Here is a 56576-nt window from a genome sequence, read left to right as displayed (position 1 = left end):
CGGCGTCAGGGGCACCGCTCGCAACAGGCTCCCGACGGCCCGGGGGACGGCCCGCCTCCGCATGCCGCAGGGGCCGGGTGCTGCGCGCACCCGGCCCCTGTCCTCGCTCCTGCTCCGACGCCCCCCGGCGCCGGATCAGTCCGTCGCGATGGCGGCGAGGACGTTCATCCGTCCGGCCCGGAAGGCCGGGACGAGGGCCGCGACCAGACCGATCACCACCGAGGAGACCAGGGTGATCGCGATCGTGACGGCCGGGACGGAGAGCGTCCCGAGGCCCTGGTCCCGCAGGACCCCCTGGACGGTGACGCCCCAGGCGAGGCCCAGCCCGGTGCCGAGGACGGCACCGAACACCGCGATCACCACGGACTCCAGCCTGATCATCCGGCGCAGCTGGCGGCGGGAGAGCCCGATCGCCCGCAGCAGGCCGATCTCCCGGGTCCGCTCGACCACCGACAGCGCCAGGGTGTTGACCACGCCGAGCACGGCGACCGTGATCGAGAGGGCGACCAGCCCGTAGATCAGGTACAGCAGGGTGTTCACCTGGGACTGCACCAGCTCCTTGTAACCGGCCTGGTCCTTGACGACCAGCTGCGGGTACTCCTTGAGCCCGTCCTGCAGGGCGGCCAGCGTCCTGGCGACGTCGGCGCCGGGGGCGGCCTTGGCGAAGAAGGTCCACACCGGCGGCTGCTCGGCGGCCGGGACCACCCGGGCCATGGTGTCCATGGCCACGAAGGAGCCGTCGCCGAACAGCTCGCCCTTGGCGAAGACCGCGCCGACCGGCAGCTCCTGGGTGCGGCCCTTGCCGTAGTCGACGGTCACCCGGTCGCCGACCTTCAGGTTGTGGTCCTTGGCGAAGGCCTCGCCGATCCCGAGCGAGCCGCGGGCGATCGAGTCCACCGCACCGGTCCTGACGGTGGGCCGGAAGTCGGTGCCGAAGAAGGCGGACGGCACCGCGGTCAGGTCGCTCTTCGCCTGCCCGCCGTCCGGCAGCCGGACCTTCGACATAAAGGACTTCTGGGTGGTGACGTGGTCGATGCCCGGGGTCCGGCGCACGATGTCCAGCATCTCGGGGGTGACCTCGGTGCGGCCGCCCTGGATGATGTAGTCCACGCCCACCGACTTGTCGATCTGCGCATTGGCCGAGGTGACCGCCGAGGAGCTGAACACCGAGGAGGCGATCACCAGCGCCAGGCCGATCATCAGTGCGGCGGCCGTGGCGCCGGTGCGGCGCGGGTTGCGCATCGCGTTGCGCTGGGCCAGCTTCCCGGACGGGCCGAACACGGCCGGCAGCACCGCACCCAGCACCCGGACGATCGCCGAGGCCAGCAGCGGGCCGAGCACCACGGAGCCGACCAGGGTCAGCAGCACGCCCAGGCCCAGGTACCGGCCGCCGGTGGCCGCCTTCTCCGACTGCGCGCCGAGCACCAGCAGGGCGCCGCCGCCCGCCGTCAGCAGCAGGCCGACGACCGTACGGACCAGGTTGGCGCGGCCCTCGGCCGGGGTGCCGTGGTCGCGCAGGGCGGCCATCGGCGAGATCCGGCTCGCCCGGCGCGCCGGGAACCAGGCGGCGACCAGGGGGACCACGATGCCGAGCGCGTAGCCGGCGACGAAGACGTCCGGCCCGATCTGCAGGTCGGCCGCCTTGAGGTCCATGCCGATCGCGTTCATCAGCTTGATCAGGCCGACCGCGACGCCCAGGCCCGCCGCGACCCCGAGGGTCGAGCCGAGCACGCCCAGGATCAGCGCCTCGACCAGCACCGAGCGGTTGACCTGCGAGCGGCTGCCGCCGATGGCGCGCAGCAGGCCGATCTCCCGGGTCCGCTGGGCGACCAGCATCGAGAAGGTGTTGATGATGAGGAAGCCGCCGACGATCGCCGAGACGAAGGCGAAGCCGAGCATCGCGTACTTCATGAAGTCGAGTCCGCTGCCGACCTGCTTGGTGTTCTCGTCCTTCTGTTCGGCCGCGGTCTTGACCTGGTAGCCGCCGCCGATCCTGGCCGCCGCGTCCGCCTTGAGCTGGTCGTTGCTGCGGCTGCCGTCGCCGAAGGCGTCGATCGAGGTGTAGGCGGGCTCGCCGATCAGCACCTGCTGGGCGGTCGGGGTGTCCAGGAAGCCCAGCGCCGCGCCCGGGTTGGTGGTGGTGAAGGTGGCGATGCCGGCGATGGTGAAGTCGTGCTTGCCGCCGGAGTTCTCGACCCGGACCTTGTCGCCGAGGCCGAGCTTGGCCTTCTTCGCGGTGTCCGCGTCCAGCACCAGTTCGCCGGGGCCCTGCGGCGCGTGGCCGGAGGTGATGGTGACGGGGTTGCGCGGGGTCTCGGTCCAGTTGCCGAGCATGGTGGGCGCGCCGCTGGTCGGGCCGACCAGCTTGTTGGTGGCCGGGTCGACCAGGATCGCGTTCTGGACCATGACCCGGCCGACGGCCTTCTTCACGCCCGGCACCGCGGCGATCCGGTCGGCGAGCGCGGCCGGGACGGTCGGCGGCTTGACGGCGGCCTGCTGCTCCTCGTCCTCGGCCGGCTTGGGCGGCTGGACGGACACGTCGGAGGCGGTCGCGGCGAAGAGCCTGTCGAAGGTGCTGGTGGCAGTGTCGGAGAAGACGAGGGTGCCGGAGACGAAGGCCACCGACAGCACGACGGCGATGAGCGAGAGAGCCATCCGGCCCTTGTGGGCGAAGAAGCTCCGCAGGGAGGTCTTGAGCAGCATGGTGGTGTGGCCCGCCGCTCAGCTGGTGCGCTTGCCGTCGAAACGGCGCATGCGTTCGAGGACGGAGTCGGCGGTGGGCGCGTGCATCTCGTCGACGATCACGCCGTCGGCGAGGAAGAGCACGCGGTCCGCGTAGCCGGCGGCGACCGGGTCGTGGGTGACCATCACCATGGTCTGGCCCAGCTCGTCCACCGAGCGGCGCAGGAAGGTCAGCACCTCGGCGCCGGCCCGGGAGTCCAGGTTCCCGGTGGGCTCGTCACCGAAGATGATCTCGGGGCGGGCGGCCAGCGCGCGGGCCACCGCGACGCGCTGCTGCTGGCCGCCGGAGAGCTGGGTCGGGCGGTGCTTGAGCCGGCCGGCCAGGCCGACGGTCTCCACCACCTGGTCCAGCCAGGCCTGGTCGGGCCGGCGGCCGGCGATGTCCATCGGGAGCGTGATGTTCTCCAGCGCGTTCAGGGTCGGCAGGAGGTTGAACGCCTGGAAGATGAAGCCGATCTTGTCGCGGCGCAGTCTGGTCAGCTGCTTGTCCTTGAGGCCGGTGATCTCGGTGTCGCCGATCCAGATCCGTCCGCCGCTGACCGTGTCGAGCCCGGCCAGGCAGTGCATCAGGGTGGACTTGCCGGAGCCCGAGGGGCCCATGATCGCGGTGAACCGGCCGCGCTGGATGTCGACGTCGACCGCGTCGAGCGCGGTGACCTTGGTCTCGCCCGAGCCGTACGCCTTGGTGACCTGACGTGCCGATGCGGCGACGGCGGAGGCTCCGCCGGGAAGCTGGGGGTCGTACACGGCTGCTGCTGCCGTCGTCACTGGAGTCTCCTCGTGGAAGGTGCGCTCACCCGTTGGCCCCAGCCTCACGGGCCCGCCCGCCTCACGACATGGGGCAGGCCGTAGTCCTCGACCGGGAGTAAGCCCCACCTTCCCGGTGGACCTGGCTGCCGGACCCGACGTTTCCGGGCCGCTTCCCGGCGGGTGGGGATGTGTGAACCACGTTAGGAGTGGACGGCGGACGGCTCGTCATCCGACGGAATGAAGCGCCTCAACCAAGGTTCTACGGGGCACGGCGCGCCTCCCCCTAGGGGTCACCGCGGCCCGTCTCGGGGACGCCCCGTACGGGCCGCGGCGACGGTCGCCCGGCCGGTCAGCAGCCGGTCAGCAGCCGGTCAGCAGCCGGTCAGCACCGGTGCGGCCAGTCGTTCCAGGGCCGTGGCGAAGCCCTCGACGACCGGCTCCAGCAGGATCCGGCTCTCGCGCTCCAGCAGGGTCGAGCCGTCCTCCCCGGCGGTGATGTGGCGGTCGAGCACGAACCAGCCCTGGGTGATGTGGCCGGCGCCCATCGAGCTGAGCACCGGACGCAGCGCGTAGTCCACCGCGAGGACGTGCGCGGGCGAGCCGCCGGTGGCCAGCGGCAGGACGGCCTTGTCCGCGAGCGCGTACTGCGGGAGCACGTCCAGCAGGGCCTTCAGCAGCCCGGAGTAGGCGGCCTTGTAGACGGGGGTGCCGATCACCACGCCGTCGGCACGGGCGAACAGCTCGGTGACCGCGACGATCTCGGGGTGGTCGAAGTCGCCCGACAGCAGCGCGTGCGCGGGCAGGCTGCGGGCCTCGAAGGGGACGACGTGGTGGCCGCGGTCCGCGAGCCGCGCGTCGACGTGGCGCAGCAGGCGGGTGGTGCGGGAGGTGGCGGACGGGGAGCCGGAAACGGACAGGACGACGGCCATGGGTTCACCTCTGGCTGGAAGCGGGGCGGCGCTGCGCAGCGGGGGGAGGCGCTGCGGCGGGGTCACCGGGGTGGGGCCCGGTGCCGGGGCGGCACGTCGGGGGACGTGCGGGTCTCGACGGGCGCGCGTCAGCCGCGACAGAGCGAACAGGCCACACCACGCCGAAGGTCGACGTGCCGCCGACGCGTGAGTGCAGGCTGATCCATGCCTGGCATGCAAGCACGGCCTGTTCGAGCCGGTCAAGAATCGTTTCAGCCGCTGGACCGCGGGGTGCCCGGACGTTACGGCGGAACGATCCGGTACGTGCATCAAAACTGCTACAAGAGGCCCGGTGGGCCCCCCCGGGGGGAGTCAGTCCGACCGGGGTCGGGCATCCTCAACGGCATGAACACGTGGCAGGAAGGCCGCCCGGGGGGCGGCGGGAACCCGTACGGCGGCAACGGCGGAGGCGGCGCGGCGGCCGAGCCGCCGCTTCCGGCCTCGCTGAACCCGCGCGGGCCGGGGGCGTCCGCGCCGCGGCCCGCGGGGCAGCCGGGGCCGTCCCGGCTCGGTGGTGTTCCGCAGCAGGGGTCCGGCGCTCCGGGCGTCCACCCCGGTGCTCCGGCCGGCCACCCCGGCGCTCCGGGCAGCCACCCCGGTGCTCCGACCGGCCCCGGGCGACCGGGTGGTCCGGGCGGCCCCGGCGGCCCTGGTGGCCCCGGCGGTCCGGCCGGCCCCGCCGGCGCCCGGCCGGCCGGTGCGCAGGCCACGCGCTGGCCGCGGCGCCGGATCGTCAAGTGGACGGTCTTCGGCCTGCTGATCGCCGTCATGGTGACCGCCGTCTCCACCTGGTTCTGGGCGGACTCCAAGCTCAACCACGAGAACGTGCTCGCCGACTACCCGGGCCGCCCGGCCGCGGGCAAGGGCACCAACTGGCTGATCGTCGGTTCGGACAGCCGCCAGGGCCTCACCGAGGGCGAGCAGGACGACCTGCACACCGGCCACGACGAGGGCAAGCGCAGCGACTCGATGATGATCCTGCACGTCGGGGACAACGGGAACACCCTGATGAGCATCCCGCGTGACTCCTGGGTGCCGATCCCCGAGCACGCGGGCAGCAACGGCAAGCCGGTCAAGGGCACCACCGCGAAGATCAACTCGGCCTTCGGCGCCGGCGGCGGACGCCTGCTCGTCCAGACCGTCGAGCAGAACACCGGCATCCGCATCGACCACTACGCCGAGATCGGCTTCGCCGGTTTCGTCGGGATCGTCGACTCGATCGGCGGCGTCGAGATGAAGATCGACCAGCCCGTCAAGGACAAGGACTCCGGGCTCGACCTCCAGGCCGGCGACCAGACCCTCACCGGCAAGCAGGCCCTGGCCTTCGTCCGCCAGCGCCACCAGATGGCCGACCAGGACCTCGGCCGGATGCGCAACCAGCAGAAGTTCCTCGGCGCCCTCGCCCACCAGGCCGCCTCCCCGGGCAACCTGCTCGACCCGTTCACCTTCTACCCGCTGGTCGACTCGGCGCTCGGCACCCTGATCGTGGACGACGACTGCGGGCTGACCGACCTCGGCTCGCTCTTCCTCGCCATGAAGGACGTCAACGGCGGCAGCGGCAAGACGATCACCGTGCCGATCGGCAACGCGGACTTCCGGACCAAGACCGGCGAGTCCGCGGTGCTGTGGGACGCCAACAAGTCCAAGCAGGTCTTCGACGCCTTCAAGAACGACACCGCGGTGCCGGACGTCAAGTAGGCGCTCGCCCCGCTTCACCGTCGACGCCGCCTCCCCGACCGCCCGGTCCGGGAGGCGGCGGCGTTTCCACGGGACGGCGGCGTTTCCACGGGACGGGGCCGCCCAGGGGGCCCTCCGGGGGCGGCGTCCGGCCGACCCTCCCCGACCCCCGCCGGGTCAGCCCGCCTCGGCCTGACCGGCGTACGGCAGCAGGCCGGTGCCGCACTCCGGGAAGCGGACCAGCCACTCCCCCTCGCCGCCCGCGTCCTCGGTGGCACCCGAGTAGCCGCAGTGGATCGGCTGCCCGGCGCCGCCCAGCCAGCGGGCGTGCGCGAGCTGCACCGACAGGGCGGCCGGGCGGTGCGGCGCGGCCTGCTCCAGCACCAGTTCGTGCTCGGTCTCGCCGGGCCGGAAGATCACCGCGGTCTCGGTGCTGGGACGCCGGGTGAAGACCCGCGCCCCGTCCGTCCAGTAGGCGGCGACCGTCACGGCCAGCGTGCCGTCCAGGCTGCCGGTGCCCGGCCGGACGTACTCCTCGTCGGCGACCCAGCGGGCGTGGTGGCGGAGCTCGTCGCCCCGGCGCTCGTCCCAGCGCACCCAGTAGCCCGCCACCCGCTTGACGGTCATGCCCTCGCGGACCACCCGGACCGCGAACCGCGCCGGGCCGGTCGGCTCCCCCGCGGCCGGCTCGCGGGAAGCCGGCTCGCAGGAGGCCAGGGAGACCACCGTCACCTGCTCGTAGGTCACCTCGCCGTCGTCGGCGCCCTGCTCGATCATCGCTGAACCACCTTGCCGGGAAGTCGGGTTCGGCCGCGGCTCGGCCCACGTCCGAGGAGAGCGTAGGGCGGCGTCGGCGCGGGTCGGGACGATTGGGCGGTTCCGGCCCGGCGGCCGCCCGCCCGGGCTACCCTGCCCCTCCCGCGACCCGGCCGGCCCCGACCCGGCGGCGACCCGACCTCAGCCGGGCAGTCGGTCGAGCGTGATGCCGAAGTGCTCGCGGTAGGCACTCAGCGCCTCCGCCCCGGTGAGCTGCCGCTCGGTGCGGGTGCCGTCGGCGGCGGAGCGGATGAGCCGGGTGCCGCTGAGCGTCGTCCGGCCGCCGTCCTCGGTGAGCACGGAGCAGGTGGTCGAGCGGGTGAAGTGCGAGTCCGGCGAGGTGCTCTGCCACCAGCAGGTCGGACCGAAGTCGGCGAGCGGGTACGGGCGCGGGTCGAGGCGGTACTGCGGGGCGCCGTCCAACCGGACGTCCAGCTCGCCGTGGGCGCCGTACGGGACCACGGTGAACGTGCCGTGCGGGTCGGGCTGCGGGGCACGCCCGTCCAGGCGCAGCGGGAGGCGGCTGAACCGGCCGAAGCCGACGTCGACCAGCCAGGGCTCGTCCAGGTCGACCCGCAGCGCGAGGTGGTCGAACGGCGGGCCGAGGCGCTCCCCGTCGAAGACCCGGCCCGACAGCAGGCTCACCCGGTAGCCCAGGGAGCGCAGCAACTCGGCGAAGGCGCCGTTCAGTTCGTAGCAGAACCCGCCGCGCCGCCGATCCACCACCTTCGCCACCAGGGCCGCCGGGTCGAGCACCACGGTCTCGCCGAGGTGGAGGCTCAGGTTCTCGAACGGGACGGCCCGCAGGTGGGCCTCCTGCAGCCGCGCCAGCGCCTGCGCCGACGGCTCCCCGGGGTCCGGCACTCCGATCCGCGCCAGGTAGGCCGCCCGTGCGGCGGATGTCAGGCCCTCGTACGCCTTGTCGTCGTCCATCCGCCCATTCCAGCCGGGCCGGGGGCGCCGGGCCATCGGTCCTTGGGCCTAGGACCCTCGTTCGTGGGCGGTCGGCGGGAAACGCCACCGCCCCGGAGTGGGAAGTCGGCGGATCCGACTTCCCACTCCGGGGCGGTACGCGTGCCTCAGACGGCGGTGATTACTCGACCACGCCGGACTTGGCGATCTTGATAACGGCCGAGGTACGGCCGCTCTGCGAGCCGAGCGACTCGATCTTCTTCACCAGGTCCATGCCCTCGACGACCTCGCCGAAGACGACGTGCTTGCCGTCCAGCCAGTCGGTCACGATGGTGGTGATGAAGAACTGCGAGCCGTTGGTGTTGCGGCCGGCGTTGGCCATCGACAGCAGGCCCGGGCGGTCGTGCTTGAGCTGGAAGTTCTCGTCCGCGAACTTCTCGCCGTAGATGCTCTTGCCGCCGGTGCCGTTGTGGTTGGTGAAGTCACCGCCCTGCAGCATGAAGGCCGGGATCACGCGGTGGAAGCCGGAGCCCTCGTAGCCGAAGCCGTTCTGGCCGGTGGCCAGCTCGCGGAAGTTCTGGGCCGTCTTCGGGACGACCTCGTCGAACAGCTTGAAGACGATGCGGCCGGCCGGCTCGTCGTTGATGGTGATGTCGAAGAAAACGTTGGAACTCATGCAGGGATCATGGCACGAGCGGTCCGCTCCCGCTCGGTACCCCCGGGAGCGCGCAGGCCGGAGGCGCCGTGTTATCCGGTCTGCCGGCCGCTCAGCGCGGGGTAGTCGGTGTACCCCTCGACTCCCCCGCCGTACATCAGCCCGTCGCGGAGCGGATTGAGCGGGGCGCCGGTGCGCAGGCGCTCGACCAGGTCGGGGTTGGCGAGGAAGCCGCGGCCGAAGGAGATCAGGTCCGCCCCCGCCGCCAGCAGCCGCTCGGCGGCGGCCCTGCCGCCGTCCTCGGGCAGCGGCCCGCCCCAGCCGAGCACCGGGTTGGCGATCAGGGTGCCCGGCCAGGTCTTGCGGAGCTCCTGGAAGACGGCGTCCTCCGGGTCCGCGAAGACCACGTGCAGGTAGGCGAGGCCGTCGTCGGCGAGCTCGCCGACCAGCGCGCGGTAGATCTCGGCGGTGTCCCCCTCGTCCATGCCCTGGCCGGTGAAGCCGGGCGAGACCCGCAGGCCGACCCGCTCGGGGCCGATCTCCGCCGCGACCGCCCGGACCACCTCGACCACGAAGCGGATCCGGTTCGCCACCGGGCCGCCGTACGCGTCGGTGCGCCGGTTGGTGTTCCGGGCGAGGAACTGGTGCAGCAGGTAGCCGTTGGCGCCGTGCACCTCGACCCCGGCGAAGCCCGCCTCGACGGCGTTGCGGGCGGCGGCCGCGAAGTCGGCCACGGTCTGCCGGATCTCCGCCCCGGTGAGCTCCCTGGGGACGACGGCCTCCCGGTGCCCGCTCGGCGTGTGGACGGTCTCGGGGAAGGCCACCGGCGAGGGCGCCACCGGGTGCAGCCCGCTGTTCTCCGGGTGGCCGATCCGCCCGCCGTGCTGGAGCTGCAGGAACATCCGGCCGCCGGCCGCGGCGACGGCCCCGGTCACGGTGCGCCAGCCGGCCACGTGCTCGGGGGCGTGGACGGCGGGGGTGCCGGCGTACGTCCGGCCGACCCGGTTCGGGGTGGCGGCCTCGGCGATGATCAGCCCGGCGCCGGCGCGCTGCGCGTAGTACTCGGCCATGATCGGCTGCGGAACACCGTCGGCGCCGGCCCGGGTGCGCGTCATCGGTGCCATCACCAGGCGGTTGGGGAGGCGGAGCGGGCCCAGGTCTGCGGGCTCGAAGAGACCGGCGGTTCCAGTGTTCGTCGTCATGCCGGAGACCGTAGAAGCTAACATCGGTGTCAGGTTCAAGTCCCTACGGGGCGAAGCCCTTTCGGGGCTCGGATCGGACGACGGGGTGGACGGCATGCGGATCGGCGAACTGGCCCGGCGGACGGGCGTCAGCGAGCGCTCGCTGCGCTACTACGAGCAGCAGGGCCTGCTGGTGGCCCGCCGCACCGACGGCGGCCACCGGGAGTACCCGGAGGCCGCCGTCGACCGCGTGGTGCACATCCAGGAGCTGTTCGCGGCCGGGCTGCACAGCCGGACCATCTACAAGATCCTCCCCTGCATGCGGGACTCCGACGGCAGCCCGAGCGAGATCGCCACCCCGCTGCTGGTCGAGGAGCTCACCGCGGAGCGGGAGCGGATCGACCGGACGATCAACGACCTGCTGCGCTCGCGCGAGGTGCTGGACGAGGTGATCGTGACCGCCTCCGGGGCGCCGTCACAGCCGGCCCGGCCCGCGCAGCCGTCCGCGCCCGAGGCCGCCTAGGACGGCCCGGCCGGGCCGCCGACGGACGGCTGGCGGGCGGGCGGCTGCGGGCTTGCGGGCCAGCAGGTAGGCCTGCGGGGTGCTCTCCTCGCCGTCCGGCTCGCGGACCGTACGGGAGGTCATCACCAGGCCGGCCCCGCGGACCAGCTCCTCGACGCGCTCCGGCCGCAGGCGGCGGAAGTCCAGTGACACCGGGTGGCCGAAGGGCCGCTCCAGGCGCAGGGGCTCCTCGCCGACCTGGAAGGCGAGCAGCAGTCGGCCGCCGGGGGCGAGCACCCGGGCGAACTCGGCGAACACCTCGGGGAGGCGCTCCCCCGGGGTGTGGATGATCGAGTACCAGGCCACCGCGCCGGTCAACTCGCCGTCCCGGAACGGCAGTTCGAACAGCGAGCCGACCTCGAACGGAACCTCCGGGTAGGCGGCCCGGGCCAGCTCGACCATCCGGGGCGAGAGGTCGATCCCGCGCACGTCCAGGCCCAGCCCGTGCAGGTGGCTCGTCACGTAGCCCGGGCCGCAGCCGAGTTCGGCCGTCCTGGGGTCCGGACGCTCGGCGCGGACCAGGTCGGCGAAGAGCGCCAGCACGGCGCGGTCCGTCGGCCTGGTGTCCATCGCTCGGCTGAAGCGGTCGGCGTAGTCGGCGGCGATGGTGTCGTAGAACGCCCTGGTCGTGGCGAGGAAGTCCGGCTCGGTCATGGCCCGGCACCCTACCCGCCGCCCTCGGAACGTAGCATCACCTTTCGTCAACCAGCGGGAGGGGAACGGACGATGAGCACGATCGGGGTCTACCTGGCGCACCCGCGCCCCGGCAGTTTCAACCACGCCCTGTACGAGGCCGTGGTCGACGAACTGCGGGGGCGCGGCTGCGAGGTACGGGCGCACGACCTCTACGCGGAGGGCTTCGCGCCGCTGCTGACCGCCGAGGAGACCGGCACGGTGGACGCGGCGGACCCGTCCGCCGATGCCGGCCTCGCCCTGCACCGCGCCGAGGTGGCCACCCTGGACGCGCTCGTGCTGGTCCACCCCAACTGGTGGGGCATGCCGCCCGCCGTCCTGGCCGGCTGGGTGCAGCGGGTGCTGGCCCCCGGCGTCGCCTACAAGCTGGGCACGGCGGACGGCGAACCGGCCGGGCTGCTGCGGGCCGGGCGGGCCCTGGTGCTCAACACCTCGGACACGCCCGAGGACCGCGAGCGCAGCGAGTTCGGCGACCCGCTGGAGCGGATCTGGGCGGCCTGCGTGCTGCCGTACGTCGGCGTCACCCACGTCCGGCGGACGGTGTTCCGCACCGTCACCGACTCGACCGCCGCCGACCGCGCCGAATGGCTGCGGCGGGCGCGGGCGCAGGCGGCGGCACTGCTCGACTGACCGGCTCCCGGGGACGGGCCCCGGGAGGCCTCAGAGCTCCAGCTCGGCCACCGTCTGGTCGCCGCTCAGCTCGCCGGTCGGGCGGAAGCCGAGGCGGGCGTAGAACTCCGCCGGGCCGTGGGGGCCGGGCACGTAGGTGACGGTGGCCCGGGTGCCGCCGCGGCGGCGGATCTCGGCGCAGACCTGCTCGACGGCGAAGCGGCCGTAGCCCCCGCGCTGCGCGTCGGCGTCGACCAGCAGGCGCCACAGGCCGGAGCGCGGGTGGTCGTCGGGCTGCTCCGGGTGGAAGCGGATGTCGAAGAAGGCCATCACGAAGCCGACCGGCTTCCCGTCGTCCAGGATCAGCCGCGGCCACGCGGTCTCCCCGTACGCGTACGCCTCGGCCAGCGACTTCACCACCGGCGCGACCAGGCCCTCCTGGTCGGGGCGCACCCGCAGGGCGAGGGCGGCGTCGATGTTCGCGGGGGTGACGGCGGCCAGGCTGAGGGTGGACGGCGCGGAGGCCGTGGCGGAACCGGAGGCCGTGGCGGAGGCGGGCGGGGCGGACACGGAAGGTGCTGAGGACATGGCGGGCAGCCTAGGGAGCGGAGCTGCCCGCCGTCGCCCGGATTACCTCCGGCCGCGGCTGCCCCCGACCGCGGACGGGCGGTCGGGGGCCGTGGGTGCCCGGGCCGGACGGGGCCCGTGGCCGCCTTACGGGAGGTTGCGGGCCATGACGATGCGCTGGACCTGGTTGGTGCCCTCGTAGATCTGCGTGATCTTCGCGTCCCGCATCATCCGCTCCACCGGGTAGTCACGGGTGTACCCGTACCCGCCCAGCAACTGCACCGCATCCGTCGTGATCTCCATCGCCGCGTCCGACGCGTAGCACTTCGCCGCCGCACCGAAGAACGTCAGATCACCGTCCCCGCGCTGCGACTTCGCCGCCGCCGCGTACGTCAGCTGCCGCGCCGCCTCCAGCTTCATCGCCATGTCCGCCAGCATGAACTGCACACCCTGGAACTCCGCGATCGCCTTCCCGAACTGCCGGCGCTCCTTCACGTACCCCTTCGCGTAGTCCAACGCCCCCTGCGCGATCCCGACCGCCTGCGCCGCGATCGTCACCCGCGTGTGGTCCAGCGTCTTCATCGCCGTCGCGAAACCCGTACCCTCCGCACCGATCATCCGGTCCGCCGGAATCCGCACGTTGTCGAAGTACACCTCACGCGTCGGCGACCCCTTGATCCCCAGCTTCTTCTCCGGAGCACCGAACGACACACCCTCGTCGCCCTTCTCCACCACGAACGCCGAGATCCCCTTCGAGCGCAGCTCCGGATCCGTCACCGCCATCACCGTGTAGAACTCCGACACACCCGCATTGGTGATCCAGCGCTTCACACCGTTCAGCACCCAGAAGTCCCCGTCCCGCACCGCCCGGGTCTTCATCCCCGCCGCATCCGAACCCGCCTCCGGCTCCGACAGGCAGTACGAGAACATCCCCTCACCCCGCGCCAGCGCCCCCAGGTACTTCGCCTTCAGCTCCTGCGAACCCGACAGCTGCACCGGCAACGACCCCAGCTTGTTCACCGCCGGGATCAACGACGAGGACGCACACACCCGCGCGACCTCCTCGATCACGATCACCGTCGCCAGCGCGTCCGCCCCCGCACCACCGAACTCCTCCGGCACGTGCACCGCATGCAGGTCATTGCCCTGCAACGCGTCCAACGCCTCCTGCGGGAACCGCCCCTGCTCGTCCACCTCCGCCGCGAACGGAGCGATCTTCGCCTCAGCCAGCGAACGCACCGCCTCACGGAGCATCTCGTGCTCCTCGGAGACACGGAAGAGATCGAAGTCAGCCGCCCCTGCGCTGCCCGCCATGTGATGCCTGCCTCGTCGTCCAGTGACCGAAGTCCAGTGACCGAAGTCGGATCCGGTCCGCTCGATCCGGTCCGATCGACGTCGAATCCGGGGTTAACTACCGTTCAGTAGAGATCCTAGGGCTCCGACCTGCGGCTGCCTAGCGCCCCGGGCGTGCGGGCGGCCCCTGCACGCCCGGACCGGACGGATAGCATCAGGGGCATCCGTACCGGTCGGATCCGCATCCTGACCGGTCGAGTCCGCCTCCAGGGAGAACCCGTGACCCTCCGCATCTCCGTGATCGGCACCGGCTACCTCGGCGCCACGCATGCCGCCGCCATGGCCGAGTTCGGCTTCGAGGTGCTGGGTCTGGACATCGACCCGGACAAGATCGCCATGCTCACCGCCGGCCGCGTCCCGATGTACGAGCCGGGCCTGTCCGAGCTGCTGCTCAAGCACGTGGCCGGGCACGAGGGTTCGACCGGGCGACTGCGCTTCACCACCTCCGTCGAGGAGGTCGCCGAGTTCGCCGACGTGCACTTCGTCTGCGTCAACACCCCGCAGCGCAAGGGCGAGTTCGCCGCCGACATGTCGTACGTGGACACCGTGATCGACGAGCTGGCGCCGCACCTGACCCGCCCCGCGCTGGTGGTCGGCAAGTCCACCGTGCCGGTCGGCTCGGCGGCCCGGCTGGCCGAGCGACTGGCCGCCCTGGCGCCGGTCGGCGAGGGCGCCGAGCTCGCCTGGAACCCGGAGTTCCTGCGCGAGGGCTTCGCCGTCCAGGACACCCTGCGGCCGGACCGCATCGTGGTCGGCGCCCAGAGCGAGCGGGCCGAGCGGCTGCTGCGCGAGGTGTACGCCGAGCCGATCGCGGCCGGGGTGCCGTTCCTGGTCACCGACTACGCGACCGCCGAGCTGGTCAAGGCCGCCGCCAACTCCTTCCTGGCCACCAAGATCTCCTTCATCAACGCGATGGCCGAGGTCTGCGAGGCGGCCGGTGCGGACGTCACCCTGCTCTCCACGGCACTCGGCCACGACGAGCGGATCGGCCGCAAGTTCCTCAACTCCGGCCTCGGCTTCGGCGGCGGCTGCCTGCCCAAGGACATCCGCGCGTTCATGGCCCGGGCCGGCGAGCTCGGCGCCGACCAGGCGCTGACCTTCCTGCGCGAGGTCGACTCGATCAACATGCGGCGCCGCTCCCGGATGGTCGAGCTGGCCCGCGAGCAGTGCGGCGGCGGCTTCCTGGGCCGCCGGGTCGCCGTCCTCGGTGCGGCCTTCAAGCCCAACTCGGACGACATCCGGGACTCCCCCGCCCTGAACGTGGCCGCCCAGATCCAGCTCCAGGGCGCCCAGGTCACCGTCTACGACCCGAAGGCCGTGGACAACGCCCGCAAGATGTTCCCCTCGCTCGCGTACGCCAACTCCGCCCTGGAGGCCGCCGAGGGCGCCCACGTCGTCCTCCACCTCACCGAGTGGGCCGAGTTCCGCGAGCTGGACCCGGCCGAGCTGGGCGCGGTGGTCGCCGAGCGCCGCCTCCTCGACGGCCGCAACGTCCTGGACGCCGACGCCTGGCGCGCCGCCGGCTGGACCTACCGCGCCCTGGGCCGCCCCAGCTGATCCCCGCTTCCGGCGCCCGTCCCCGACCCCGGGGGCGGGCGCTTCCGTTTGCCCCGAAGCGATGATTTGAACGCGTTCAAGTCATGTGCGAGGATCCGGGTGCACCGGCGGTCGCGCCGGTACGGGGAGACCGGGGGGTTCTTCATGCACGCCGAACGCGTCGAGCGGCACACCGGACGGCACAGGTGGGTCACCTGGCTGTCGCTCGCCTTCCTGGGGGTCGTCCTGATCGCGCCGCTCGCCTTCCTCGGCTTCTGCGCACTCCTGATGACCGAGGGCGGCAAGCCCCACGCGGTCGGCTGCTCGGAGGCGATGGAGTTCGCGGGCGGCTCGATGCCCGCCCAGGCCACCGGGGCCGTCTGCACGGACGACGGAGGCTGGCAGGACCGCGGCTACACCGTGGAGTTCCGGATGCCCCGGGACGAACTGGCCCAGCGGCTGACCGCCGCCTTCCCGCGGGTCCGGCCCGGCACCGACAACGCCTCCGGCCTGAGCTTCGGGAACGCCGACGCCTCCCGCCCCGACGGACAGGCCATGTTCGTCCACCTGGACGCCACCTACGAGGCCGACGGCACCGCCCGCGTCAAGCTCCACGCCTTCGACACCTGAGCCGGCCGGAATCCCGCCGAGCCCGGACCGGAATCCCGCACCCCCGACCGTCGTTGGTACCGGCATGACGAGCTACGGCGACGACGCGACGGTCCGCGAGATCCTCACCGACACCGGAGACACCTGGGCCGTGGTCGGCCTCTCCACCAACACGGCCAGGGCCGCGTACGGGGTGGCCCGGGTCCTGCAGCGCTACGGCAAGCGCGTCGTGCCGGTGCACCCGAAGGCCGAGACGGTCCTCGGCGAGCAGGGCTACGCCTCGCTCGCCGAGATCCCGTTCCCGGTCGACGTGGTGGACGTGTTCGTGAACAGCGCACTGGCCGGCGAGGTGGCCGACGAGGCCGTCGCGGTCGGGGCGAAGGCGGTCTGGTTCCAGCTGGGCGTGGTGGACGAGGCCGCGTACGCGCGCACCCGGGGGGCCGGGCTGGCGATGGTGATGGACAAGTGCCCGGCCATCGAGATCCCCCTGCTGGACTAGCAGTCCGGACCAGGGGTTCAGCGGTTCAGGAGCGCTCGCCGTCCAGCTGCGCGATGGTCGCGATGGACGGCCGGCGGCTCGCCCGCAGCGTGGCGGCGACGGACTCGGCGTCGCGCAGCACGCGGACGGCGTTGTGCCAGGTGAGCTTGGCCAGGTCGGCCTCCGACCAGTGCCGGCGCAGGAGTTCGGCGACCAGGTTGGGGTAGCCGGCCACCGAGTCCAGGCCGTCCGGCAGGAAGGCGGTGCCGTCGAAGTCGCCGCCGATGCCGATGTGGTCGATGCCGGCGACCTCGCGCATGTGGTCGAGGTGGTCGGCGACGGTGGCGGGGGTGGCGATCGGGCGCGGGTGCTCGGCCTCGAAGGCACGCTGGCGCTCCATGGCCGGCGGGGTGGTGTCCAGCGGGTGGAAGCCGTGGGCGCTCATGTTCGCGTCGGCGGCGAGGGTCCACTCGATGGCGGCGGGCAGGATGAACTTGGGCACGAAGGTGGCCATCGCCACGCCGCCGTTGGCGGGCAGCTGGGCGAGCACGTCGTCCGGGATGTTGCGCGGGTGGTCGCAGACCGCGCGGGCGGAGGAGTGCGAGAAGACCACCGGCGCCTCGGTGACCCGCAGGGCGTCCCGCATGGTGTCGGCGGAGACGTGCGAGAGGTCGACCAGCATGCCGAGCCGGTTCATCTCCCGGACGACCTCCTCGCCGAAGCGGGTCAGCCCGCCGGCGACCGGCTCGTCGGTCGCGGAGTCGGCCCACGGCACGTTGTCGTTGTGGGTGAGCGTCAGGTAGCGCACGCCCAGCTCGTACAGGGCGCGCAGGGTGGCGAGCGAGCAGTCGATGGAGTGGCCGCCCTCGGCGCCCATCAGGGAGGCGATCCGGCCCTCCGCGCGGGCGGCCTCCATGTCGGCGGCGGTACGGGCGAGGCGGAGCCGGTCGGGGTAGCGCTCGACCAGGGCGTGGACGAAGTCGACCTGCTCCAGGGTGGCGCTCACCGCGTGGTCGCCGGCCAGCGAGGCGGGGACGTAGACGGACCAGAACTGCGCGCCGACCCCGCCCTCCGCGAGGCGGGCGAGGTCGGTGTGCAGGCGGTCGCTCTGGTCGGCGGCGAGGTCGAGCGCGCGGAGGTCGTACCCGGCCTGCTCGCGCATCGCCCACGGGAGGTCGTTGTGGCCGTCCACCACGGGGGTGGTGCGCAGCAGGGCGCGGGCGCGGTCCAGCGGGGCGGGGGAGTCCGTCGGAGAAGTCATACGGCCTGTTCTACCCCACCCCACCAGCGGGATTACTTGCCGAAGCCGAAGGAGCCGGAACCGGCCACCTTGGCCCGGAGCTTCTTGCCCTTCTCGGTGGCCTGGCTGTTCAGCTCGGCCTGGAAGTCGGTCATCTTCTCGGCGAGTTCGGTGTCGAAGGCGGCGAGCATCCGCACTGCGAGCAGGCCCGCGTTGCGCGCGCCGGCCACCGAGACGGTCGCCACCGGGACACCGGCGGGCATCTGGACGATCGACAGCAGGCTGTCCATGCCGTCCAGGTAGCGCAGCGGCACCGGAACGCCGATGACCGGCAGCGGGGTGACGGAGGCCAGCATGCCCGGCAGGTGGGCCGCGCCGCCGGCGCCCGCGATGATCGCCTTGAGTCCGCGCTTGTGGGCGTTCTCGCCGTACGCGACCATCTCGCGCGGCATCCGGTGGGCGGAGACGACGTCCACCTCGTACGGGATCTCGAACTCGTCCAGGGCCTGGGCGGCGGCCTCCATGACGGGCCAGTCGGAGTCCGAGCCCATGACGATGCCAACGACTGGAGAGGTCATTCGGTGATCGTTCCTCGCAGGTAGGCGGCCGCGTGGCGGGCGCGCTCGCGGACGTCTTCGAGGTCGTCCCCGAAGACGTTGACGTGACCGACCTTGCGGCCGGGCTTCACGTCCTTCCCGTACATGTGGATCCGCAGCCCGGGGTCGCGGGCCATGCAGTGCAGGAAGGCGTGGTACATGTCCGGGTAGTCGCCGCCGAGGACGTTGACCATGACGGTCCACTTGGCGCGCGGCCGGGGGTCGCCGAGCGGGAGGTCGAGGACGGCCCGCAGGTGGTTCTCGAACTGCGAGGTGACGGCGCCGTCCTGGGTCCAGTGCCCGGAGTTGTGCGGGCGCATGGCCAGCTCGTTGACCAGGATCCGGCCGTCGCGGGTCTGGAACAGCTCGACGGCGAGGTGGCCGGTGATGCCGAGCTCGCCGGCGATCCGCAGGGCGAGCTGCTGGGCCTCGTCGGACAGCGCCGGGTCGAGGTCGGGCGCCGGGGCGGTGACCTCGGCGCAGACGCCGTTCTCCTGGACGCTCTCCACGACCGGGTAGGCGACGGCCTGGCCGCTGGGCGAGCGGACGACGCTGGCGGCCAGCTCGCGGACGAAGTCGACCTTCTCCTCGGCCAGCACGGGGACGCCGGCCAGGAACGGGGCCTGGGCCTCCTGCTCGTCGTCGACGACCCAGACGCCCTTGCCGTCGTAGCCGCCGCGGACGGTCTTCAGGACGACCGGGTAGCCGGAGCCCTCCTCGGCGAACGCGGTGACGTCGGCCGGGTCGGCGACGATCCGGTGCCGGGGACAGGGCACCCCGATGGAGTCCAGCTTGGCCCGCATCACGCCCTTGTCCTGGGCGTTGACGAGCGCCTCCGGGCCGGGGCGGACGGCGATGCCGTCGGCCTCCAGGGCCCGCAGGTGCTCGGTGGGGACGTGCTCGTGGTCGAAGGTGATCACGTCGCAGCCGGCGGCGAAGCGCCGCAGGGTGTCGAGGTCGCGGTAGTCACCGAGGACGACGTCGGAGACCACCTGTGCGGCGGAGTCCTGGGGCGTGTCGGCGAGGAGTTTGAACCTGACCCCGAGCGGGATGCCCGCCTGGTGTGCCATGCGGGCCAGCTGCCCGCCGCCGATCATGCCCACCACTGGAAAATTCACATTGCCCGGGGAAGTCACTCCGCCAGGATATCCGGGCCGGTGGGGGGTGGTGGAGCCGCCAGTGGGCCTCGGGGAGCGGACGCGCGTAGATGTCAAGTCGGCCCCCTCGCGTCTGAGCCGTCCGGTGGAAGCGGGTAGCCTGGACGGCCAGGTCCTGGTCTACGCGGTCCGATCATGTGCGTGCACGCAGGGCTCAAGGGGCGACCGCGCCGCTGCGATCAGCCCTTTCGACCCGCAGGCACATGGAGGCAGTCCGGTATGGCGACGACCGCAGCTTCGAACTCCTCGCTCGCGCAGAAACTGCGCGGGCTCCAGGGCGAAGTCGTGAAGTTCGGCATCGTCGGCCTGAGCGGCGTGGTGGTCAACTTCGCCGTCTTCTGGGTCTGCATCAACGGCCTGGGCCTGGCCTCGGTGCGGTCGAACATCGCGGCGACGGTGATCGCGATCGCGACCAACTACCTGGGCTACCGCTACTGGCTGTACCGGGACCGCGACGCCGCCTCCCGCAAGCGGGAGATCACCCTCTTCCTCGTCTACAGCGGCATCGGCATGCTGATCGAGACCGGCGTGCTCGGCTTCTCGGTGTACGTGCTGAAGCTGGACTCGCACTACGAGCAGCTGGGCGCCAAGGTGATCGGCCTCGCGGTGGCCACCGTGTTCCGCTTCGTCTCGTACCGGACCTGGGTGTTCAAGGCCGACCCGGCGCCGGTCGAGCTGCCGGCCCAGCAGCCGGTGGGCGCCGCCGACGGCCAGGACCTGGCCGCCCAGGCCGAGCTGATGCTCGCCACCGAGCAGATCCGCTACGCGAAGGCCGAGTAGCCCCCTCCCCCGCGTACCACCGCAGCCCCGGCAGGCCGAACCGGCCGCCGGGGCTCGCCGTTTTCCGGGCTTGCCGCCCCCGCCACCGCCGGAGGAGAGTGGTTACCGAAGGCGAGCGCGGTCGGCGAACGATCACGGCCGAGGGGGGTCCAGGAGGCTCGCCATGACGTTCGTCCAGATCATCGACTGCAAGACCGACAGGCTCGACGACCTCAACCGGCTGATGGACCGCTGGGTCGAGGCGACCAGGGGCAAGCGGACCGCCTCGCACGCGGTGGTGGGCACCGACCGTTCCGACACCAGGCACGTGGTGGAGATCGTGGAGTTCCCCTCCTACGACGAGGCGATGAAGAACTCCCGCCTGCCCGAGACCGACCGGATCTTCCGCGAGATGGTGGCGCTCTGCGACATGCCGCCGACCTTCACCGACCTCGACGTGACCCGCGATCTCGGGTTCGACAAGGCCACCGCGAGCCGGGTCCTGGAGGAGCTGTCCCGCGGCAACCTCGACGTCATCGACGAGTGCATGACCGCCGACTACCGCGACCACGACTACGGCAGCGAGAGCGACGCCGTCGGCCCGGCCGCGTTCCGGGAGCGCTGCAGCGGCTACCTGGGCGCCTTCGACTTCCGCTTCGACACCGAGGGCCAGATCGCCGAGGGCGACGAGGTGGCCACCCGGTGGACCTGGCACGCCACCCAGAAGGCCGACTTCATGGGCGTGCCGAACACCGGCAAGTCGGTGGTCGGCCGCGGCACGACCACCTTCCGCTTCAAGGACGGGAAGATCTGCGAGGGCTGGTGGCAGTGGGACGTCATGGGCCTGATGCGCCAGCTCGGCGTGCTCCCCGGCGCCTGACCCCGTCGGCACGGGCCGGAGGACGGGCCCGTGGCCCGTCAGTCCTCCTGGCTGCGCCCGAGGAAGAGCGCGAACACCGGGGGCTTCAGCGAGAGCAGTTCGAGCCGCCCGCCGTCCGCCTCCGCGAGGTCGCGGGCGACGGCGAGGCCGATGCCGGTGGAGTTGCGGCCGCTGACCGCGCGCTCGAACACCCGGTTGCCGAGGTCCGGCGGCACCCCGGCGCCCTGGTCCTGCACCTCGACCACCACCGAGGTGCCGGACGGCCGGACCCGCAGGGTGATCGTCCCGGCGCCGTGCATCAGCGAGTTCTCGATCAGGGTGGCCAGCACCTGGGCGACCGTGCCCGGGGTGCCGACCGCGGTGACCCCGTGCAGGCCCTCCAGGGACAGCACCCGGCCGGTCTCGCGGAGCGACGGCCCCCACTCCTCCACCTGCTGCTTGATGACCTCGTCCAGGTCGAAGGCGACGGCGGTGGGGCTGCGCGGGTCGCGCTGGGTGGTGAGCAGCCGCTGGACGACGTCGGTGAGCCGCTCGACCTGCTGGAGGGCGATGGTCGCCTCCTCCTTGACCGTCTCCGGGTCCTCGGCGAGGGCGATGATCTCCTCCAGCCGCATGGAGAGCGCGGTGAGCGGGGTGCGCAGCTGGTGCGAGGCGTCGGCGGCGAGCCGGCGCTCGGCGGTGAGCATCCGGGCGATCCGCTCGGCGCTGGTGTCCAGCACCTCGGCGACCCGGTCGAGTTCGGGCACCCCGTAGCGGCGGTCGCGCGGGCGCGGGTCACCGGAGCCGAGCCGTTCGGCGGTCTCGGCGAGGTCGGTGAGCGGCCGGGCGAGCCGCTTGGCCTGCCAGACCGCGAGCGCCACGGCGGCCTGGACGGCCAGCAGGGCGACCACGCCGAGCAGCAGCAGGTTGTTGGCGATCTCGTGGTCGACGTCCGCGCGGGACTGCTCGACGGTGACGGTCTCGCCGCTGTTGCCGCGCTCGACGGCCTTCAGCAGGTGGTCGCCGGCCGGGCGCTGACCGGCCGAGAGGACCGGCTGGCCGGGGACCTGCACCTCGACGTAGCTGCCCTCGGTGACCTGGCTCTCGAAGGCCCGCTCGTTGGTGACCGACTCGCCCGCCGCGATCCGGCTCTCGACCAGGGCGAGCACCCGGACGGCGGCGGCGTCGACCCGGTCCTGGGCCGAGTTGACGATGGTGCGCTTCTCCACCAGGGCGAGCGGCACGCAGAACACCACGACCACCACCAGGACGACGCCCAGCAGCGAGTTGATCATCCGGCGTTTCACGCTGCCGCTCCCCGAGGTGTTCCGCTTCACCGGCCGTGGCCCGGTCCTGGTCTCCGTACGGGGCTAATTCTTCTCGAACCGGAACCCCACCCCGCGCACGGTGGCGATGTAGCGGGGGTTCGCCGCATCGTCGCCGAGCTTCTTGCGGAGCCAGGAGATGTGCATGTCCAGGGTCTTGGTCGAGGTCCACCAGGTGGTGTCCCAGACCTGCCGCATGATCTCCTCGCGGGTGACCACCCGGCCGGCGTCCCGGACCAGGACGCGCAGCAGCTCGAACTCCTTGGCGGAGAGGGTGAGCTCCTCGTCGCCGAGCCAGGCGCGGTGCGACTCGATGTCGATCTTCACCCCGTGCGCGCCGGTGGTGAGCTGGTCGACGTTGCCGCGCCGGAGCAGCGCCCGGACGCGGGCCAGCAGTTCGGCCAGGCGGAAGGGCTTGGTGACGTAGTCGTCGGCGCCGGCGTCCAGGCCGACCACGGTGTCCACCTCGTCGGCGCGGGCGGTGAGCACCAGGACGGGGCAGCTCTTGCCGTCGGCGCGCAGTCGGCGGCAGACCTCAAGGCCGTCCATCTCGGGCAGCCCGAGGTCGAGGACGACGAGGTCGACCTCCTCGGTGAGGCCGGCGGCCAGTGCGGTCGGACCGTCCTCGCGGACGAGCACCTCATAGCCCTCGCGTCGCAGGGCCCGGGCGAGCGGTTCGGAGATCGCCGGATCGTCCTCGGCGAGCAGCACACAGGTCATGTGGTGATGGTAGTCCGCCGGGGTATGCCCGGACGCCCTGTGAGGTAGTTCACAGAGCGTGATCGTTATACAAGCATTCAAGTGATCTCAACAGGGCGTTGCAGTCCGCCGGTTCAGTGCAGATTCCCCTTCTCGATCTTGAATCCGAAGGGAGGGAACCCCATCTACCATGGATCGATCGGGAAGATCCGTTGATCCCTTTGCCATCGGCATACCTAATCCATGCCTTTTGTCATCTGATAGAGCCAAATATCGCCACGTAGAGTGGTTTCGTCCACGTCCGCCGCCACCCCCCTAGGCGGACGCTGTCAGGCAAGGAACCACTACACATGGCGTCTACCACCCGGGTTGCCGACCTCGCGTCGACCTCCCCCAGCGGCAAGACCTTCCTCGGGCACCCCCGAGGCCTCGCCACGCTGTTCATGACCGAGATGTGGGAGCGCTTCTCCTACTACGGCATGCGCGCCCTGCTCATCTACTACCTGGTCTCCGGCGGTGCCGACGCGGCAGCCGGCAGCCAGGGCGGCGGCCTCGCCATGAAGGCGACGATGGCGACGGCGATCTACTCCGTCTACGTCTCCATGGTCTACCTCATGGCCTACCCCGGCGGCTGGTTCGGCGACCGGGTCTGGGGTGCCCGCAAGACCGTCACCGTCGCCGGTTTCGTGATCATGGCCGGCCACCTCGCGCTGGCCGTCCCGGGCCAGGCGGCGTTCTTCGCCGGCCTGCTCCTGGTCGCGGTCGGCTCCGGGCTGCTGAAGGCCAACATCTCCACGATGGTCGGCCACCTGTACAACGGCCCCGAGGACCCGCGCCGCGACGGTGGCTTCACCGTCTTCTACATGAGCATCAACCTCGGTGCCTTCGCCGCCCCGTTCATCATCGGAACGGTCGGCAAGGAGTACAACTGGCACCTGGGCTTCGCCCTGGCCGCCGTCGGCATGGGCCTCGGCCTGCTGCAGTTCCTGCTGGGCACCCGCCACCTGAGCCCCAAGAGCAGCCTGGTCCCGAACCCGCTCATGCCCGCCGAGCGCAAGAGCCTGCTGCTGAAGGCCGGTGCGACCGTCCTCGCGATCGCCGTCTTCTACGGCGCCGTCGTCGCCCTGGGCGTCTACACGCTGAACTGGGCCCTGGTGCCGCTGACCATCGCCGGTCTGCTCATCCCGGTCGTCGTCCTGACCCGCATAAAGCGCGACAAGGACCTGAGCACCGGCGAGCAGTCCAAGATGTCCGCGTACATCTGGTTCTTCGCCGCGGCCGCCATCTTCTGGATGATCTACGACCAGGGCGGCTCGACGCTCTCCCTGTTCGCCGACAAGAACACCGCGGACACCCTGCTCGGCTTCGGCTTCTCGGCCACCTGGTACCAGTCGCTGAACCCGCTGTTCGTGATGGCGCTCGCGCCGGTCTTCGCCTGGCTGTGGCTGTGGCTGTCCCGCCGGAACAAGGAGCCCAACACCATCGTGAAGTTCGCGATGGGCCTGGTCCTGATCGGTGCCTCGTTCTTCATCTTCATCGTCCCGATGAACATGGCGGGCGACGGCAAGGTCTCCCCGATGTGGCTCGTCTCGATCTACATGATCCAGACCATCGGCGAGCTGTGCCTCTCCCCGGTCGGCCTCTCGGTCACCACCAAGATGGCGCCGCAGAAGTACGCCTCCCAGATGATGGGCGTCTGGTTCCTCGCCGTCACCGCCGGTGACTGCACCACCAGCCTGCTCTCGCTGGCCGGCGTCAACCTGGACGGCACCGGGATCATCGCGCTGCAGGCAGCGCTCGCGACCCTGGCCGGCGTCGCGGTCTACATGGGCCGCAAGCGCGTCCAGGCGCTCATGGGCGGCGTCCACTGACGCCCGCCTGACCGGCCCACCGCTTCCGGGGCCGCCGTGGATTCCTGAGATCCACGGCGGCCCCGGTCGTTTTCCGCCCACGGTGCACGGCGCCCGGTACGGCGGCGGGCCCACGGCACCCGGTAGGGCGGCGGGGACCGGAGAACAGCGGGCCGCGAACAGACCTCGGAGGAGAGGAACGGGCCCCCGCGAACGGCGGGGCCCAGGAACGACGAAAGGCCCCCGCGAACGGCGGGGGCCCGGGAACGACAGGAGGCCCCCGCGCCCGCCACCCCGGGGGCGCGGGGGCCTCCCGCAGACCGTCGGTCAGACCTCGCGGACGCCCGCTCGCCAGACCGCGGCCGTCAGCGGCACGCCCGGCCGGTAGGCCAGGTGGACGTGCGAGGGTGCGTCGAGCAGCAGCAGGTCGGCGCGGGCGCCGGGCGCGACCACGCCGACGTCGGTGCGCCGCAGCGCCTGGGCGCCGCCCACGGTGGCCGCCCGGACCGCCTCGTCCGGCGTCATCCCCATCTCCCGCACCGCCACCGCGATGCAGAACGCCATCGAGCTCGTGAAGCTGGAGCCCGGGTTGCAGTCGGTGGACAGCGCCACGACCGCCCCCGCGTCCAGCAGCCGGCGCCCGCTCGGGTACTCGGCCCGGGTGGAGAACTCCGCCCCCGGCAGCAGGGTCGCGACCGTCCCCGAGCCGGCCAGCGCCGCCACGTCCTCGTCCGTCAGGTGGGTGCAGTGGTCCGCCGAGGCGGCCCCCAGCTCGACGGCGAGCTGCACGCCGGGCCCGTACGAGAGCTGGTTGGCGTGGACCCGGGGGGTGAGGCCGCGCTCGATGCCGGCGGTCAGGATCGCCCGCGCCTGGTCGCCGTCGAAGGCGCCCTTCTCGCAGAACACGTCCACCCAGCGGGCGTGCGGGGCGCAGGCGTCCAGCATCTCGCCGGTGACCAGGTCGACGTACCCGGCCGGGTCCTCGGCGTACTCGGGCGCCACCACGTGCGCGCCGAGGTAGGTGGTCTCCGGGGTGTGCCGGGAGGCGATCCGCAGCGCCCGGGCCTCGTCCGCCACCGTCAGCCCGTAGCCGGACTTGCACTCGATGGTGGTGGTGCCCTGGCGCAGCGCCTCCCGGACGAACCGGTCGAGGTTGGCCTCCAGTTCGGCGTCGCTCGCGGCGCGGGTGGCCGCCACGGTGGTGCGGATCCCGCCTGCCGTGTACGCCTGCCCGGACATCCGGGCGTTGAACTCGGCGGTGCGGTCGCCGGCGAACACCAGGTGGGCGTGCGAGTCGACGAAGCCGGGCAGCAGGGCCCGGCCCTCGGCGTCGAAGCGCTCGTCCGCGGCCGGGGCCTGTGCCGCCGGGCCGACCCAGGCGACGGTGGCGCCGTCCAGCACCACGGCCGCGTCGGCCAGCAGGCCGAGCGGCCCGCTGCCCTGTCCGGGGTCGTTGGTGACCAGGCTGCCGATGCCCGTGATCAAGGTGGTCCTGGTGCTCAAGACAAGGCCTTCCGGAGGGAGGTGGACTGGGGTTCCAGCAGCGGACGGGGTTCGGCGGGGCGTTCGACGGGGGTTCAGCAGTCCAGCGCGCCGATGGCGGACCGCAGCGCGCCGGGCACGTCGGCCACCAGCTGGTGCACGCCGTCCCGCACGACGTGCCGGCCGCCGACCACCACGTGCCGCACGTCCGCCGCCGAGGCGGCGAAGACCGCGATCTCGGCGCCGAGCCGGGGCGGCGGGCCCGCGGTGCGGACCGAGTCCAGCGCGATCACCGTGAAGTCGGCGAGCGCCCCGGCCTCGACCCGGCCGGCCTCCGGCCAGCCCAGCGAGGCGTGGCCGTCCTCGGTGCCGGCCCGCAGCAGCGCGTTGGCCGTCCAGTGGCCGCGGGTCCGGGTGCGCAGCCGCTCGTCCAGCTCCAGCGCGCGGGCCTCCTCGAACGGGTCGATGACCGCGTGGCTGTCGCTGCCCAGGGTGATCGGGCAGCCCGCCGAGGCGAGCCGGCGGGCCGGGCCGATGCCGTCCGCGAGGTCCCGCTCGGTGGTGGGGCACATGCAGACGGTCGTGGAGGAGTCGGTGAGGAGCTTGACGTCCTCGTCGGTGAGGTGGGTGGCGTGCACGACCGAGGTGCGCGGGCCGAGCGCGCCGTGGTCGGCGAGCAGCCGGGTCGGGGTGACGCCGTGCGCGGTCAGGCAGGCGTCGTTCTCGGCGGTCTGCTCGGACAGGTGGACGTGCAGCGGCGCCTTGCGCATCGCCGCCCAGTGTGCGACGGTGCCCAGCTGCTCGGCCGGGACGGCCCGGACCGAGTGGATGGCGGCGCCGATCCGGGCGTGCTCGCGGGGCTTGAGCGCGTCCACGCGCTCGGCCCAGGCCTGCGCGTCGCCGTCGCTGAACCGCTGCTGCGGCTTGGTGGGCTCGGCGCCGAAGCCGGCCGACAGGTAGCAGGTGTCCAGCAGGGTGATCCGGAGGCCGGCCCGGGCGGCGGCCTCGATCAGCGCCTCGCCCATCGCGTTCGGGTCGGTGTAGCGGGCCCCGCCGGGTGCGTGGTGCAGGTAGTGGAACTCGCCGACGGCGGTGATCCCGGCCAGCGCCATCTCGGCGTAGACGGCGGTGGCGAGCTCCAGGTAGGCGTCCGGGTCGAGCGCGCCGGCGAACCGGTACATGGTGTCGCGCCAGGTCCAGAAGGTGCCGGAGCCGACCTGCACGTGCCCGCGCAGCGCCCGGTGGAAGGCGTGCGAGTGGGCGTTCGCCTGCCCGGGCAGCAGCAGCCCTTCGAGCCGGACGGCGCCGGGCGGGCAGGGCCCGCTGTCCGGCGTCACCGAGGTGGTCCGGCCGTCGGGGCCGGTGGCGATCAGCACGTCCCGCTCGACCACCGGCCCGTTCGGGTGCGGCAGCCAGGCGTACTGGGCCCAGTAGCTCACTGCGGTCACTGACACGCGAGGTCCTCCAGTACGTCGGCGAGGGCGGTGACCCCGGCCAGGCAGTCGGCCACCTCGGCGTGTTCGGCCGGGGAGTGGGAGACGCCGCTGGGGTTGCGCACGAACAGCATGGCGGTCGGGATCGCGGACGCCAGGATCCCGGCGTCGTGTCCCGCCCCGGTGGGCAGCACCGGGGCGTCCAGCAGCTTGGCGAGCCGGTCGCGCAGCGGCCCGTCGAAGTCCACCACCGGGGTGTAGGACTCGCGGGTCAGCTCGACCCGGACGCCGTCGCGCTCGCCGCGCTCGGCGGCGGCCTGCTCGATCTCGGCGACCAGCGCGGTGAGGGTGCGCTCGTCGGCCGCCCGGGAGTCCAGCCAGCCGCGCACCAGCGAGGCGATCGCGTTGGTGCCGTTGGGCTCGACCGCGACCTTGCCGAAGGTGGCCAGCGCGCCCGCCAGCTTCGCCTTCTTGCGGGCGGCGAGCACGGTGTTGGCGTAGGTCAGCATCGGGTCGCGGCGGTCCTCGATCCGCGTGGTGCCGGCGTGGTTGGCCTCGCCGTGGAAGTCGAACCGCCAGCGGCCGTGCGGCCAGATCGCGCCGGCCACCCCGACCGGCTGCCCCTCGGCGAGGTAGCGGCCCTGCTCGACGTGGAGTTCGACGAAGGCGCCGATCCGGGCCAGCCGGTCGTCGTCCGCACCGATCCCGGTCGGGTCGTAGCCGGCCTTCTCCATCGCGTCGGGCAGCCGGACGCCGGCGGCGTCGCGCAGCTCGTACGCGGCCTCCTGGGAGAGCACGCCGGCGGTCAGCCGGGAGCCGATGCAGGCCACGCCGAACCGGGCGCCCTCCTCGTCCCCGAAATTGACGATCGCCAGCGGCCGGGTGAACTCCGTTCCCCGGGCGCGGAGTTCGTCCAGCGCGGCGAAGGAGGAGACCACCCCGAGCGGGCCGTCGAAGGCGCCGCCGTCCGGGACGGAGTCCAGGTGCGAACCGGTGACGACGGCGCCGCCGGCCTGCGGATCACCCAGCCAGGCCCACTGGTTGCCGTTGCGGTCCAGTTCGTACGCCAGACCGCGGTCGCGGGCCTGCTGCTCGAACCAGGCGCGGCACTCGGCGTCGGCGGAGTTCCAGGCGAAGCGGCGGTAGCCGCCGGTGGAGGCGGAGCGGCCCACGGGGAGCAGCTCCGCCCACATCTCCTCGAAGGACGGGACCGTCACAGTTCACCCATCGGGACGCGCACGCCACGCTCGGCGGCGACCTCGTCGGCGCGGTCGTAGCCGGCGTCCACGTGCCGGATGACGCCCATGCCCGGGTCGTTGGTGAGCACCCGGCGGATCTTCTCCCCGGCCAGCGCGGTGCCGTCGGCGACGGTGACCTGGCCGGCGTGGATCGAGCGGCCGATGCCGACGCCGCCGCCGTGGTGGATGGAGACCCAGGAGGCGCCGGAGGCGACGTTGACCATGGCGTTGAGCAGCGGCCAGTCGGCGATGGCGTCCGAGCCGTCCAGCATCGCCTCGGTCTCCCGGTACGGGGAGGCGACCGAGCCGCAGTCCAGGTGGTCACGGCCGATGACGATCGGCGCGGACAGCTCGCCCGAGGCGACCATGTCGTTGAAGCGCTCGCCGGCCTTGTCGCGCTCGCCGTAGCCGAGCCAGCAGATGCGCGCGGGCAGGCCCTGGAAGTGCACCTTCTCCTGGGCCATCTTGATCCAGCGGTGCAGCGACTCGTTCTCCGGGAAGAGGTCGAGGACGGCCTTGTCGGTCTTGTGGATGTCCTGCGGGTCGCCGGACAGCGCGGCCCAGCGGAACGGGCCCTTGCCCTCGCAGAACAGCGGGCGGATGTACGCGGGGACGAAGCCGGGGAAGGCGAAGGCGCGGTCGTAGCCGGCCAGCTGGGCCTCGCCGCGGATCGAGTTGCCGTAGTCGAAGACCTCGGCGCCGCGGTCCATGAAGCCGACCATGGCCTCGACGTGCTTGGCCATCGACTCGCGGGAGCGCTGGGTGAACTCGGCGGGCTTCTCGGCCGCGTAGGTCGCCATGTCGTCGAAGGCGACGCCGACCGGCAGGTAGCTCAGCGGGTCGTGGGCGCTGGTCTGGTCGGTGACGATGTCGATCGGCGCGTCCATCGCGAGCAGCTGCGGGAAGACCTCGGCGGCGTTGCCCAGCAGGCCGATGGAGAGCGGCTGCTTCTTGTCGCGGGCGGCGGTGGCCAGCTCCAGCGCGTGGCTGAGGTCCTTGGCCTCGACGTCCAGGTAGCGGTGCTCGATCCGGCGGGAGATACGGGACGGGTCGCAGTCGATGCAGATCGCCACGCCGCCGTTCATGGTGACGGCCAGCGGCTGGGCGCCGCCCATGCCGCCGAGGCCGGCGGTGAGGGTGATGGTGCCCTCCAGCGTGCCGTTGAACCGCTTGTTGGCGACGGCGGCGAAGGTCTCGTAGGTGCCCTGGAGGATGCCCTGGGTGCCGATGTAGATCCACGAGCCGGCGGTCATCTGGCCGTACATGGTGAGCCCGAGGCTCTCCAGCCGGCGGAACTCCTCCCAGTTGGCCCAGTCGCCGACCAGGTTGGAGTTGGCGATCAGCACCCGCGGCGCCCACTCGTGGGTCTGCATCACACCGACCGGGCGGCCGGACTGGACCAGCATGGTCTCGTCCTGCTTCAGGCCCTGCAGCGTCTTCACCATGGCGTCGAAGGAGCGCCAGTCCCGTGCGGCCTTGCCGGTGCCGCCGTACACGACCAGCTTCGACGGGTGCTCGGCCACCTCGGGGTCGAGGTTGTTCATCAGCATCCGCAGGGCGGCCTCCTGCTGCCACCCCTGCGTCGTGAGCCCCGTGCCACGCGCCGCGCGCACCTCGCGCGGCCCGCTCGCCTGCTGCTGCACCATAGTCCCGGCCTCCCTGCGGATGGATTCATTCAAGCTCTGTTCGACTGAATATAACTAAACAAGCGGGTTTCGACCAGACCCCGGAACAATCCGATCAAGGCGTGAGACAACACGGCCGCCCGCCATACGCTGGGGCCCCGAACACCAGCCACTCGGCCCATCAGAGGACCTGCCGGACGCCGAGGACGACTACGCGACTCCCGACCTGCTCGCACTGCCCGTCGAGTGGGAGAACAACGACGCCTGGTTGGCCGAACCTCGCCGCACCGCCCTCGCCGTCGAGGTGGTTCCCACCCTGTCGCCCGTCAGCCACCTCGCGACCAAGACCAGCTGGTACGCCGTCGCGGGCGTGCCGACGCTCCTCGCGCTCGACCCGCGCAACGGCAGCTGGACGCTCTACACCCACCCCCGCGACGGTGCCTACCAGGGCATCCTGCACGGCAAGTACGGCGAGCCCGTCCCACTGCCCGCGCCGCTGCCCGCCGAGCTGGACACCTCAGGTCTCCCCCTGTACGCGCCCCGCAGCTGAGTCAGGCCGCCGCGTCACCGTCCCAGTCGATGCCGATCTCGGCGAGCCAGCGGCGGTCGTCGGCGTCCGGGGCGGGCGGGGACGGCGGGCGGGGGATGTTCTGGACGGGGCCGAGGCCGTACTTCTCGGCGGCCGCGGCGGCGCGGGCGTCGGGTTCGATGACGCCGACGTGGACGGCGGACTCGTCGCCCGGGTCGAGGACGGTCAGTTCGGGTTCGGGCAGGCGCCGCAGGGTGACTCGGCGCCCGCAGGTGGGGCAGGACCATTCGTCGGCACCCGAGGCCAGGCGGGCGACGAACTTCATCTCGTGGATCACGCGCATGGGTGACACCCCCTGCAGGAGGGGATGCCCGGGTTTGTGACGGCTACTCCCCTGCCGCTGCTCCAGGCCGCGTCCGTTCCGGGCTGCGGCTATTCCAAGAAGAGCCCGCGTGCCGCCGCCGACTGTTCGATCGCCTCCAACCGGGCTTCCGCGCCCGGGAGTTCGTCGCACATGGCCTGCAGCAGCACCCGGCCGAGCATCATCGGCGCGCACGCGGTGTCGAAGACCAGCCCGGTGCCGACGGCGGCCGGCAGCATCAGGTCGGAGAGCTTGGCGACCGGCGCGAAGGCGCTGTCGGCGACGGTGAGCACGGTCAGCCCGCACTCCCGGGCCACCGCCAGGGCGTCCATCAACTCCCGCGGGTAGCGCGGCAGCGCGAAGCAGAGCAGCGCGGTGGCCCCGGCCGCGGCGGCCTGTTCGAGGCGGTCGGCGAGCATGCTGCCGCCCTCGTCCAGGAGCCGGATGTCCGGGTGCACCTTGGCGGCGAAGTAGGCGAAGCCGCGGGCCTGCGCCGAGGCGGCCCGCAGGCCGAGCACGGGCAGCGGGCGGGAGGCGGCGAGCAGCCGGGCGGCCCGGATGATCGGCTCCGGGTCGGCGAGGAGTTCGGCGAGGTGGCGCAGGTGCGCGATCTCGGCGAGCACGGCCTGCTGGTGCTCGTTGCGCACCGCGTCGTCCGGGGTCTCCGGCGCGGTCGGCTCTCCCCCGCCGAGTTCGCGCAGCTGCTTGCGCAGCGCCGGGTAGCCGTCGTACCCGAGGGCGACCGCGAAGCGGGTGACGGAGGGCTGGCTGACGCCCGCGAGTTCGGCGACCTCGACGCTGGACAGGAACGGCGCCTCGGTGGCGTGCCGCACCAGGGAGTGCGCGATCCGGCGCTGGGTCGGCGTCAGCCGGTGGCCCTCGAAGAGCTGGAGCAGCCGGGCGGAGGGGCCGACGCTGCCGGTCTCGTCGGTGGCGGTCATCAGCGGTACCTCCGGGTGCGAGCGGTTCGGACGACGACTGTGCAGCAGCGGGCCGCGCCTGGCAAAGACGTCTCGTACGGCGGGACGCAACGTGAGACGTCCCGCGGATCGGACCGGATCGAACGGTATCCGGACACTTCCGAGCCGGGCCCGGGCGGTCGCCGGGTCCGGCTCGGGGTAACCCTGATTTGTCCCTGAGCCCGCCCGGATTCCCCCCGCGAACGGATGGACCGGGCGTCACCGCGGGGCCAGGCTGGACCCCATGGACACTCGCCAGGACGATCTGCGGCGCGACCTCGACGCCACCCTGCAGGCCCGCAAGGAGCTCGGCAAGGAGTACGAGGACGAGCTCGTCGACTCCTTCATGAAGCGCCTCGACGCCCGCCTGGACGCGCGGGTCGAGCGCTCCGTGGCACAGCGGATGGACGACCACGAGCCGGGTCCGTACCGCGACCGCCACCACCGGTCCCGCCGCCAGGGCTGGACCAAGCGCTCCGGCAGCGGGCTCGCGGTGGTCTCGATGGCCTTCGGCATCCCGTTGACCGCGATCGCCAGCAACCCCACGAACGGCGGCTTCGCCGGTCTGCTGGTCTGCTGGGCGGGCATCGTCGGGGTCAACTTCGCCGCCGCGTTCGGCGAGCGCCGCAACCGTGAGGACCGTCGGCCGCGGAGCGACTGGGACTGAGCCCCGGTCGCCCCGCGCCGGCGGTGCGTCAGGCCAGCGGGCCGGTGACCTCTTCGACCGCGCGCACCAGGTCGCCGGAGGCGACCAGCGCCGCGGCCGCCTCCAGGTCCGGCGAGAGGAAGCGGTCGCGGCCGGCGCCGCCGACCCCCGCCTCCCGGGCGACGGCCAGCGCGGCCGCGGAGGCCGGGGCGATCCGGCCGGCCGAGTCGGCCTGCTGACGGATCTCCAGCGCGCGGGCGGCGGCGGTGAGTTCGACGGCGAGGATCCGGCCGAGGTTGTCGACGGCCTGGCGCAGCTTGCGCGCGGCCGACCAGCCCATCGACACGTGGTCCTCCTGCATCGCGGAGGACGGGATCGAGTCGACCGAGGCCGGGACGGCGAGCCGCTTGTTCTCGCTGACCAGCGCCGCCTGGGTGTACTGGGCGATCATCAGGCCGGAGTCCACGCCCGGGTCGTCGGCCAGGAAGGCCGGCAGGCCGTGCGAGCGGGCCTTGTCGAGCAGCCGGTCGGTGCGGCGCTCGGAGATCGAGCCGAGGTCGGCGGCGGCGATGGCGAGGAAGTCCAGCACGTACGCGACCGGGGCGCCGTGGAAGTTGCCGTTGGACTCCACCCGGCCGTCCGGCAGCACCACCGGGTTGTCCACCGAGGCGGCGAGCTCGCGGGAGGCGACCAGCTGGGCGTGCGCCAGGGTGTCGCGGCCGGCGCCGGCCACCTGCGGGGCGCAGCGGATCGAGTACGCGTCCTGGACGCGCGGTGCGTCGTCCTGGTGGTGGCCGGTGAGGCCGGAGTCCTTGAGGACGGCCAGCATGTTGCCGGCGCTGAGCGCCTGGCCCGGGTGCGGGCGGATCGGGGCGTGCAGCTCGGGGGCGAGCACCTTGTCGGTGCCGAGCAGCGCCTCCAGGCTCATGGCGGCGGTGATGTCGGCGGTGGTGAACAGGCGCTGCAGGTCGGAGATGGCCATGACCAGCATGCCGAGCATGCCGTCGGTGCCGTTGATGAGGGCCAGTCCCTCCTTCTCCAGCAGCTCGACCGGCTCGATGCCGGCGGCGGCGAGCAGCTCGGCGACGGGCTTCTCCTCGCCGTCCGGGCCGGTGGCGGTGCCCTCGCCCATCAGGACCAGCGCGCAGTGCGACAGCGGCGCGAGGTCACCGGAGCAGCCGAGCGAGCCGAACTCCCGGACCACCGGGGTGATGCCGGCGTTGAGCAGGGCGGCCATGGTCTGCGCGACCAGCGGACGCACCCCGGTACGGCCGGAGGCCAGCGTCTTCATCCGCAGGAACATCAGCGCGCGGACCACCTCGCGCTCGACGGCCGGGCCCATGCCGGCGGCGTGCGAGCGCACCAGCGACCGCTGCAGCTGGGCGCGCAGCTCGGGGCTGATGTGCCGCACGGCGAGCGCGCCGAAGCCGGTCGACACGCCGTAGACGGGGCGCGGCTCGGCCGCGAGGGCGTCGATCCGCGCACGGGCGGCCGCCATCTCGGCGAGCGCGTCGGGACCGATCTCGACCCGGGCGTTGCCCCGGGCGACGGCCAGAACGTCCTCGGCGCTGACGTCGGCCTTGCCGACCAGGACCAGCGGAGCGTCGGGGGCCACAGCACTGTGCATATCCATATACACCATCACATCAGGTGAATGAAGATATGACAACAGGTGCTCGCCATTCGGATTCTCCGACCTCGGCGTCCACAGCGCACCCCGCAGCCCCCTCGCACCCCCGCCGCCCCGCCGGTACTCCCCTACGACCCGAGCTCCGCCTCGATCTCGACCGCCCGACCGGTGCCACCCTCGGACCGCAGCCCGCGGACCGCTAGCGGCGGTTCGAGCGCCTGACCCAGAGGACGACCAGGACCGTCACCAGCAGGGCGATCAGCAGCGCCGTGGTCAGCCATCCGAGGAAGCCGTGGAAGAACCCGTGGAAGAAGCCGCGCTTCACCTTCTTCTTCGTCTTCGACTTCGACTTGGACCCGGCGAGCCGGGCGATCCGGTGCGCCCCGTCCCGCGCCTGCGGCACCCGCTCCGGCGCCGTACGCGCCGCTCCCGCCGCCCCCGCCGTCCGCACCACCGGCACCGCCGACGCCGGAGCGGCCACCGCCACCCCGCCGCCGAGCACCAGCACCCCGGCCACCGCCGCACCCGCCAACCGTCTGCCCACGCCACGCCCCCCGTTACCGCTCGACCGGCCACCCACCATCCCACCGCCGCGCCCCCGGTGACAGCCCCGGCCCCCGACCGCGACCCACCCGCGACACACCGGTCACCGAACCGGAACACGCCCGGGAGCACCCGGCGTCCGGGCCCCTTGCACCCCGCACCCGACGGAAGCAGTGGGCCGGGGCTGGGTCGAGGCAATCCCGGCCCCCGGCGACCGCCGCGCGGATATGCTGCAACGGCGGAGTCCGGGGCCGGAACCGGCAAGCCGGGGGAACCGCGAAGAACGGTCGTCCGGGGGGCCTGTGTCGAACGAAGAAGCAGTCAAAACCGCCTGGCAGATCCATGGTTCGCTGACAGAGGTGACCGGAAGGGTCGATTCCAAGGCATCCTTCGCGCTCACCATCGAGTCCGCCGCGCTCGGCGCGATCGTCGCCCTGTCCGGCACCGGTACCACCCTCGGCCGCACCTCGGGAGCGCTGCCCGCAACGGCCTTCTGGCTCGGGGTGGCCATCCTCGCCCTGGCAGCGATCGCCGCCGTGTCGGTGGTCGTACCGCGCGGCGGGGGCAAGCACGAGAGCGACGCTCCGAACTTCGTCTACTACGGCCAGCTCCGGCACTGGACGCCCGACCGGCTCGCCACCGAGCTGGACGGCGCGGACCTGCTCCCCCTGCTCAGCAGGCAGTTGGTGGATATGAGCCGGATCATCTGGATCAAGGACCGCCGGGTACGGCAGTCCCTCCTGCTCGCCATCGCCGGTTGCTGCCTGGTCGCGCTGGCGGGGCTGCTGGGATGAGACCCGCCGGATCGGCGTCGGGCGGACGCGTTCCGTTCTGGCACCTGCTGGACGCCCCGGCCCGGGCGGAACTGGCCGCCGTCGCCCGCCGGGTCCACTACCCGGCGGGCGACTCACTGCTCCAGCAGCACGAGCTCTCCGACCACCTGCTGGTGGTCGAGCGCGGCTGCGTCAAGGTCCTGGTCGAGTCGGGGGCCGGCTACCGCGCGATCCTCGCCATCCGGGGCGACGGCGACCTGCTCGGCGAACAGGCGGGCCTCGACGGCGGCTCCCGGTCGGCCACCCTCCACGCGCTGACCGACGTCATCGCGCTGCACATCCCGCTCAGCCGGTTCGGCCCCATCAAGCGGGACAACCCCGTCGTCGCGCAGGCCCTTCAGCAGGTGCTCTCCGGCCGGCTGCGGGAGGCCGACCAGCAGCGGGCGGCCACCGGCTCCGGCGTCGTCCGCACCCGCCTGGCCGCCCTCCTGCTGGAACTCGCCGAACGCTACGGAGATTCGGCACCCACCGGCGAGGTCAAGATCTCCCTGCCGCTTTCCCAGGACGACCTGGCCGGCCTGGTGCTCAGCTCCCGACGAACCGTCAACCGGCTGCTGGAGGAGTGGCGGGACGCCGGGTGGCTGCGAACCGGGCGCCGGGTGATCGAACTGAACCGGCCGGAGGAGCTGGCGGAGCTGGCCCGCCCCGAGGGCCGGATCCCCCCTTAGCAGTCGGAGTTCAGATGGCGTCCGGGTCGCAGCGGGCCAGCCCGTAACGGTCCGCCACCGGGTTCCACGCCTCGGCGAAGGCCTTCTTGGCGGCGGTCGCCACCTGACTCTGACCGTATCCCTCGTCCCAGTCCGCAGTGTGCGGCGCGTTGCCGTCGCATCCGGCCACGTCGTCCGCCCACCTCGCGAACGCCCGATCGGCTGCCGCGGAGGCCTTCCAGGCCGAGGACAGCTGGGCCGCCAGGGTCGCGCCACCGGGCAGTGCCGAGGTGTCGACGGCCTGCAGCCGGTTGACCAACGAGTCCCGGCCGACCGCCGCCTGGCGGAGCTGGGACGCCCGGTACCTCACGTCCACCGCGCTCCCGCAGCCGTCCGCGGACTGGACCGCGGACGTGACGACCTTGCGCGTGCCGTCGTTCCGGTTCAGCAGGGCGTCAATGGCCTTCGCCTGGTCCGCGGAGGTGCCCACGGACGTCCCGCTACCGCCGGTCGCACCTCCTGTGATGCCGTAGCTCCCGTTCGGCGTCGTCCCGTCCATGGGCGCGACAGCCGGCCACGACTGCCCGGTCGACGCGGAGTCGGTTCCGGAGTGGTCCCCGAGCACGGACACCCCCTTGATGCCCGCCCACACGAGCAGGCCCGCCACCAGCATCGCCAGCAGCACCCGGCCCGGGCCGGGCGGGGTGGCGGAGGGCGGAGTGGCGGGCACCGTGGAGACATCCGGCCTCCGCCGGGCGGACGGCCCCGGCCCGGCCGTCGGCGGCGCGCGCAGCTCTTCGATCGCCCGGAGCAACGGCCTTTCCCAGTCGGCCAGTTCGGGCCGCCGCCGGGGGTCCGTGCCGAGCGCCGTCGCGGCTAGCCGGCCGAGGTCCGCCGAGAGCATCGCGACCACTCCGGTGTCCCGGCTGTCCTGCTCTCCGGCGAGCAGACGGACCACCAGCAGGCCGAACTTGTAAGAGTCCCCACGCCCGGTCGCCAGCGGTTCGCCCTCCGGCAGGCTCCAGTCCGGGGTCTCCCGCTGGTCGAGCGCGTCCCGGCCGTCGACCCGCATCGCGTCGCAGTCGATCAGGAAGCAGCTCGGCTCCGTTCCCAACCTGAACAGCACGTTCTTGGGCGAGAGGTCGCCCACCACCACGCCCAACCGGTGCAGGCCCGCGAGTGTCCGGGAGAGGTCGAGCAGCAGCTGCAGCCGCTGCTCGTCGCTGATCGAGATCCCGACCCGGCGCAGGTAGCCCTCGTCGTTCAACAGGAACTGGAAGCCCGCGAGGTTCCGCCCCGCCTGTGGCGAGGTGATGAAGAAGCTGTCCGGCACCAGGCGCATCAGGATGCCGCAACGGCCATGGCCGTCAGACACGACGGCGGCCGGCCAGGCCAGCCGCTCGCACAGCCAGAGGCCGGTCTCGGTGGGCAGCCCGGGCACGAACTCCACCATCGCGTCCAGGGCCGGGCCGTCCAGTTCGTTCCGGCAGGCTGCGGAGTACTCCTTGTACGCCACCGGCCATTCGCCGTTGATCTTCCGGTCGGGCAGCGCCCAGACCGTGCCCTGGCCGCCCTGGCCGAGCTTGTCACCCCTGGTCAGTCGTTCGACCCGGACCTTCGTCACGGTTGTGCCTCCACGGCGGAGGCGGGCCAGACCACGAGCAGGGTGCGGTCGTCGTCGAAGGTCTCCCGGGAGAAGTCCAGCAGGTGGGCGAGCCCGCGGGGCTCCAGGGAGGGCGCCAGGTGCTCGGCGAACAACCGGCCGACCGGGCCCGTACCGTCGCCCAGCGGGCCTCCGAAGCCGTCCGTGCCGACCAGCAGCCGGTCCGAACCCGACACGAGCGCGGAGTGCGATCGGACGTCGCCGGGCACCCGGGGCAGTGCCACCACTGCCGAGGAGGCCACCGGCCCGCCGCTGACCGGTTCGCGGATCACCGACATGAACCGGCGGCCCCCCGACAGCAGCCAGGCCCCCGAGTCCCCGACGGACACCAGGTGGACGTCCAGCCCCAGCGAGGAGGGCACCACCACACCCGTCACGAGCGTGGTGGCCATCAGGCGCTCGGCCGCCGCCGCGTCCTCCCGGGACAGGCCGAGGATCTTCGCCGTCTGCGCGACCAGCTGGTAGGCGGCGTGGTTGAGTACCTCGGCCCAGGCGAGTTCGTCCGGGCGGCGGCCCTCGTCCAGCTGCCTGGTCACCGTGTCCACTGCCGTCCGACAGGCGAGGGTGGCTCCCAGGTGCGACTGCGCGGCGCCGGAGACGCCGTCCGCGACCGCGAAGACCAACGCCCCGGAGCCGTGCAGCCCCACCGCGACGTCGTCCTCGCGGGGCCGCCCGTTACCCCGGTGCGCGTACCCCCGGACGGAGGCGAGCCGGACCCGTACGTGCTCGCTGGACCAGCCGTCGAAGATCGTGTCCGGCCGGTACGAGGAACCCGACGGCGGCTTGGGCTCGAACCGGTCCACCGGACGGTCCAGTTCGACGGGCGCCCACCGAGAGGGGGGCGCCGCGTACACCGAGTCGCCGACCGGGCGACCGGGCTCCGCCGGCGGGTGCGACGGCCTGGCCGGGGCGGGCAGGAAGCCGGCCGGACCCGTCCGCGACGGCCCTGCGGCCGGCGGTACGAACGGCGGTACGGTCGGCGGCGCGGCCCGGCCGTTGGGGCCGGCCGCGCGGTGCTCGGGGCTCATCGTCACACCACGTCGATCGCCATGCGGAAGCCCTCCGGCTTGTCCACCACCAACTCCGCGTTCCCCGCCGCGAGTGACATCCCGGACGCGACGATGCTCGTCGTCAGCGCCGAGCAGAACTTGGTGATCGCCGCGCCGATGTCGGCGCCCGGAATCTGCACGAAGGCGTAATTCCGGTCGGTGGCGACGTTCAGGATCGTGGCGGCATCGGCGGCGCCGATGCCGAACGCCGCGATGTTCGGCGCCACGCCCCGGGACCGGTCGGTCAGCTGCCGGTGCACGCTCGCCCAGTCCTCGTTGCTGTTGGGCTGGCCGTCGCTGAGGAAGAACACCGCGGGCCGGTAGACCGTGTACCCGGCGCTCTTCAGCTCCTGCACGTCCTGCGGGATGCGGGTGAGCAGCGCCGTGAACGCTGCCCGGTAACTCGTCCCGCCGCCGGTGCTGGACAGGACCGGCAGCTCGTCCTCGTGCCGCAGGTCGGCCAGGCTCATCCGTACGTCGACCCCGTTCGAGAAGCCGAGCACGGAGAATCTGACTTTCGCCGCCGCCATCGGTTCGGCCAGCAGCGCACGGTGCAGCGAGGCCAGTCCGGCGTTGAGTTCGCCGAGGACGGGTGTCATCGAGCCGGACTCGTCCGCCACCACGTACATCGGGATCAGGTTGCCGCGGTTGTCGGCCATGGTCGGAAATGCCTTTCGGTTCCGGCGCCGTGGGCGCCTCGTCGGGATGGGTCGGGGGTGGCTCAGCCGGTGCCGCCGAGCCGACGCAGGCCGGGCGGGCACTCGATGAACAGGTCCAGTCGGCCGCCGGCCAGGCCGCGGCTCAGGTACAGCACGGAGTCGCGCAGCAGCGAGGCGAAACGCTCGGCGGCGGTGGCCAGGTCAAGTCCGGGCTCGGCCAGGAACGCGAGTTCCGGGTAGCGGGCGATCGCTCGGATCTCGGCCTCGTCGGCCCGGCCGATGCCCACCGAGATGACCGTCGGATGACGGGGGTTGGTCGCCGGGTCAGTCAGCGCCCTGACCGCTTCCCGCCATCGCACGCCCTCCTCGCAGGCCCCGCCGAACAGCACGAACAGCACCGGGCGGTGGACCACCGGGTGCTCGGCCTTGAGCCTCGCCAGGTCCTCCGGGAGCTGCTTGCCCAGACGCTCGAACGCCAGGTCGTGCCGCGCGCCCGCACGCACCGTCAGCTCCGGCATCACGGTGGTCCACTCGACCGCCGACATCGGCAGGTGCGCCGTGGTCTGCCCGGCCGCGCCGAGCACCGCGATGCGCAGTCCGGTGGCCGTCTCGGGCGGGGTCAGCAAGGCCGAGTGCAGGCCGCGCAGCGCGTTGTTGAGGCCGTCGAGGCAGCCGGCGACGGCCGCCGACTCATCGATCAGGAGGTAGACCGGGAGCACCCCGCTCGCCGGGCCGCTCCCCTGCGCGTCCGCGACCACCGTCCCCACCAGTGCGGACGGCGCGGACGGGCCCGCCGGGCCGGCCGGACCGCCCCACCGTACGGGCCGCAGCGCCGCGGCCGCCCCGCCCGCGAGCGTCGAGCCCTGGACCCTGTTCAGCGCCTGCTGCCGGATCACCTCGACATCGGCCGGCTGGATGAGGTCGTTCGCGACCATGAACTTGAAGACCTCGACCGAGCGTTCGTCGAACTGCTCCTGTCGGCCGACCAGTGCCGTCTCCCAACGGCTGCGCATCTCGACCGCCTCGGCGATCCGGTCCGGGTGCTCCAGCACGAACAGCCGGATCAGGCCGCCGATGTCGAGGTCGCCCTCGCCCAGGAGCCTGCGCCGCTCCGTCTGCAGCTCCAGCTTCGCCGTCTGTTCCAGCTTCTCCCGGGCGATCCGGCCGTCCAGCTTGATCCGGTCGACCACTTGCTCGCCCCGGGCCTCGGCCTCGGCCCGCACCTGCGCCGATTCGGCCAGCCTCAGCTCCCGGTCCGCCCTGGTCAGACTCGTGATGTACTCGCGCGCCGCCTCGTCGGGGCGCAGGTCGACCACGCAGCGGTAAATGGTGATGCCCTCCGGCAGCACCATCTCGTGGTCGCAGTCCTGGTTCATCCGGTGCTCGGCCAGGGCCGCCTGGTGGATCGGGAAGCCCCGGGCGATCCCCCGGAGCACGGCGGCGATGTGCCCGTAGACCACGATCAGGGCGTCGGTCACGTTCCGGCGGACCACCTCGACCGGGTCGTGGACCCGGAAGCCCACGTCCACGACCGCATCGAAGCAGTGGGCCTGGTCCTGGGAGGGCAGCGGCCAGCTCTTCAGGTGCGCGGTGCGTCGGTGGTCACTGAGGTCCACCTCGTACCTGGTGCGGTACTTGCCGAGGAACTGCTGCGACCAGCTCAGCGGCTTTCCCTGGAACCACGCGAGTTCGCCATCGTAGGAGGCGTACACCGCAGCGGCGCTCGGCTTCAGTGCCTTCACCGGGCCGGACAGTCCCCGTGGCACCGGCTCCTCGCTGATGATCAGCGGCAGGGTGGGGGTCATCTCGGATTCTCCAGTCGGTCCAGTTCGGCCGTGACCGCGGCGGCGGTCCTCGGCAGCGGGGCGATGCTGTGGGCGCCCGACCAGTCGGCGGCCTGGCGGCGCAGGATGGTGGCGGTCCGCGGGTCGCCGTCCGCCAGCGCACCGGCCATCCGTACGAAGATCACCCGCAGTCCGGGGTCCCCCTCGGCCAGCCGGGCCCACAACTGGAGGACGTACTCGGAGGCCGATCGCTGGACGGCCTCGTTCAGCGCCGCGCGCCACAGTTCGACGAACGGGGCGCGCAGCACCGGCTCCCGGTCCGTCCGTACCAGCAGGGCAGGCCAGTTCGGCATCACGGCCGGCTCCGCGAGCGTCTCCGTCTCCACCACCAGCTGGGCGCCCACGGCCAGGAAGGCCAGCAGGACCGAGGGACGGGCCCGGTGGTCGGCCAACGCCGTGCACAGCCTGCCGAGCACCACGGCGGTCAGCCGGTCGTCGTCGGCGAGGATGTCGGCCAGACTGTCGCCGACCGCGATGGCGACCTGGATGTGGTCGACCACGCAGAGTCGGGCCAGGGCGTCGACAGCGCCCAGCGGCCCGGCGCCGCTGAGGCTCAGCGCGAACACCCGGGCCGCGGTCGCCTGGACCAGCGGGCGGGCGGTGTCGCCGAGCCAGCCGGCCGCCAGGGTCCTGACCATGCCGCTCAGTTCGGGGTTCTTCGCGCTCACCGACAGGGCGTGAGCCACCGCGGTCCGCCGACGACGGTCCGGGCTGGCCGCCCAGGAGTGGAGGACGTGGTCCAGCACGTACTGGAAGGACTGGTCGGCGAGCACTCCGAGGGCCACCCCTGCGTGTGTGCGGACCTGTTCCGACGGGTCGGCGACCAGCTCGCCGAGCCAGTCCAGCAACACCTCGTGCAGCGGGTACTCCGTCCAGACGTGCTGGATCAGCCGCCGCGGGTAGCCCGGGTCCTTGTACTCCAGGGCCTCCGCGGGTACCCGCCCGGTGGCGCTGAAGAACCGCACCGGCACCGTCCGGGCGCGCAGCTGGGCGAGCCGCCGCCGACGCGGCACCTGGTACGGCTCGCGCACCCGCGGCAGGTGACCGTCCGCGGCGGCCAGCACGGTGTAGTCCTCCGTGCCCAGGCGGCGGTGGAGCGCCCGGGCCGCCGCGACGACGTCCTCCTGCGGGAGGCCGTTGAGCACCGCCAGGGCGACGGCGTAGCAGCGCAGGAAGGGCTCGTCCAAGTTCTCGGCCCAGATCTCGAAGTCCTCGACGCCGCGCCGGGCCAGCTTCTCCCGGACCGCCGCGAGGTCGGGCAGCCCGGTGGCCGAGGACTCCGCGGACTCGCCCAGCGCGGAGGCGAGTCCGGCCGCCGCCGAACACGCGCCGTCCGCGCCGAGGCACTCAGCGAGGAACGCCGGTACGCCCGATCGCTTGAGCAGCAGCGTGGCGGCCGGCTCGCCGAGCCGCCAGTCCAGGTGGTGGCGGACGATCCGGGCGGGCTCCGGCGGGCCGGACAGCTCGATGACGTGGCCGAGGACCTCGGAGTCGACCAGCCCGCTCTCTTGGCCGACCGTCAGGACCAGACGGGCCCCGGCGCGGTGGAGGGCGCCGTCCAGACCCTGGAGGAACGGGCCGTCCAGGATGGAGCAGTCGTCCGGCTGGTCGACCAGGAAGCCGACCGGCTCGCCCGGGCCCTCCTGGGCGTCGGCCTCCAGCCGCTCGACGAGCGCTCCGAGATCGGAGGTGCGGTCCAGGCGGTAGATCCGGTCGACCGAGCGGCCGAGCAGGAGCCGCAGCGCGGCCGTGGTCTTGCCGGAACCGCTCGGGCCACGCAGGATCGCGAGGCTCCGCTTGCCGAAGTCGGCCCGCACCTCGTCCCAGCCGACCGGATCCGCGAAGGCGCTGCGCACCTGCTCCAGGACCAGCGGGGAGACCAGGCGCAGCGGCGCCCGGCCGCCGCCGACCAGGAAGACGTTCTTGTCCCCGGCGACCATGTCGCCGTCGATGCTCGCCAGCGCGTGGCGGACGGTGTCCCGGCGCAGCATGCCCTGGGCGAACTGGGTGGCCTCCGCGCTCTCCCGGGCCGCTCCGCTGCGGGCGGAGCCGCCCTCCGGCGGCTCCCCGCCGACATCGCCGGACGACCCGCCGTCGGCGCCCTCGCCGGCCGGCGGGCCGTCCGCGGGAGGCGCGTCCGGCCCGGCCCCGGGCGGTGCCGCCGGGCCGGACGAGCCCCCTCCCCCGTCGGCCGGCGGAACCCCCGTCACCGCCGGCCCCGCGTCCCCGGGCGTGGTCATCGACGACCCGGGGCGTTCGGCGCGTGGTACACGTTCTTGTCACCGGCCACCTGGTCCCCGTGCACCACCCCCGCGTGGAACACCACACCGCCCTTCGGACCGGTGTCCGGGCCGCCCTTCGGCCCGCCGACAGGACCGGAGGCAGGGCCGGGTCCGGCATCGGGACCGGGGCCGGCGACCAGCCCGGGCGGAGCCGGATAGCCGGGCACGGTGATCCATCCCCGCGCGGCGATCCCGTGCTTGGCCTCGAAGTCGACGGGCAGGTAGGCCGCCGGGTCGACGGTGCGGTACTCGTGACGGACCACGGCCTGGTAGACCTCGTCGGAGACGATGAACGCCAGGTTGGCCCTGGCCGCCCGGGCCAGCACCTCGCGCAGCGGCACGGCGTCGACCAGCCGGAAGGTCCAGTTCACCGCGTCCCCGGACCAGCCGTCCGGGTCACGGCTGACCAGCCCCTGGTGCAACGCCACCCTGAAGCGCAGGGCGTGCGCCTCGTTGAAGATCCGCGCCTTCTCCGCGAGGCAGTCCTCCAGCGCCCGGACGAGCGCCCCGGCCAGCAGCACCGGCGAGACGTGTGGCTGCACCAGGAGCAGCACGCCGTCCCCGCGGTCCTCGGTGGCGACGGCCGCGCCCGGCAGGCCGGTCTCCGCCAGCGCCTCCCGGAGCACGTCGTACATCGCTTCGCGCAGCGACCGCTGGACGGGGTTCGGCCGCGCGCTGAACCCCTCGATGTCGAGCACCACGATCCAGTGGTGCACGGCCGCCAGTGTCATCCCGGCTCCTCCCGGCTCGACGTCGACCACGACCCCATTGGTACGCCGCCTGGAGGCGCGCTTCTGCGCCAAATGGCGCACAGCACAAACTTTCTGACTTCTGGACAGGCGGCAGGTCGCGGGCATCGGCCAGGGTACGAAGGGCGTCCGGGCACCGGCTCGACGTTGTCCGGATCGTTACTCCGGCCCCTCCGTACGCGCCTGCGAATGCGCCCCCGCGTGCGCCCCACCGCGCGCAGGAACCGGCGTCCGCGCGCTCACACCACCGGGGGCGAGGCCGCGCCCGCCAGGGCGACGGCGGCCAGCGCGCGCATCGCGCAGGCGGCCTGGCCGAGGGGGAGGGTGGCGTCGTCGGCGAAGAGTTCGACGAGCCAGCCGCCGGCCGCGTTCTGGCCGCCGGCCGCGACCATGCCGCGGTAGCCGGAGACGACGAGCATGGCCTCCTCCGCCGGGTCGTTGCCGGCGGCGCCGGCCCGCAGGGCGAAGGCGCCGCCGCGGACGGCGCGGCGGGTCATCGGGTAGTGGCGCAGGTCGAAGACGGCGTCTGGGGCCTCGATCTGGGCGCGCTGGGTCTCGGCGCGGGTGCTGCTGGGGCCGCTGGTCATCCGGTAGACGGCGTGCTGGGCGGTGCGCATGAGGTGGGAGCCGGGCGGGACGTACGAGACCCACCAGCCGACGGCGTCGAGCAGCCGGGCCGAGGTCTCGGCGACGACGACGAGCTTGCCGAGGGTGTCGGCCGGGTGGACGGCCCGCGCCGCGGCGGCCTGGTCGAGGGCGGCGAGGACGGCGGTGAGCAACTGGCCCGGGTCGGCGCTGTGGGCGGCGCCGCGGAACCGCCGCCGGTCGCCCGTGCCGGCCCGGCCGTTCGGCCCGCGCCGCCCGTCGGCCCGGTGGTGCGGGTCGGCGGCGTCGGCGAGCAGCACGGTGGGGTCGGGAGAGAAGCCGGGGCCGTGGCTGCGCCCGGCGACCACCGGGTGGGCGGCGCGGGCGGCCTTGGCCCGGTACTGGGCGGCGTCGGCGAGGCGGAAGAGCCGGTCGGGGGTGGTGACCGGACCGATGGAGTCCCCGGTGGAGGCGACGCCGCAGGCCACGCCCTCGCCCTCGGACAGCGCGAGCGCCCGGGCGCACAGCTCCTCGGCGACGGCGACCACCTCGTCGGCCTTCTGCCCCTCCACCAGCAGGCAGAACTCGTCGCCGCCGAGCCGGGCGGCGAGGCTGCCGGGGAGTTTGGCGGCGGCCAGCGAGAGCTGGTGGGCGAACCGTTCCAGCAACCGGTCGCCCATCTCGTGGCCGAGCTGGTCGTTGACCCGCTTCAGCCCGTTGACGTCGCAGACGACCAGCGAGACCACGGTGTTGTGCCGGTTGTGCGCCTCCAGCGCGCTCTCCAGCCGGGCGTCGACGGCACGCCGGTTGGCGAGGCCGGTGAGCGGGTCGGAGAAGGCGAGCTTGCGCAGGTCGGCGAGGCGTTCGGTCTGGGCGAGCCCGGCGGAGACCTGGGCGGCGAGCAGGGTCGCGTAGTCGGCGTCGGCCTCGGTGAACTCGGGCATCCCGACCGACCGGGCGAGGTACAGCTCACCCCAGGCCTGCCCGTGCAGCACGATCGGCGCGACCACGCAGCAGGCCCGTCCGCGCCGGCGCAGCGCCGCGGCGCGTTCCCGGCAGTACGCGCCGGCGGTCGGGTGGGTGTGGCCGGCGTGCGGTTCGGTGTTCTCGGCGCTCTGCAGCCAGGCGCGCGGCAGCCGCCCGGTGGTCCAGCGCTCCTCCAGATAGGTGACGATCTCGGGGAAGTCGGCGACCGGGTACGACTCGTCCTCGGGCAGTTCCTCCTCGCCCGGGGCGAGGTCGCCGTGGTTGACCAGCACCCGCAGCCGGCCGGACTCGCGGTCCCAGACCGAGACGGCCGCCATGGTGGCGCCGAGCGCCTCGGTGGCCCGGGTGGCGGCGGCCCGGACGGCCTCCAGGGGGGTGAGTGCGCCGGCCATGTCCTGGGCCAGCTCGACCACGGACTGCAGCCTCAGGTCGGGCAGCGGGTCGCGGTGCCGCGAGCCGCCGCAGTCGCAGCCGCGGTCCGTCATGATCGCCTCACTGCTCACCGGCTCGCCTCGCTCCCTGTGCTCGGTCCTGCCAGACCCCCGTCGCCCGGTCGCACCCGACCGGCCGCTTGCACCAAGACTATGGCGGTTTCGTTCGGTTATGCCCCGTTTGCCCGGATGGACCATCTCAGAACCGTACGGGTTTCAACCGTTCGACACCCGCAGAACAGCAGCCGAACCCCTCCCGTCGCCGCCCACTCCGTCCTCCCGGCGCCGTGCCAGGCACCGCGCCGCCGCTACTCCGGCTTCAGCCGCCGGGTCAGCAGCCACGGCTCCACCAGCCCGAGCCCCCGCACCGGCCGCCGCCACATCGGCTGCAGGTGGAAGCGGGCGCCGGCGTCCGGCCCCGGCATCGGCAGCCCGGAGGCGGGCATCCCGGCGGCGGCCGACAGCGCCTCGGCCAGGCCCGGCCCCTCCGAGTCGGCCGGGGCGACGCTGCCGTTCTGCTCCAGCGCGGCGGCGAACTCGCCGTCGATCAGCACCGCGTCCTTGGGCGCGATCGAGGTGAGCCGGCTGGCCAGGTTGACGGTGGTGCCGAAGACGTCGCCCATCCGCGAGGTGACCGTGCCGAAGGCCATGCCGACCCGCAGCGGCGGGATGGCGTCGTCCCCGGCCAGTGCCTCGATCAGGCTGAGCGCGATCTCGGCGGCGGTCGCCGGGTCCTCCGAGACGTAGAGGATCTCGTCGCCGAGGGTCTTGATCACCCGGCCGCCCTGTCCGGCGATCAGGTCGGAGCAGGTGTTCTCGAAGGTCTCGACGAGCTCGCCGAGCTCCTCCTCCTCCAGCCGCCGGGACAGCCGGGTGAAGCCGACCAGGTCGGCGAAGCCGACGGCGAGCCGTCCGCTGGTGATCTCGTGGTCCTCGGCGGCCTGCACCACCCGGCCGGTGACGGCGGCCAGCTGGCGCCGCCAGACGTACACCAGGAACTGCTCCAGCTCCGGCAGCAGCAGCTCGACCAGCGGGTAGGCCACGTCGGCGCGGGTCAGCCCGGGTTCGACGGACTGGGTGAGGTTCTCCAGGAAGGTGTCCATCTGCCAGCCGGCCAGCCGAGCCGTGGTCTGGCCGGTGGAGCGGGCCACCTGGATCGCCATGGACTCGCTCAGCAGTCCGGACTCGACCAGGCCGGCGAGGCGCCGCAGCGCGATCACGTCGCCGTCGGTGAGCGCCCTGGACTGGCCGATGTCGGGGAAGCCCATGGCCCGCCAGAACCGGGTGGCCAGCTCCATCGGGACGTCGGCGGCGCGCGCGGCCTGGTACGGCGTGTAACGGCGCGGCGCGTCCAGGATCAGGCGTTCCAGTTCGAGCGCGACCGTGGGGTCGTTGCTGCCCGCCGTCGTGCCGCTGCTGCCGTCCTCTGCCACCGGTCCGTCCCCGTGCGGTCGCCGCACTCGCCTCGTGTCCTACCTGTCCGGGCGCACCGCCCGCCACCCAGGCGGGCAGTGGCGCGCCTCACACCGCTGCCAGGTGGAATGTTCGCACGGAATCGCCGGATCCGGGGCATCAGCCCGGGTCAAGGAGAGGTGAAGACTGCCGTTCAGCGGGGCTCGGGGCGCACGTGGACGACGTCACCCGCGCCGACCGCCCGGCGTGCGCCGTCGGGCGTACGAACCACCAGCCGCCCGTCGCCGTCCACCGCCACCGCCTCGCCGACCAGCTCGGTGTCGCCGGGCAGGTGGACCTTCACCTGGCGGCCGAGCGTGGTGCAGCGGTCCACGTAGGCGCGCAGCAGGTCGCTGGCGTGCGGGTCGCCGGCGGCGGCCGTCCACTCGCGGTACAGCTCGGCGAGTTCGCGCAGCAGGGCCCGCAGCAGGGTGCCGCGGTCGGTGGTGGCGGCGCCGGCCAGCGCGAGCGAGGCGGCGGTGGGGACGGGCAGCTCCTCGGCGCGCAGCGAGACGTTGAGGCCGAGGCCGACCACCACGGCGCCGCCGGCCAGCTCGGTGAGGATGCCGCCGACCTTGCGCTCCGCGCCGTCGATCTCCACCTGCAGGTCGTTGGGCCACTTCAGCCCGACCTCGACCTCGGCGATCCGGCCGAGCGTGCTGGCCGCCGCCACCCCGACCAGGATCGGCAGCCAGCCGTAGCGCTCGACCGGCACCTCCTCGGGGCGCAGCAGCACGGACAGGAACAGCCCGGAGCGGGCCGGGGCGGTCCACTGCCGGTCCAGCCGGCCGCGCGCGGCGCTCTGCGCCTCGGCCACCAGCACCGCACCCTGGGCCGCGCCGGCCTTGGCCCGGGCGGCGAGGTCGCTGTTGGTGGAGCCGGTCTCGGTGACGACGTCCAGGGAGGTCCAGAGCCCGCCCGGCACGAGCAGGTCGTGGCGCAGCGCCTCCTCGTCGAGCGGCGGACGGTCCAGGTCGGTCCACGGCGACGGTCCGGTGTGGCCGAAGCCGCGCAGTCCGCTGCGGCGGGGGGTGTCGGAGGCGTTCATGCGGGAAACCCTAGGGCGTGAGCGCAGCCGGGGGGCGTAGGCCGCCCCATCGTCCCGCAGAACGGCCGTCAACAAAACTGTGTCGATGGCCATAACGCCAGGACGTGCCGAATCGCCCTCCGCGCTGGCTACGCTACCCAGCGGTAGTTCGTAGCGCCGCCCTGCCCTCATGCGCGGGCCCCATCCACCCGGTCCGCGCGCACTCGAACAGGTCGCGGCCATGGATCAGGGAGAGCCACCGGATGACCGAGGCGCCGTACGACCCCCACACGACCGCCGGCAAGCTCGCCGACCTGCGGCGCAGGCTCGACGAGGCGGTGCACTCCGGCTCGGCCAAGGCCGTGGAGAAGCAGCACGCCAAGGGCAAGCTGACCGCCCGCGAGCGGGTCGTGGAGCTGCTGGACGAGGACTCCTTCGTGGAGTTCGACGAATTCGCCCGGCACCGCTCGACCAACTTCGGCCAGGAGAGGAACCGCCCGTACGGCGACGGCGTGGTGACCGGCTACGGCACCGTCGACGGCCGCCAGGTCGCGGTCTTCGCCCAGGACTTCACCGTCTTCGGCGGTTCCCTCGGCGAGGTCTTCGGCGAGAAGATCGTCAAGGTGATGGACTTCGCGCTGAAGACCGGCTGCCCGGTCATCGGCATCAACGACTCCGGCGGCGCCCGGATCCAGGAGGGCGTGGTCTCGCTCGGCCTGTACGGCGAGATCTTCCGCCGCAACGTGCACGCCTCGGGCGTCATCCCGCAGATCTCGCTGATCATGGGCCCCTGCGCCGGCGGCGCGGTGTACTCCCCCGCGATCACCGACTTCGTGGTGATGGCCGACAAGACCTCGCACATGTTCATCACCGGCCCGGACGTGATCAAGACCGTCACCGGCGAGGACGTGGGCATGGAGGAGCTGGGCGGCGCGCGCACCCACAACACCAAGTCCGGCAACGCGCACTACCTGGCCGCGGACGAGAAGGAGGCGGTCGAGTACGTCAAGAGCCTGCTCTCGTACCTGCCCTCCAACAACCTGAGCGACCCGCCGTCCTACGCCGAGCAGGCCGACCTGTCGGTCACCGACGAGGACCTCGAACTCGACACGATCGTGCCGGACTCGGCGAACCAGCCGTACGACATGCGCAAGGTCATCGAGCACATCGTCGACGACGGCGAGTTCCTGGAGACCCAGCCGCTGTACGCCGGCAACATCATCACCGGCTTCGGCCGGGTCGAGGGCCAGTCGGTCGGCATCGTCGGCAACCAGCCGATGGACCTGGCCGGCTGCCTGGACATCAACGCCAGCGAGAAGGCCGCCCGCTTCATCCGGACCTGCGACTCGTTCAACATCCCGGTGCTGACCTTCGTGGACGTGCCCGGCTTCCTGCCCGGCACCGAGCAGGAGTGGGACGGCATCATCCGCCGCGGCGCCAAGCTGATCTACGCCTACGCCGAGGCCACCGTCCCGCTGATCACCGTGATCACCCGCAAGGCCTTCGGCGGCGCCTACGACGTCATGGGCTCCAAGCACCTGGGCGCCGACCTCAACCTGGCCTGGCCGACCGCCCAGATCGCCGTCATGGGCGCGCAGGGCGCGGTCAACATCCTGCACCGCCGGGAGATCGCCGAGGCCGAGGCGGCCGGGAACGTCGAGGAGAAGCGGGCCGAGCTGATCGCCTCGTACGAGGACACCCTGCTGAACCCGTACCTGGCGGCCGAGCGCGGCTACGTCGACGCGGTCATCGCGCCGAGCGAGACCCGCCGGCACATCGTCCGGGGCCTGCGGGCGCTGCGCGGCAAGCGCGAGGTGCTGCCGCCGAAGAAGCACGGCAACATCCCCCTGTAGGCCCCATCCCTGTCGGGAGAGAACCAGCCATGTCCCCGATCCACGTGCTGCACGGGCAGCCGACCCCCGAGGAGCTGGCCACCGTCCTGGCGGTGGTCCAGGCCCGGGCCGCCGCCGCGCAGGCCGCCGCCGAGGCGGCGCGTCAGGCCGGCGCCGGCCCGGCCTCCCCCTGGAACGACCGCTCGCGCCTGCTCCGCCCCGCCCTCCGCCCGGGCGTCAACGCCTGGCGGACGTCGGGCTGGGCGCACTGAGCCGAACCGACCGCACGCGGAGCAGGAAGTCGGCCCGTCCGACGTCCTGCTCCGCCGTCGTCGACCGTCCGTCCACCCCCGGCGCGCCGGAGCGGAGGGGCGCGCCGGGGGCAGCAGGCGCACCGGGGCAGCGCGCACGCCGGATCGCGAGGCGCGTCCGGGCGGCGGACGCGCCCGGACGGCCGTCAACCTGAGTACGGATACTCAGGCGTCCGGGCCCGGCGCGGCGCACTCTGGACGGGTGCTCTGGTCAGACCCCCGTGACGAGCCCTCGCCCGAGGCCCGTCGAATGCAGGAACGGATGCAGCGGGCCGGCAGGGTGCTCGCCGCCATCGTGCTGGTGGGCTCCGTCCTGATCATGATCGCCCGACTGTTCACCTGAACGGCGGACACCGGCACCCCCGGAGCGGCACCCCCTACGCTGGTGGCCATGACCGACCAGCGCACCCTCGTCCTCGCCTCCGCCTCCCCCGCCCGCCTCGGGCTGCTGCGCCAGGCGGGTCTCGACCCCCGCGTGGTGGTCAGCGGCGTCGACGAGGACGCGATCAGCGCCGCCTCGCCCGCCGAGCTCGCGCTCGTCCTGGCCGAAGCCAAGGCGAAGGCCGTCGCCGCCGACCTCGCCGGCGGCGAGCTGGTGATCGGCTGCGACTCCGTCCTGGAGCTGGACGGCCGGGCCCTCGGCAAGCCCGCCGACGCCGCCGAGGCGGTGGCCCGCTGGCAGTCGATGCGCGGCCGCGCCGGGGTGCTGCGCACCGGCCACTGCGTGATCGACACCGTCACCGGCCGGCAGTCCTCGGCCACCGCCTCCACCACCGTCCGCTTCGGCACCCCGGACGACGACGAGATCGCCGCCTACGTGGCCTCCGGCGAGCCGCTGCACGTGGCCGGGGCGTTCACCCTGGACGGCCGCTCGGCGCCCTTCGTCGAGGGCATCGACGGCGACCCGGGCAACGTCATCGGCCTCTCGCTGCCGCTGCTGCGCCGCCTGCTCGCCGACCTCGACGTCCGGATCATCGATCTGTGGACCAACTGACCTGCCGCATCCGGCCGTCGGACCTCTAAGCTGACCGCCGTCCGGACGGGGAGGGAACGCGGCGATGACCGACAGCGTGCTCAACGTGGTGCTCGGACTGGTGGCCAGTGCCATCAGCGCCGGGCTGGGCTGGCTCGCCCAGAACCTGCGGCGGAGACGGCGGCTGGAGCGGATCCGCGCGTTCTTCGGAATGCCGCCCGGGGGCGAGTGCCTGCTGGTGGTGAACCGGCACACCGCCTCGGCCAGTGGCAAGAGCGTGTCGCGCAACGACGTGTTCGCCCTCATGGAGTTGGCCTCGCTGGTCAAGGAGTGCGGGGCCCACGCCGACCTCGTCGGCCACGAGGACGTCCGCCAGGGGCTGGGCCACAAGGCCGAGTTCTGCCTCGGCGGACCGTCCAGCAACGACCGGACGGCGGCGCACCTGGCCTCCTGGCTGCCCGGGGTGACCTTCACGGACGTGGGCGGTAGCGCCCCGGAGCTGTCGCTCGCGGTGGGTGGCGAGGAGTACCGGTACGAGCCCGGGTCCGCGCCCTCCGGTGGCCAGGCCTTCGCCCTGCTCGCGCGGCTGCACCCTTCGCCCGACGGCCGGCCCGCCTTCCTGGTGTCCGGGCAGACCGCGGTCTCCAACCACGCCGCCGTGCGCTACCTGGTCGCCAACCACCGCCGGCTCGCCCGGCGGTACGGCGAGACCGGCACCTTCGCCCTCGTCCTGCGGGTCGTCAACCCCAAGGCGTACGGTCCGGACGTGGTGGAGCTCGCGGCGGACGTGACGGCCCAGGCGGTCCAGCGGCCCGCCGCCCGCTCAGGCGTCGCTTGAGCGGTCCGGGCGAGAGTGTGGCCCATGCCACCGTCCCGCCACGCCGCAGCCCCGTCACCCCCCGTGGCCCCCGGCGCTCCGGCCCCACCCGGCGCGACCTGCGGAGTCTCCGTACCGGCCGGTATCCGGGGGGCGAAACCCATCACCGAGCGTGTGGGATAGTTCACAACCCGGGGCTACTCGCCGGTACTGCCCAGGAATCCATAAACTCATCGAGGTTCAAGAAGGGAGCCACAGTGCGCAAGGTGCTCATCGCCAACCGCGGGGAAATCGCAGTCCGCGTCGCCCGGGCCTGCTCGGACGCCGGTATCGCCAGCGTCGCCGTCTACGCCGAGCCGGACCGGGATGCGCTGCACGTCCGCGCGGCCGACGAGGCTTACGCGCTGGGCGGTGACACCCCCGCTACCAGCTACCTGGACATCGCCAAGGTCCTGAAGGCGGCCGCCGACTCCGGCGCCGACGCCGTCCACCCCGGCTACGGGTTCCTGTCGGAGAACGCCGACTTCGCCCAGGCCGTCCTCGACGCGGGTCTGATCTGGATCGGCCCGCCGCCGCAGGCCATCCGCGACCTCGGCGACAAGGTGACCGCCCGGCACGTGGCGCAGCGCGCCGGTGCCCCGCTGGTCGCCGGTACGCCGGACCCGGTCTCGGGCGCCGACGAGGTCGTCGACTTCGCCCGGGAGCACGGCCTGCCGGTCGCCATCAAGGCGGCCTTCGGCGGCGGCGGTCGCGGCCTCAAGGTCGCCCGCACCCTGGAGGAGATCCCGGAGCTGTACGAGTCCGCCGTGCGCGAGGCGGTCGCCGCCTTCGGTCGCGGCGAGTGCTTCGTCGAGCGCTACCTGGACAACCCGCGGCACGTCGAGACCCAGTGCCTCGCCGACAAGCACGGCAACGTGGTGGTCGTCTCCACCCGTGACTGCTCGCTGCAGCGCCGCCACCAGAAGCTGGTCGAGGAGGCGCCCGCGCCGTTCCTGACCCCCGAGCAGAACGCCGAGCTGTACCGGGCGTCCAAGGCCATCCTGAAGGAGGCCGGCTACGAGGGCGCCGGGACCTGCGAGTTCCTGGTCGCGCTGGACGGCACGATCTCCTTCCTGGAGGTCAACACCCGTCTGCAGGTCGAGCACCCGGTCACCGAGGAGGTCACCGGCCTCGACCTGGTCCGCGAGATGTTCCGGATCGCCGACGGCGAGGAGCTCGGCTACGGCGACCCGGAGGTGCGCGGCCACTCCTTCGAGTTCCGCATCAACGGCGAGGACCCGGGCCGCAACTTCCTGCCCGCGCCCGGCACCGTGACGCTGTTCGCCCCGCCGTCCGGCCCGGGCGTGCGCCTGGACTCCGGCGTGGAGACCGGCTCGGTCATCGGCCCGGCCTGGGACTCCCTGCTGGCCAAGCTGATCGTCACCGGCCGCGACCGCAAGCAGGCCCTGGAGCGGGCCCGCCGCGCGCTGACCGAGTTCAAGGTGGAGGGCATGGCCACCGCCATCCCGTTCCACCAGGCGGTCGTCACCGACCCGGCGTTCGCGCCCGAGGTGCACGGCAGCGACGAGCCGTTCAAGATCTTCACCCGGTGGATCGAGACCGAGTTCGAGAACACCATCCCGCCGTTCGCCGGTGCGCCCGGCGAGGGCGAGGAGGCCGAGGGCCGCGAGACCGTCGTGGTCGAGGTCGGCGGCAAGCGGATCGAGGTCTCGCTGCCGTCCTCGCTGGGCGTCTCGACGGCCCCGGCGGCCGGTGCGGCGGGTGCCGCCAAGGCCAAGCGCCGGGTGGGCGCCAAGAAGGCCGGTTCGGCCGTCAGCGGTGACACCCTCGCCTCGCCGATGCAGGGCACCATCGTCAAGGTCGCCGTGGAGGAGGGCCAGGTCGTCGCCGAGGGCGAGCTGATCGTGGTCCTGGAGGCGATGAAGATGGAGCAGCCGCTGAACGCCCACAAGGCGGGCACCGTCGTCGGTCTCAAGGCCGAGGTGGGCGCGAGCGTCAGCAGCGGCGCCGCGCTCTGCGAGATCAAGGACTGACCCTGATCGAGGTCTTACCCGCCCTGTCGGGCGACGACCGGTCCGTACGCCCCTCGGGGTGTGCGGACCGGTCGCTTTCCGTACGCGGCCCGGCCGGGCCGCTCAGCGCCCGCGCGGCAGGCCCATTTCGGCCAGCCGGACCGGCATCCCGCCGGGGCCGACCGGGCCGCCGTGGGCACCGGGGCGGCGCTGGCCGGGCAGCGGGGCGCCGCCGGGCGGCGGGCCGGCGCGGCGGGCCATCGGGCCGGGCTGGGTCTGGTGGACCGGGCCGCTGCCGGTGCCGTGCACCGGGGCGTCGCCGCTCGGGGCCGCCCCGATCGGTGCGAGGTCGATCTGCACCCCGCAGTCGGCGAGCGCGTCCAGTTCGCGGGCGGTGCCGTCGTCCGCGGTGGCCTGCTCGTCGGTGACCAGGCGGGTGATCGTCTCGGTGGCGACGGTCTGGAACATGCCGGCCGCGCCGAGCTTGGTGTGGTCGGCGAGGACGATGACCTCGGCGGCCGCCAGCACCATGGCCCGGTCCACGCTCGCGGACAGCATGTTCGCGGTCGACAGCCCCCGGTCGGCGGTCAGCCCGCTGCCGGAGATGAAGGCCTTGGTGACCCGCAGCCCCTGCAGCGACTGCTCGGCACCACTGCCCACCAGGGCGTAGTTGGAGCCGCGCAGGGTGCCGCCGGTCATCACCACCTCGACCCGGTTGGCGTGCGCCAGCGCCTGGGCGACCAGCAGCGAGTTGGTGACCACCGTCAGACCGGGCACCCGCGCCAGCCGGCGGGCCAGCTCCTGGGTGGTGGTGCCGGCCCCCACCACGACCGCGTCGCCCTCCTCCACCAGGCCGGCGGCGAGGTCCGCGATGGCGCTCTTCTCCGCCGCGGACAGGTGGGTCTTCTGCGGGTAGCCGGGTTCGCGGCTGAAGCCGCCGGGGAGCACCGCGCCGCCGTGCCGGCGGTCGAGGAGCCCTTCTGCCTCCAGCGCCCGCACGTCACGGCGCACGGTCACTTCGGAGGTCTGGACGACGCGGGCCAACTCCCGGAGCGAGACGGCTCCGTTGGCGCGCACCATTTCGAGGATCAACTGGCGACGTTCTGCAGCAAACACAGAACCGACGGTAACCTGCGTGACCGTCTGCTTTCAGGCGTTTGCAGCTAGTAGCGGGAATTGCTCGCGCACGAGCGGCGCGTGACCGTACAATACGCGCCGTCAACAGCCCGGGACTGCGCCCGCCGTCCGGGTGACGGTCGGTCATGCGCGAGGGGGGGGGGGGGGGGGGGGGGCGCCCCCCCACATTTGGGGGGGGCGGGGAGGGTAGGCGGGGGGCCCCCGGGGGGGTTGGGGGAGGGCGGGCGGCGCGGGGGGGGGGGCCGGG

Annotated in this window: 51 protein-coding genes and 1 pseudogene; 19 read left to right on the top strand and 33 right to left on the bottom strand. The window is 73.0% G+C overall.

Going from position 1 to position 56576, the window contains the following annotated elements:
- Positions 1-135: 135 nt before the first annotated feature.
- The 3 genes from ABT048_RS06015 to ssuE all read right to left on the bottom strand — a co-directional run bounded on the left by ABT048_RS06015 (position 136) and on the right by ssuE (position 4421).
- On the bottom strand, positions 136-2703 hold the full coding sequence (locus tag ABT048_RS06015; RefSeq protein WP_350520066.1) for an ABC transporter permease: 2568 nt from the start codon (positions 2701-2703) through the stop codon (positions 136-138).
- 18 nt (positions 2704-2721) lie between these two features.
- A complete protein-coding gene (locus tag ABT048_RS06010; protein WP_350520065.1) occupies positions 2722-3510 on the bottom strand; it encodes an ABC transporter ATP-binding protein in 789 nt (262 codons plus the stop codon).
- A 353-nt stretch (positions 3511-3863) separates the two neighbouring features.
- Positions 3864-4421: an NADPH-dependent FMN reductase gene (gene ssuE / locus ABT048_RS06005; protein WP_350520064.1), complete on the bottom strand. Its 558-nt coding sequence runs from the start codon at positions 4419-4421 to the stop codon at positions 3864-3866.
- A 384-nt stretch (positions 4422-4805) separates the two neighbouring features.
- Here ssuE and ABT048_RS06000 point away from each other — a divergent pair, with 384 nt between their 5' ends.
- Positions 4806-6158 carry an LCP family protein gene (locus tag ABT048_RS06000; RefSeq protein ID WP_350520063.1) on the top strand — a complete coding sequence of 451 codons (1353 nt, stop codon included), beginning with the start codon at positions 4806-4808 and terminating at the stop codon, positions 6156-6158.
- Positions 6159-6314: 156 nt separating this feature from the next.
- Here the strand turns inward: ABT048_RS06000 and ABT048_RS05995 are convergent, their stop codons facing one another.
- From ABT048_RS05995 to ABT048_RS05980, 4 genes are all read right to left on the bottom strand, one after another.
- Positions 6315-6914: a hypothetical protein gene (locus ABT048_RS05995; protein ID WP_350520062.1), complete on the bottom strand. Its 600-nt coding sequence runs from the start codon at positions 6912-6914 to the stop codon at positions 6315-6317.
- A gap of 180 nt (positions 6915-7094) precedes the next feature.
- Complete coding sequence (locus tag ABT048_RS05990; RefSeq protein ID WP_350520061.1) at positions 7095-7886, bottom strand: arylamine N-acetyltransferase family protein; 792 nt, start codon at positions 7884-7886, stop codon at positions 7095-7097.
- A gap of 160 nt (positions 7887-8046) precedes the next feature.
- Positions 8047-8541: a peptidylprolyl isomerase gene (locus ABT048_RS05985; protein ID WP_350520060.1), complete on the bottom strand. Its 495-nt coding sequence runs from the start codon at positions 8539-8541 to the stop codon at positions 8047-8049.
- Between the two features lie 71 nt (positions 8542-8612).
- Entirely contained in the window at positions 8613-9722 is a 1110-nt protein-coding gene (locus tag ABT048_RS05980; RefSeq protein ID WP_350520059.1) for an alkene reductase, read from the bottom strand.
- Positions 9723-9816: 94 nt separating this feature from the next.
- Here ABT048_RS05980 and ABT048_RS05975 point away from each other — a divergent pair, with 94 nt between their 5' ends.
- Positions 9817-10224 carry a MerR family transcriptional regulator gene (locus ABT048_RS05975; protein WP_350520101.1) on the top strand — a complete coding sequence of 136 codons (408 nt, stop codon included), beginning with the start codon at positions 9817-9819 and terminating at the stop codon, positions 10222-10224.
- Here the strand turns inward: ABT048_RS05975 and ABT048_RS05970 are convergent.
- Complete coding sequence (locus ABT048_RS05970) at positions 10177-10917, bottom strand: class I SAM-dependent methyltransferase (protein ID WP_350520058.1); 741 nt, start codon at positions 10915-10917, stop codon at positions 10177-10179. The two genes, ABT048_RS05975 and ABT048_RS05970, sit on opposite strands and share 48 nt — an antisense overlap.
- Positions 10918-10989: 72 nt before the next feature.
- Between ABT048_RS05970 and ABT048_RS05965 the strand changes: the two genes are divergently transcribed.
- Positions 10990-11586, top strand: coding sequence for an NAD(P)H-dependent oxidoreductase (locus tag ABT048_RS05965; RefSeq protein ID WP_350520057.1), 597 nt, complete (start codon positions 10990-10992; stop codon positions 11584-11586).
- 30 nt (positions 11587-11616) lie between these two features.
- On the opposite strand, the gene ABT048_RS05960 is transcribed toward ABT048_RS05965, so the two are convergent.
- Together ABT048_RS05960 and ABT048_RS05955 are read right to left on the bottom strand one after the other, a co-directional pair.
- On the bottom strand, positions 11617-12153 hold the full coding sequence (locus ABT048_RS05960; RefSeq protein WP_350520056.1) for a GNAT family N-acetyltransferase: 537 nt from the start codon (positions 12151-12153) through the stop codon (positions 11617-11619).
- A gap of 126 nt (positions 12154-12279) precedes the next feature.
- On the bottom strand, positions 12280-13446 hold the full coding sequence (locus tag ABT048_RS05955; RefSeq protein ID WP_350520055.1) for an acyl-CoA dehydrogenase family protein: 1167 nt from the start codon (positions 13444-13446) through the stop codon (positions 12280-12282).
- A 258-nt stretch (positions 13447-13704) separates the two neighbouring features.
- Here ABT048_RS05955 and ABT048_RS05950 point away from each other — a divergent pair, with 258 nt between their 5' ends.
- From ABT048_RS05950 to ABT048_RS05940, 3 genes are all read left to right on the top strand, one after another.
- On the top strand, positions 13705-15042 hold the full coding sequence (locus tag ABT048_RS05950; RefSeq protein ID WP_350520054.1) for a UDP-glucose dehydrogenase family protein: 1338 nt from the start codon (positions 13705-13707) through the stop codon (positions 15040-15042).
- 144 nt (positions 15043-15186) lie between these two features.
- Complete coding sequence (locus ABT048_RS05945; RefSeq protein ID WP_350520053.1) at positions 15187-15651, top strand: hypothetical protein; 465 nt, start codon at positions 15187-15189, stop codon at positions 15649-15651.
- 64 nt (positions 15652-15715) lie between these two features.
- Positions 15716-16129, top strand: coding sequence for a CoA-binding protein (locus tag ABT048_RS05940; protein WP_350520052.1), 414 nt, complete (start codon positions 15716-15718; stop codon positions 16127-16129).
- Between the two features lie 25 nt (positions 16130-16154).
- On the opposite strand, the gene ABT048_RS05935 is transcribed toward ABT048_RS05940, so the two are convergent.
- The 3 genes from ABT048_RS05935 to ABT048_RS05925 are packed head-to-tail and all read right to left on the bottom strand — an operon-like array spanning position 16155 to position 19062.
- A complete protein-coding gene (locus tag ABT048_RS05935) occupies positions 16155-17369 on the bottom strand; it encodes a dipeptidase (protein WP_350520051.1) in 1215 nt (404 codons plus the stop codon).
- Between the two features lie 32 nt (positions 17370-17401).
- On the bottom strand, positions 17402-17926 hold the full coding sequence (gene purE, locus ABT048_RS05930; protein ID WP_350520050.1) for a 5-(carboxyamino)imidazole ribonucleotide mutase: 525 nt from the start codon (positions 17924-17926) through the stop codon (positions 17402-17404).
- Positions 17923-19062, bottom strand: coding sequence for a 5-(carboxyamino)imidazole ribonucleotide synthase (locus ABT048_RS05925; protein WP_350520049.1), 1140 nt, complete (start codon positions 19060-19062; stop codon positions 17923-17925). The genes purE and ABT048_RS05925 overlap by 4 nt, the downstream gene beginning before the upstream one ends.
- Positions 19063-19320: 258 nt before the next feature.
- Between ABT048_RS05925 and ABT048_RS05920 the strand changes: the two genes are divergently transcribed.
- Both ABT048_RS05920 and ABT048_RS05915 read left to right on the top strand, forming a co-directional pair.
- Positions 19321-19881: a GtrA family protein gene (locus ABT048_RS05920; RefSeq protein WP_350520048.1), complete on the top strand. Its 561-nt coding sequence runs from the start codon at positions 19321-19323 to the stop codon at positions 19879-19881.
- A gap of 163 nt (positions 19882-20044) precedes the next feature.
- The gene (locus tag ABT048_RS05915) at positions 20045-20740 is read left to right on the top strand and encodes an ester cyclase (RefSeq protein ID WP_350520047.1); all 696 of its coding nucleotides are present in this window, start codon (positions 20045-20047) and stop codon (positions 20738-20740) included.
- A gap of 38 nt (positions 20741-20778) precedes the next feature.
- On the opposite strand, the gene ABT048_RS05910 is transcribed toward ABT048_RS05915, so the two are convergent.
- Together ABT048_RS05910 and ABT048_RS05905 are read right to left on the bottom strand one after the other, a co-directional pair.
- Positions 20779-22026 carry a sensor histidine kinase gene (locus ABT048_RS05910; protein WP_350520046.1) on the bottom strand — a complete coding sequence of 416 codons (1248 nt, stop codon included), beginning with the start codon at positions 22024-22026 and terminating at the stop codon, positions 20779-20781.
- Between the two features lie 63 nt (positions 22027-22089).
- Complete coding sequence (locus ABT048_RS05905) at positions 22090-22764, bottom strand: response regulator transcription factor (RefSeq protein WP_030058577.1); 675 nt, start codon at positions 22762-22764, stop codon at positions 22090-22092.
- Between the two features lie 329 nt (positions 22765-23093).
- Between ABT048_RS05905 and ABT048_RS05900 the strand changes: the two genes are divergently transcribed.
- Positions 23094-24614 (top strand): peptide MFS transporter, encoded by a 1521-nt coding sequence (locus tag ABT048_RS05900; RefSeq protein WP_350520045.1) that lies wholly within the window; start codon positions 23094-23096, stop codon positions 24612-24614.
- A 306-nt stretch (positions 24615-24920) separates the two neighbouring features.
- On the opposite strand, the gene hutI is transcribed toward ABT048_RS05900, so the two are convergent.
- The 4 genes from hutI to hutU all read right to left on the bottom strand — a co-directional run bounded on the left by hutI (position 24921) and on the right by hutU (position 30392).
- Positions 24921-26096, bottom strand: coding sequence for an imidazolonepropionase (gene hutI, locus ABT048_RS05895; protein WP_350520044.1), 1176 nt, complete (start codon positions 26094-26096; stop codon positions 24921-24923).
- A 74-nt stretch (positions 26097-26170) separates the two neighbouring features.
- Entirely contained in the window at positions 26171-27523 is a 1353-nt protein-coding gene (locus ABT048_RS05890; protein ID WP_502893972.1) for a formimidoylglutamate deiminase, read from the bottom strand.
- Positions 27520-28701, bottom strand: a complete 1182-nt coding sequence (locus tag ABT048_RS05885; RefSeq protein WP_350520100.1) for an allantoate amidohydrolase — start codon at positions 28699-28701, stop codon at positions 27520-27522. The genes ABT048_RS05890 and ABT048_RS05885 overlap by 4 nt, the downstream gene beginning before the upstream one ends.
- A 20-nt stretch (positions 28702-28721) precedes the next feature.
- Positions 28722-30392, bottom strand: coding sequence for a urocanate hydratase (gene hutU / locus ABT048_RS05880; RefSeq protein ID WP_350520042.1), 1671 nt, complete (start codon positions 30390-30392; stop codon positions 28722-28724).
- Positions 30393-30480: 88 nt separating this feature from the next.
- On the opposite strand from hutU, the gene ABT048_RS05875 reads away from it, so the two are divergent.
- Positions 30481-30921 carry a Uma2 family endonuclease gene (locus ABT048_RS05875; protein ID WP_350520099.1) on the top strand — a complete coding sequence of 147 codons (441 nt, stop codon included), beginning with the start codon at positions 30481-30483 and terminating at the stop codon, positions 30919-30921.
- Position 30922: 1 nt separating this feature from the next.
- On the opposite strand, the gene ABT048_RS05870 is transcribed toward ABT048_RS05875, so the two are convergent.
- Positions 30923-31243 carry a hypothetical protein gene (locus ABT048_RS05870; protein WP_350520041.1) on the bottom strand — a complete coding sequence of 107 codons (321 nt, stop codon included), beginning with the start codon at positions 31241-31243 and terminating at the stop codon, positions 30923-30925.
- An 89-nt stretch (positions 31244-31332) separates the two neighbouring features.
- On the bottom strand, positions 31333-32202 hold the full coding sequence (locus ABT048_RS05865) for a MurR/RpiR family transcriptional regulator (protein ID WP_350520040.1): 870 nt from the start codon (positions 32200-32202) through the stop codon (positions 31333-31335).
- A 262-nt stretch (positions 32203-32464) separates the two neighbouring features.
- Between ABT048_RS05865 and ABT048_RS05860 the strand changes: the two genes are divergently transcribed.
- Positions 32465-32887 carry a hypothetical protein gene (locus tag ABT048_RS05860; RefSeq protein ID WP_350520039.1) on the top strand — a complete coding sequence of 141 codons (423 nt, stop codon included), beginning with the start codon at positions 32465-32467 and terminating at the stop codon, positions 32885-32887.
- A 28-nt stretch (positions 32888-32915) separates the two neighbouring features.
- On the opposite strand, the gene hutH is transcribed toward ABT048_RS05860, so the two are convergent.
- Both hutH and ABT048_RS05850 read right to left on the bottom strand, forming a co-directional pair.
- Complete coding sequence (hutH, locus tag ABT048_RS05855; RefSeq protein ID WP_350520038.1) at positions 32916-34493, bottom strand: histidine ammonia-lyase; 1578 nt, start codon at positions 34491-34493, stop codon at positions 32916-32918.
- A 202-nt stretch (positions 34494-34695) separates the two neighbouring features.
- Positions 34696-35040, bottom strand: a complete 345-nt coding sequence (locus ABT048_RS05850) for a hypothetical protein (protein ID WP_350520037.1) — start codon at positions 35038-35040, stop codon at positions 34696-34698.
- A 226-nt stretch (positions 35041-35266) separates the two neighbouring features.
- Here ABT048_RS05850 and ABT048_RS05845 point away from each other — a divergent pair, with 226 nt between their 5' ends.
- Together ABT048_RS05845 and ABT048_RS05840 are read left to right on the top strand one after the other, a co-directional pair.
- Positions 35267-35833, top strand: coding sequence for a Pycsar system effector family protein (locus ABT048_RS05845; protein WP_502893970.1), 567 nt, complete (start codon positions 35267-35269; stop codon positions 35831-35833).
- On the top strand, positions 35830-36540 hold the full coding sequence (locus tag ABT048_RS05840; protein WP_350520035.1) for a Crp/Fnr family transcriptional regulator: 711 nt from the start codon (positions 35830-35832) through the stop codon (positions 36538-36540). Before ABT048_RS05845 ends, ABT048_RS05840 begins: the two co-directional genes overlap by 4 nt.
- A gap of 10 nt (positions 36541-36550) precedes the next feature.
- Here the strand turns inward: ABT048_RS05840 and ABT048_RS05835 are convergent, their stop codons facing one another.
- From ABT048_RS05835 to ABT048_RS05795, 9 genes and pseudogenes are all read right to left on the bottom strand, one after another.
- Positions 36551-38143: a hypothetical protein gene (locus ABT048_RS05835; protein WP_350520034.1), complete on the bottom strand. Its 1593-nt coding sequence runs from the start codon at positions 38141-38143 to the stop codon at positions 36551-36553.
- Positions 38140-38985, bottom strand: coding sequence for a protein phosphatase 2C domain-containing protein (locus tag ABT048_RS05830; protein ID WP_350520033.1), 846 nt, complete (start codon positions 38983-38985; stop codon positions 38140-38142). The genes ABT048_RS05835 and ABT048_RS05830 overlap by 4 nt, the downstream gene beginning before the upstream one ends.
- A gap of 227 nt (positions 38986-39212) precedes the next feature.
- The gene (locus ABT048_RS05825; protein WP_350520032.1) at positions 39213-39890 is read right to left on the bottom strand and encodes a vWA domain-containing protein; all 678 of its coding nucleotides are present in this window, start codon (positions 39888-39890) and stop codon (positions 39213-39215) included.
- Positions 39891-39952: 62 nt separating this feature from the next.
- Entirely contained in the window at positions 39953-41695 is a 1743-nt protein-coding gene (locus ABT048_RS05820; RefSeq protein ID WP_350520031.1) for a hypothetical protein, read from the bottom strand.
- Positions 41692-43944: a hypothetical protein gene (locus tag ABT048_RS05815; protein WP_350520030.1), complete on the bottom strand. Its 2253-nt coding sequence runs from the start codon at positions 43942-43944 to the stop codon at positions 41692-41694. Before ABT048_RS05815 ends, ABT048_RS05820 begins: the two co-directional genes overlap by 4 nt.
- Positions 43945-43970: 26 nt before the next feature.
- Positions 43971-44747: a hypothetical protein gene (locus ABT048_RS05810; RefSeq protein ID WP_350520029.1), complete on the bottom strand. Its 777-nt coding sequence runs from the start codon at positions 44745-44747 to the stop codon at positions 43971-43973.
- A gap of 824 nt (positions 44748-45571) precedes the next feature.
- Positions 45572-46729: pseudogene (locus ABT048_RS05805) on the bottom strand (GGDEF domain-containing protein); the annotation flags it as partial.
- A gap of 347 nt (positions 46730-47076) precedes the next feature.
- Positions 47077-48201: an adenylate/guanylate cyclase domain-containing protein gene (locus tag ABT048_RS05800; protein WP_350520028.1), complete on the bottom strand. Its 1125-nt coding sequence runs from the start codon at positions 48199-48201 to the stop codon at positions 47077-47079.
- Between the two features lie 173 nt (positions 48202-48374).
- Positions 48375-49268, bottom strand: a complete 894-nt coding sequence (locus tag ABT048_RS05795; RefSeq protein ID WP_350520027.1) for a biotin--[acetyl-CoA-carboxylase] ligase — start codon at positions 49266-49268, stop codon at positions 48375-48377.
- Between the two features lie 242 nt (positions 49269-49510).
- Between ABT048_RS05795 and ABT048_RS05790 the strand changes: the two genes are divergently transcribed.
- The 6 genes from ABT048_RS05790 (at position 49511) to ABT048_RS05765 (ending at position 55213) form a co-directional block, all read left to right on the top strand.
- The gene (locus ABT048_RS05790; RefSeq protein ID WP_350520026.1) at positions 49511-51100 is read left to right on the top strand and encodes an acyl-CoA carboxylase subunit beta; all 1590 of its coding nucleotides are present in this window, start codon (positions 49511-49513) and stop codon (positions 51098-51100) included.
- Positions 51101-51129: 29 nt separating this feature from the next.
- The gene (locus ABT048_RS05785; protein WP_350520025.1) at positions 51130-51351 is read left to right on the top strand and encodes an acyl-CoA carboxylase subunit epsilon; all 222 of its coding nucleotides are present in this window, start codon (positions 51130-51132) and stop codon (positions 51349-51351) included.
- A gap of 241 nt (positions 51352-51592) precedes the next feature.
- Positions 51593-51733, top strand: a complete 141-nt coding sequence (gene mmpB, locus ABT048_RS05780; RefSeq protein ID WP_350520024.1) for a morphogenic membrane protein MmpB — start codon at positions 51593-51595, stop codon at positions 51731-51733.
- Between the two features lie 48 nt (positions 51734-51781).
- A complete protein-coding gene (locus ABT048_RS05775) occupies positions 51782-52384 on the top strand; it encodes a nucleoside triphosphate pyrophosphatase (RefSeq protein ID WP_350520023.1) in 603 nt (200 codons plus the stop codon).
- Positions 52385-52448: 64 nt separating this feature from the next.
- Positions 52449-53201: a hypothetical protein gene (locus ABT048_RS05770; protein ID WP_350520022.1), complete on the top strand. Its 753-nt coding sequence runs from the start codon at positions 52449-52451 to the stop codon at positions 53199-53201.
- A 236-nt stretch (positions 53202-53437) separates the two neighbouring features.
- A complete protein-coding gene (locus ABT048_RS05765) occupies positions 53438-55213 on the top strand; it encodes an acetyl/propionyl/methylcrotonyl-CoA carboxylase subunit alpha (RefSeq protein WP_350520021.1) in 1776 nt (591 codons plus the stop codon).
- A 102-nt stretch (positions 55214-55315) separates the two neighbouring features.
- Here the strand turns inward: ABT048_RS05765 and ABT048_RS05760 are convergent, their stop codons facing one another.
- A complete protein-coding gene (locus ABT048_RS05760; protein WP_402803237.1) occupies positions 55316-56272 on the bottom strand; it encodes a DeoR/GlpR family DNA-binding transcription regulator in 957 nt (318 codons plus the stop codon).
- Between the last annotated feature and the right edge of the window lie 304 nt (positions 56273-56576).

Origin of the sequence: Kitasatospora sp. NPDC096140 (assembly GCF_040303045.1) — a bacterium.
Lineage (GTDB): Bacteria > Actinomycetota > Actinomycetes > Streptomycetales > Streptomycetaceae > Kitasatospora.
Note: the sequence above shows the minus strand (reverse complement) of the source record. Positions and strands in the feature narration are given on the sequence as shown.

Coding starts and splice junctions, on each gene's coding strand:
- ABT048_RS05790 (WP_350520026.1), top strand. CDS start 49,511: ATGACCGAGGCGCCGTACGACCCCCACACGACCGCCGGCAAGCTCGCC.
- ABT048_RS05840 (WP_350520035.1), top strand. CDS start 35,830: ATGAGACCCGCCGGATCGGCGTCGGGCGGACGCGTTCCGTTCTGGCAC.
- ABT048_RS05970 (WP_350520058.1), bottom strand. CDS start 10,917: ATGACCGAGCCGGACTTCCTCGCCACGACCAGGGCGTTCTACGACACC.
- ABT048_RS05900 (WP_350520045.1), top strand. CDS start 23,094: ATGGCGTCTACCACCCGGGTTGCCGACCTCGCGTCGACCTCCCCCAGC.
- ABT048_RS05845 (WP_502893970.1), top strand. CDS start 35,267: ATGCTGCAACGGCGGAGTCCGGGGCCGGAACCGGCAAGCCGGGGGAAC.
- purE (WP_350520050.1), bottom strand. CDS start 17,926: ATGACCTCTCCAGTCGTTGGCATCGTCATGGGCTCGGACTCCGACTGG.
- ABT048_RS05985 (WP_350520060.1), bottom strand. CDS start 8,541: ATGAGTTCCAACGTTTTCTTCGACATCACCATCAACGACGAGCCGGCC.
- ABT048_RS05920 (WP_350520048.1), top strand. CDS start 19,321: ATGGCGACGACCGCAGCTTCGAACTCCTCGCTCGCGCAGAAACTGCGC.
- ABT048_RS05940 (WP_350520052.1), top strand. CDS start 15,716: ATGACGAGCTACGGCGACGACGCGACGGTCCGCGAGATCCTCACCGAC.
- ABT048_RS05885 (WP_350520100.1), bottom strand. CDS start 28,701: ATGTGGGCGGAGCTGCTCCCCGTGGGCCGCTCCGCCTCCACCGGCGGC.
- ABT048_RS05980 (WP_350520059.1), bottom strand. CDS start 9,722: ATGACGACGAACACTGGAACCGCCGGTCTCTTCGAGCCCGCAGACCTG.
- ABT048_RS05965 (WP_350520057.1), top strand. CDS start 10,990: ATGAGCACGATCGGGGTCTACCTGGCGCACCCGCGCCCCGGCAGTTTC.
- ABT048_RS05810 (WP_350520029.1), bottom strand. CDS start 44,747: ATGACACTGGCGGCCGTGCACCACTGGATCGTGGTGCTCGACATCGAG.
- hutH (WP_350520038.1), bottom strand. CDS start 34,493: ATGCACAGTGCTGTGGCCCCCGACGCTCCGCTGGTCCTGGTCGGCAAG.
- ABT048_RS05990 (WP_350520061.1), bottom strand. CDS start 7,886: ATGGACGACGACAAGGCGTACGAGGGCCTGACATCCGCCGCACGGGCG.
- ABT048_RS05870 (WP_350520041.1), bottom strand. CDS start 31,243: ATGCGCGTGATCCACGAGATGAAGTTCGTCGCCCGCCTGGCCTCGGGT.
- ABT048_RS05775 (WP_350520023.1), top strand. CDS start 51,782: ATGACCGACCAGCGCACCCTCGTCCTCGCCTCCGCCTCCCCCGCCCGC.
- ssuE (WP_350520064.1), bottom strand. CDS start 4,421: ATGGCCGTCGTCCTGTCCGTTTCCGGCTCCCCGTCCGCCACCTCCCGC.
- ABT048_RS05960 (WP_350520056.1), bottom strand. CDS start 12,153: ATGTCCTCAGCACCTTCCGTGTCCGCCCCGCCCGCCTCCGCCACGGCC.
- ABT048_RS05955 (WP_350520055.1), bottom strand. CDS start 13,446: ATGGCGGGCAGCGCAGGGGCGGCTGACTTCGATCTCTTCCGTGTCTCC.
- hutU (WP_350520042.1), bottom strand. CDS start 30,392: ATGGTGCAGCAGCAGGCGAGCGGGCCGCGCGAGGTGCGCGCGGCGCGT.
- ABT048_RS05945 (WP_350520053.1), top strand. CDS start 15,187: ATGCACGCCGAACGCGTCGAGCGGCACACCGGACGGCACAGGTGGGTC.
- ABT048_RS06015 (WP_350520066.1), bottom strand. CDS start 2,703: ATGCTGCTCAAGACCTCCCTGCGGAGCTTCTTCGCCCACAAGGGCCGG.
- ABT048_RS05915 (WP_350520047.1), top strand. CDS start 20,045: ATGACGTTCGTCCAGATCATCGACTGCAAGACCGACAGGCTCGACGAC.
- ABT048_RS05760 (WP_402803237.1), bottom strand. CDS start 56,272: ATGGTGCGCGCCAACGGAGCCGTCTCGCTCCGGGAGTTGGCCCGCGTC.
- ABT048_RS05995 (WP_350520062.1), bottom strand. CDS start 6,914: ATGATCGAGCAGGGCGCCGACGACGGCGAGGTGACCTACGAGCAGGTG.
- ABT048_RS05975 (WP_350520101.1), top strand. CDS start 9,817: ATGCGGATCGGCGAACTGGCCCGGCGGACGGGCGTCAGCGAGCGCTCG.
- ABT048_RS06000 (WP_350520063.1), top strand. CDS start 4,806: ATGAACACGTGGCAGGAAGGCCGCCCGGGGGGCGGCGGGAACCCGTAC.
- ABT048_RS05865 (WP_350520040.1), bottom strand. CDS start 32,202: ATGACCGCCACCGACGAGACCGGCAGCGTCGGCCCCTCCGCCCGGCTG.
- ABT048_RS05770 (WP_350520022.1), top strand. CDS start 52,449: ATGACCGACAGCGTGCTCAACGTGGTGCTCGGACTGGTGGCCAGTGCC.
- ABT048_RS05820 (WP_350520031.1), bottom strand. CDS start 41,695: ATGACCCCCACCCTGCCGCTGATCATCAGCGAGGAGCCGGTGCCACGG.
- ABT048_RS05825 (WP_350520032.1), bottom strand. CDS start 39,890: ATGGCCGACAACCGCGGCAACCTGATCCCGATGTACGTGGTGGCGGAC.
- ABT048_RS05785 (WP_350520025.1), top strand. CDS start 51,130: ATGTCCCCGATCCACGTGCTGCACGGGCAGCCGACCCCCGAGGAGCTG.
- ABT048_RS05935 (WP_350520051.1), bottom strand. CDS start 17,369: ATGACTTCTCCGACGGACTCCCCCGCCCCGCTGGACCGCGCCCGCGCC.
- ABT048_RS05905 (WP_030058577.1), bottom strand. CDS start 22,764: ATGACCTGTGTGCTGCTCGCCGAGGACGATCCGGCGATCTCCGAACCG.
- ABT048_RS05795 (WP_350520027.1), bottom strand. CDS start 49,268: ATGAACGCCTCCGACACCCCCCGCCGCAGCGGACTGCGCGGCTTCGGC.
- ABT048_RS05860 (WP_350520039.1), top strand. CDS start 32,465: ATGGACACTCGCCAGGACGATCTGCGGCGCGACCTCGACGCCACCCTG.